The 55,769-nt window shown below is 69.3% G+C and carries 57 protein-coding genes (1 of these 57 running past the window's edge); 17 read left to right on the top strand and 40 right to left on the bottom strand.

Annotated features, from left to right (window positions below):
• A protein-coding gene (locus ACTWQN_RS12905) for an ABC transporter transmembrane domain-containing protein (protein WP_443203658.1) crosses the window boundary here: on the top strand, positions 1 to 1,138 show its 3' portion. 422 nt of this gene lie to the left of the window's left edge; 1,138 of the gene's 1,560 nt are visible here — the last part of the coding sequence; the start codon falls outside the window, past its left edge; the stop codon is at positions 1,136 to 1,138.
• 44 nt (positions 1,139 to 1,182) lie between these two features.
• Positions 1,183 to 2,880, top strand: coding sequence for an ABC transporter ATP-binding protein (locus ACTWQN_RS12900; protein WP_443203785.1), 1,698 nt, complete (start codon positions 1,183 to 1,185; stop codon positions 2,878 to 2,880).
• Here the strand turns inward: ACTWQN_RS12900 and ACTWQN_RS12895 are convergent.
• The 4 genes from ACTWQN_RS12895 to ACTWQN_RS12880 all read right to left on the bottom strand — a co-directional run bounded on the left by ACTWQN_RS12895 (position 2,868) and on the right by ACTWQN_RS12880 (position 5,256).
• Positions 2,868 to 3,452 (bottom strand): TetR/AcrR family transcriptional regulator, encoded by a 585-nt coding sequence (locus ACTWQN_RS12895; protein WP_443203657.1) that lies wholly within the window; start codon positions 3,450 to 3,452, stop codon positions 2,868 to 2,870. The two genes, ACTWQN_RS12900 and ACTWQN_RS12895, sit on opposite strands and share 13 nt — an antisense overlap.
• 117 nt (positions 3,453 to 3,569) lie before the next feature.
• A complete protein-coding gene (locus tag ACTWQN_RS12890) occupies positions 3,570 to 3,893 on the bottom strand; it encodes a DMT family transporter (protein WP_443203784.1) in 324 nt (107 codons plus the stop codon).
• A 182-nt stretch (positions 3,894 to 4,075) separates the two neighbouring features.
• Positions 4,076 to 4,726: a hypothetical protein gene (locus tag ACTWQN_RS12885; RefSeq protein ID WP_443203656.1), complete on the bottom strand. Its 651-nt coding sequence runs from the start codon at positions 4,724 to 4,726 to the stop codon at positions 4,076 to 4,078.
• Between the two features lie 14 nt (positions 4,727 to 4,740).
• Positions 4,741 to 5,256: a SigE family RNA polymerase sigma factor gene (locus ACTWQN_RS12880; protein ID WP_443203655.1), complete on the bottom strand. Its 516-nt coding sequence runs from the start codon at positions 5,254 to 5,256 to the stop codon at positions 4,741 to 4,743.
• A 177-nt stretch (positions 5,257 to 5,433) separates the two neighbouring features.
• Here ACTWQN_RS12880 and ACTWQN_RS12875 point away from each other — a divergent pair, with 177 nt between their 5' ends.
• The gene (locus ACTWQN_RS12875; RefSeq protein WP_443203783.1) at positions 5,434 to 6,447 is read left to right on the top strand and encodes a threonine aldolase family protein; all 1,014 of its coding nucleotides are present in this window, start codon (positions 5,434 to 5,436) and stop codon (positions 6,445 to 6,447) included.
• A 76-nt stretch (positions 6,448 to 6,523) separates the two neighbouring features.
• A complete protein-coding gene (locus tag ACTWQN_RS12870) occupies positions 6,524 to 7,123 on the top strand; it encodes an HAD family hydrolase (RefSeq protein WP_443203654.1) in 600 nt (199 codons plus the stop codon).
• Positions 7,124 to 7,144: 21 nt separating this feature from the next.
• Here the strand turns inward: ACTWQN_RS12870 and ACTWQN_RS12865 are convergent, their stop codons facing one another.
• The 3 genes from ACTWQN_RS12865 to purD all read right to left on the bottom strand — a co-directional run bounded on the left by ACTWQN_RS12865 (position 7,145) and on the right by purD (position 10,064).
• Positions 7,145 to 7,312 (bottom strand): hypothetical protein, encoded by a 168-nt coding sequence (locus ACTWQN_RS12865; RefSeq protein WP_443203653.1) that lies wholly within the window; start codon positions 7,310 to 7,312, stop codon positions 7,145 to 7,147.
• A gap of 250 nt (positions 7,313 to 7,562) precedes the next feature.
• Complete coding sequence (locus tag ACTWQN_RS12860; RefSeq protein ID WP_443203652.1) at positions 7,563 to 8,732, bottom strand: pyridoxal phosphate-dependent aminotransferase; 1,170 nt, start codon at positions 8,730 to 8,732, stop codon at positions 7,563 to 7,565.
• 69 nt (positions 8,733 to 8,801) lie between these two features.
• A complete protein-coding gene (gene purD, locus ACTWQN_RS12855) occupies positions 8,802 to 10,064 on the bottom strand; it encodes a phosphoribosylamine--glycine ligase (RefSeq protein ID WP_443203651.1) in 1,263 nt (420 codons plus the stop codon).
• Between the two features lie 230 nt (positions 10,065 to 10,294).
• Here purD and ACTWQN_RS12850 point away from each other — a divergent pair, with 230 nt between their 5' ends.
• Positions 10,295 to 11,416: a glycerophosphodiester phosphodiesterase gene (locus tag ACTWQN_RS12850; protein ID WP_443203650.1), complete on the top strand. Its 1,122-nt coding sequence runs from the start codon at positions 10,295 to 10,297 to the stop codon at positions 11,414 to 11,416.
• A 68-nt stretch (positions 11,417 to 11,484) separates the two neighbouring features.
• Positions 11,485 to 13,098, top strand: coding sequence for a Na+/H+ antiporter (locus ACTWQN_RS12845; protein WP_443203649.1), 1,614 nt, complete (start codon positions 11,485 to 11,487; stop codon positions 13,096 to 13,098).
• Between the two features lie 60 nt (positions 13,099 to 13,158).
• Here ACTWQN_RS12845 and ACTWQN_RS12840 read toward each other — a convergent pair whose 3' ends face one another.
• Positions 13,159 to 14,445 (bottom strand): adenylosuccinate synthase, encoded by a 1,287-nt coding sequence (locus tag ACTWQN_RS12840; protein WP_443203648.1) that lies wholly within the window; start codon positions 14,443 to 14,445, stop codon positions 13,159 to 13,161.
• A gap of 103 nt (positions 14,446 to 14,548) precedes the next feature.
• On the opposite strand from ACTWQN_RS12840, the gene ACTWQN_RS12835 reads away from it, so the two are divergent.
• Both ACTWQN_RS12835 and ACTWQN_RS12830 read left to right on the top strand, forming a co-directional pair.
• Positions 14,549 to 15,250 carry a hypothetical protein gene (locus ACTWQN_RS12835; RefSeq protein ID WP_443203647.1) on the top strand — a complete coding sequence of 234 codons (702 nt, stop codon included), beginning with the start codon at positions 14,549 to 14,551 and terminating at the stop codon, positions 15,248 to 15,250.
• Positions 15,251 to 15,561: 311 nt separating this feature from the next.
• Positions 15,562 to 16,209: an HNH endonuclease family protein gene (locus tag ACTWQN_RS12830; protein ID WP_443203646.1), complete on the top strand. Its 648-nt coding sequence runs from the start codon at positions 15,562 to 15,564 to the stop codon at positions 16,207 to 16,209.
• A gap of 88 nt (positions 16,210 to 16,297) precedes the next feature.
• Here ACTWQN_RS12830 and ACTWQN_RS12825 read toward each other — a convergent pair whose 3' ends face one another.
• Positions 16,298 to 16,948, bottom strand: coding sequence for a hypothetical protein (locus ACTWQN_RS12825; protein WP_443203645.1), 651 nt, complete (start codon positions 16,946 to 16,948; stop codon positions 16,298 to 16,300).
• 183 nt (positions 16,949 to 17,131) lie between these two features.
• Between ACTWQN_RS12825 and ACTWQN_RS12820 the strand changes: the two genes are divergently transcribed.
• Entirely contained in the window at positions 17,132 to 17,419 is a 288-nt protein-coding gene (locus tag ACTWQN_RS12820; RefSeq protein WP_443203644.1) for a hypothetical protein, read from the top strand.
• A gap of 60 nt (positions 17,420 to 17,479) precedes the next feature.
• Here the strand turns inward: ACTWQN_RS12820 and ACTWQN_RS12815 are convergent, their stop codons facing one another.
• The 4 genes from ACTWQN_RS12815 to ACTWQN_RS12800 form a co-directional block, all read right to left on the bottom strand.
• Complete coding sequence (locus ACTWQN_RS12815; RefSeq protein ID WP_443203643.1) at positions 17,480 to 18,580, bottom strand: FUSC family protein; 1,101 nt, start codon at positions 18,578 to 18,580, stop codon at positions 17,480 to 17,482.
• A gap of 113 nt (positions 18,581 to 18,693) precedes the next feature.
• Positions 18,694 to 19,104, bottom strand: coding sequence for a DUF3151 domain-containing protein (locus ACTWQN_RS12810; protein WP_443203642.1), 411 nt, complete (start codon positions 19,102 to 19,104; stop codon positions 18,694 to 18,696).
• A gap of 149 nt (positions 19,105 to 19,253) precedes the next feature.
• Positions 19,254 to 20,288: a class II fructose-bisphosphate aldolase gene (fbaA, locus tag ACTWQN_RS12805; protein ID WP_443203641.1), complete on the bottom strand. Its 1,035-nt coding sequence runs from the start codon at positions 20,286 to 20,288 to the stop codon at positions 19,254 to 19,256.
• Positions 20,289 to 20,498: 210 nt separating this feature from the next.
• Entirely contained in the window at positions 20,499 to 20,777 is a 279-nt protein-coding gene (locus ACTWQN_RS12800) for a YciI family protein (protein ID WP_443203640.1), read from the bottom strand.
• Positions 20,778 to 20,867: 90 nt separating this feature from the next.
• Between ACTWQN_RS12800 and ACTWQN_RS12795 the strand changes: the two genes are divergently transcribed.
• From ACTWQN_RS12795 to ACTWQN_RS12775, 5 genes are all read left to right on the top strand, one after another.
• Positions 20,868 to 21,440 carry a SigE family RNA polymerase sigma factor gene (locus tag ACTWQN_RS12795; RefSeq protein ID WP_443203639.1) on the top strand — a complete coding sequence of 191 codons (573 nt, stop codon included), beginning with the start codon at positions 20,868 to 20,870 and terminating at the stop codon, positions 21,438 to 21,440.
• 74 nt (positions 21,441 to 21,514) lie between these two features.
• Positions 21,515 to 22,441, top strand: a complete 927-nt coding sequence (locus tag ACTWQN_RS12790; RefSeq protein WP_443203638.1) for an ROK family protein — start codon at positions 21,515 to 21,517, stop codon at positions 22,439 to 22,441.
• Complete coding sequence (gene nagA / locus ACTWQN_RS12785) at positions 22,438 to 23,580, top strand: N-acetylglucosamine-6-phosphate deacetylase (protein WP_443203637.1); 1,143 nt, start codon at positions 22,438 to 22,440, stop codon at positions 23,578 to 23,580. The genes ACTWQN_RS12790 and nagA overlap by 4 nt, the downstream gene beginning before the upstream one ends.
• Positions 23,581 to 23,628: 48 nt before the next feature.
• Entirely contained in the window at positions 23,629 to 23,832 is a 204-nt protein-coding gene (locus ACTWQN_RS12780) for a hypothetical protein (RefSeq protein WP_443203636.1), read from the top strand.
• Between the two features lie 161 nt (positions 23,833 to 23,993).
• Entirely contained in the window at positions 23,994 to 24,677 is a 684-nt protein-coding gene (locus ACTWQN_RS12775; protein ID WP_443203635.1) for a DedA family protein, read from the top strand.
• Positions 24,678 to 24,776: 99 nt separating this feature from the next.
• On the opposite strand, the gene ACTWQN_RS12770 is transcribed toward ACTWQN_RS12775, so the two are convergent.
• The 10 genes from ACTWQN_RS12770 to ACTWQN_RS12725 all read right to left on the bottom strand — a co-directional run bounded on the left by ACTWQN_RS12770 (position 24,777) and on the right by ACTWQN_RS12725 (position 32,615).
• Entirely contained in the window at positions 24,777 to 25,421 is a 645-nt protein-coding gene (locus ACTWQN_RS12770; protein ID WP_443203634.1) for a TrmH family RNA methyltransferase, read from the bottom strand.
• A complete protein-coding gene (pyrE, locus tag ACTWQN_RS12765; RefSeq protein WP_443203633.1) occupies positions 25,418 to 25,966 on the bottom strand; it encodes an orotate phosphoribosyltransferase in 549 nt (182 codons plus the stop codon). The genes ACTWQN_RS12770 and pyrE overlap by 4 nt, the downstream gene beginning before the upstream one ends.
• A gap of 168 nt (positions 25,967 to 26,134) precedes the next feature.
• Positions 26,135 to 26,908: an SDR family NAD(P)-dependent oxidoreductase gene (locus ACTWQN_RS12760; RefSeq protein ID WP_443203632.1), complete on the bottom strand. Its 774-nt coding sequence runs from the start codon at positions 26,906 to 26,908 to the stop codon at positions 26,135 to 26,137.
• Positions 26,909 to 27,098: 190 nt separating this feature from the next.
• Positions 27,099 to 27,797: a TtfA family protein gene (locus tag ACTWQN_RS12755; RefSeq protein WP_443203631.1), complete on the bottom strand. Its 699-nt coding sequence runs from the start codon at positions 27,795 to 27,797 to the stop codon at positions 27,099 to 27,101.
• A gap of 163 nt (positions 27,798 to 27,960) precedes the next feature.
• The gene (locus ACTWQN_RS12750) at positions 27,961 to 28,752 is read right to left on the bottom strand and encodes a S1 family peptidase (RefSeq protein WP_443203630.1); all 792 of its coding nucleotides are present in this window, start codon (positions 28,750 to 28,752) and stop codon (positions 27,961 to 27,963) included.
• 32 nt (positions 28,753 to 28,784) lie between these two features.
• Positions 28,785 to 29,717: an ABC-2 membrane transporter-related protein gene (locus tag ACTWQN_RS12745; protein WP_443203629.1), complete on the bottom strand. Its 933-nt coding sequence runs from the start codon at positions 29,715 to 29,717 to the stop codon at positions 28,785 to 28,787.
• Between the two features lie 71 nt (positions 29,718 to 29,788).
• The gene (locus ACTWQN_RS12740) at positions 29,789 to 30,571 is read right to left on the bottom strand and encodes an ABC-2 membrane transporter-related protein (RefSeq protein ID WP_443203628.1); all 783 of its coding nucleotides are present in this window, start codon (positions 30,569 to 30,571) and stop codon (positions 29,789 to 29,791) included.
• Positions 30,568 to 31,437, bottom strand: coding sequence for an ABC transporter ATP-binding protein (locus tag ACTWQN_RS12735; RefSeq protein ID WP_443203627.1), 870 nt, complete (start codon positions 31,435 to 31,437; stop codon positions 30,568 to 30,570). Before ACTWQN_RS12735 ends, ACTWQN_RS12740 begins: the two co-directional genes overlap by 4 nt.
• Positions 31,434 to 31,826 (bottom strand): GntR family transcriptional regulator, encoded by a 393-nt coding sequence (locus ACTWQN_RS12730; RefSeq protein WP_443203626.1) that lies wholly within the window; start codon positions 31,824 to 31,826, stop codon positions 31,434 to 31,436. Before ACTWQN_RS12730 ends, ACTWQN_RS12735 begins: the two co-directional genes overlap by 4 nt.
• A gap of 162 nt (positions 31,827 to 31,988) precedes the next feature.
• On the bottom strand, positions 31,989 to 32,615 hold the full coding sequence (locus ACTWQN_RS12725) for a TetR/AcrR family transcriptional regulator (RefSeq protein WP_443203625.1): 627 nt from the start codon (positions 32,613 to 32,615) through the stop codon (positions 31,989 to 31,991).
• A gap of 121 nt (positions 32,616 to 32,736) precedes the next feature.
• Here ACTWQN_RS12725 and ACTWQN_RS12720 point away from each other — a divergent pair, with 121 nt between their 5' ends.
• A complete protein-coding gene (locus ACTWQN_RS12720) occupies positions 32,737 to 33,963 on the top strand; it encodes an MFS transporter (protein ID WP_443203624.1) in 1,227 nt (408 codons plus the stop codon).
• Positions 33,964 to 34,046: 83 nt separating this feature from the next.
• On the opposite strand, the gene clpB is transcribed toward ACTWQN_RS12720, so the two are convergent.
• From clpB to ACTWQN_RS12690, 6 genes are all read right to left on the bottom strand, one after another.
• On the bottom strand, positions 34,047 to 36,629 hold the full coding sequence (gene clpB / locus ACTWQN_RS12715) for an ATP-dependent chaperone ClpB (protein ID WP_443203623.1): 2,583 nt from the start codon (positions 36,627 to 36,629) through the stop codon (positions 34,047 to 34,049).
• A 210-nt stretch (positions 36,630 to 36,839) separates the two neighbouring features.
• The gene (locus ACTWQN_RS12710) at positions 36,840 to 37,694 is read right to left on the bottom strand and encodes a YceI family protein (protein WP_443203622.1); all 855 of its coding nucleotides are present in this window, start codon (positions 37,692 to 37,694) and stop codon (positions 36,840 to 36,842) included.
• Between the two features lie 102 nt (positions 37,695 to 37,796).
• Positions 37,797 to 40,328 (bottom strand): MFS transporter, encoded by a 2,532-nt coding sequence (locus tag ACTWQN_RS12705; protein ID WP_504230362.1) that lies wholly within the window; start codon positions 40,326 to 40,328, stop codon positions 37,797 to 37,799.
• 80 nt (positions 40,329 to 40,408) lie between these two features.
• Positions 40,409 to 40,903, bottom strand: coding sequence for a MarR family winged helix-turn-helix transcriptional regulator (locus tag ACTWQN_RS12700; RefSeq protein WP_443203620.1), 495 nt, complete (start codon positions 40,901 to 40,903; stop codon positions 40,409 to 40,411).
• A 287-nt stretch (positions 40,904 to 41,190) separates the two neighbouring features.
• Positions 41,191 to 41,673 (bottom strand): MarR family winged helix-turn-helix transcriptional regulator, encoded by a 483-nt coding sequence (locus ACTWQN_RS12695; RefSeq protein ID WP_443203619.1) that lies wholly within the window; start codon positions 41,671 to 41,673, stop codon positions 41,191 to 41,193.
• 142 nt (positions 41,674 to 41,815) lie between these two features.
• The gene (locus ACTWQN_RS12690) at positions 41,816 to 42,631 is read right to left on the bottom strand and encodes a pyridoxamine 5'-phosphate oxidase family protein (RefSeq protein ID WP_443203618.1); all 816 of its coding nucleotides are present in this window, start codon (positions 42,629 to 42,631) and stop codon (positions 41,816 to 41,818) included.
• A gap of 292 nt (positions 42,632 to 42,923) precedes the next feature.
• Between ACTWQN_RS12690 and ACTWQN_RS12685 the strand changes: the two genes are divergently transcribed.
• Positions 42,924 to 44,027, top strand: a complete 1,104-nt coding sequence (locus ACTWQN_RS12685) for an FAD-binding oxidoreductase (protein WP_443203782.1) — start codon at positions 42,924 to 42,926, stop codon at positions 44,025 to 44,027.
• A 128-nt stretch (positions 44,028 to 44,155) separates the two neighbouring features.
• Here the strand turns inward: ACTWQN_RS12685 and ACTWQN_RS12680 are convergent, their stop codons facing one another.
• From ACTWQN_RS12680 to ACTWQN_RS12650, 7 genes are all read right to left on the bottom strand, one after another.
• Positions 44,156 to 44,611, bottom strand: a complete 456-nt coding sequence (locus tag ACTWQN_RS12680; protein ID WP_443203617.1) for a heat shock protein transcriptional repressor HspR — start codon at positions 44,609 to 44,611, stop codon at positions 44,156 to 44,158.
• A gap of 2 nt (positions 44,612 to 44,613) precedes the next feature.
• Positions 44,614 to 45,783: a molecular chaperone DnaJ gene (gene dnaJ / locus ACTWQN_RS12675; RefSeq protein ID WP_443203616.1), complete on the bottom strand. Its 1,170-nt coding sequence runs from the start codon at positions 45,781 to 45,783 to the stop codon at positions 44,614 to 44,616.
• A 25-nt stretch (positions 45,784 to 45,808) separates the two neighbouring features.
• Positions 45,809 to 46,501, bottom strand: a complete 693-nt coding sequence (grpE, locus tag ACTWQN_RS12670; protein ID WP_443203781.1) for a nucleotide exchange factor GrpE — start codon at positions 46,499 to 46,501, stop codon at positions 45,809 to 45,811.
• Between the two features lie 17 nt (positions 46,502 to 46,518).
• Positions 46,519 to 48,387 carry a molecular chaperone DnaK gene (gene dnaK / locus ACTWQN_RS12665; protein WP_443203615.1) on the bottom strand — a complete coding sequence of 623 codons (1,869 nt, stop codon included), beginning with the start codon at positions 48,385 to 48,387 and terminating at the stop codon, positions 46,519 to 46,521.
• Between the two features lie 333 nt (positions 48,388 to 48,720).
• Complete coding sequence (locus ACTWQN_RS12660) at positions 48,721 to 49,320, bottom strand: TetR/AcrR family transcriptional regulator (protein ID WP_443203614.1); 600 nt, start codon at positions 49,318 to 49,320, stop codon at positions 48,721 to 48,723.
• Complete coding sequence (locus ACTWQN_RS12655; protein WP_443203613.1) at positions 49,317 to 49,640, bottom strand: DMT family transporter; 324 nt, start codon at positions 49,638 to 49,640, stop codon at positions 49,317 to 49,319. The genes ACTWQN_RS12660 and ACTWQN_RS12655 overlap by 4 nt, the downstream gene beginning before the upstream one ends.
• A gap of 76 nt (positions 49,641 to 49,716) precedes the next feature.
• The gene (locus ACTWQN_RS12650; protein WP_443203612.1) at positions 49,717 to 50,151 is read right to left on the bottom strand and encodes a DUF1707 SHOCT-like domain-containing protein; all 435 of its coding nucleotides are present in this window, start codon (positions 50,149 to 50,151) and stop codon (positions 49,717 to 49,719) included.
• A gap of 410 nt (positions 50,152 to 50,561) precedes the next feature.
• Here ACTWQN_RS12650 and ACTWQN_RS12645 point away from each other — a divergent pair, with 410 nt between their 5' ends.
• Positions 50,562 to 52,787 (top strand): (Fe-S)-binding protein, encoded by a 2,226-nt coding sequence (locus tag ACTWQN_RS12645; protein ID WP_443203611.1) that lies wholly within the window; start codon positions 50,562 to 50,564, stop codon positions 52,785 to 52,787.
• 127 nt (positions 52,788 to 52,914) lie between these two features.
• Here the strand turns inward: ACTWQN_RS12645 and ACTWQN_RS12640 are convergent, their stop codons facing one another.
• The 4 genes from ACTWQN_RS12640 to ACTWQN_RS12625 all read right to left on the bottom strand — a co-directional run bounded on the left by ACTWQN_RS12640 (position 52,915) and on the right by ACTWQN_RS12625 (position 55,655).
• Entirely contained in the window at positions 52,915 to 53,715 is an 801-nt protein-coding gene (locus ACTWQN_RS12640) for a tetratricopeptide repeat protein (RefSeq protein WP_443203610.1), read from the bottom strand.
• Positions 53,716 to 53,875: 160 nt separating this feature from the next.
• Positions 53,876 to 54,106, bottom strand: a complete 231-nt coding sequence (locus tag ACTWQN_RS12635; protein WP_443203609.1) for a hypothetical protein — start codon at positions 54,104 to 54,106, stop codon at positions 53,876 to 53,878.
• A 414-nt stretch (positions 54,107 to 54,520) separates the two neighbouring features.
• Positions 54,521 to 54,790, bottom strand: coding sequence for a DUF397 domain-containing protein (locus ACTWQN_RS12630; protein ID WP_443203608.1), 270 nt, complete (start codon positions 54,788 to 54,790; stop codon positions 54,521 to 54,523).
• A 31-nt stretch (positions 54,791 to 54,821) separates the two neighbouring features.
• Complete coding sequence (locus tag ACTWQN_RS12625; RefSeq protein ID WP_443203607.1) at positions 54,822 to 55,655, bottom strand: helix-turn-helix domain-containing protein; 834 nt, start codon at positions 55,653 to 55,655, stop codon at positions 54,822 to 54,824.
• Positions 55,656 to 55,769 lie beyond the last annotated feature (114 nt).

Raw genomic sequence — 55,769 nt, 5'->3', positions numbered from 1 at the left:
CTCGCTGGTGTCGTTCGCGGTGGCCGCGATCGTGGTGCTCTGGATCTCGCCGATCATGGGCGTCGTGGTGCTGATCGGCGTGCCGCTGGCGACGGTGGGCATCGGCCCGCTGCTGCGCCCGCTGCGCCGCCGCGAGGAGACCCATCGGGAACGGCTGGGCCAGGTCAGCGCCCAGGCCGCGGACATCGTGTCCGGGCTGCGCATCCTGCGCGGCATCGGTGGCGAATCCCGCTTCCACGCGCGGTTCGTGGCCGCCAGTCGGCAGGTCCGGGAAGCCGGGGTGGCCGCCGGGCGGATCGAGGCTTGGCTGGCCGGTGCGGAGATCCTGCTGCCTGGCATGGTCACGGTGCTGGTGACCTGGCTCGGCGCGCGGCTGGCGCTCGACGGGACGATCAGCGTCGGCCAACTCATCGCGTTCTACGGCGTGTCGGCGTACCTGGTGATCCCGGTGCGCACCGCGACCGAGACGTCCTACGCGTGGGCCTCGGCGCTGGTCGCGGCCGGTCGCGCCCGGGCCCTGCTGCGGTTGGCTCCCGAACCGGCGCCGCCGGAGCGGCCGAAGCGGCTGCCGCCCGGCCCGCTGGAGCTGTTCGACGAATCCACCGGACTGCGGATCCCGGCGGCCGAACTCACCGTGATCGACGCGGGCGAGCAGGCCGAGGCGCTCGCCGAACGCCTCGCCGGGCAGGTGCGCGCCGGTGGCGTGCCGCTGGCCGACGTCGAACCGGATGAGCTGCGTCGTCGAATCGTGTTGGCGCACAACCAAGATCTGCTGTTCTCCGGACCGGCTCGCGCCGAACTCGACCTGGGCCGCGGGGTGGACCTCGAACGCGCCCTGCACGCCGCCGACGCTCACGAAGCGCTCTCGGCGCTGCCGACCGACGAAGTGCTGGACGAACGGGCCCGCTCGCTCTCCGGTGGCCAGCGGCAACGCCTGCTGCTGGCCCGCGCGCTCTGCGCGGACGCGGACGTGCTGGTCCTGGACGAGCCGACCTCGGCGGTCGACGCGCACACCGAGGCGCGAATCGCCGAACGGGTCAAGGAGTTCCGGCGCGGCCGAACCACGGTGGTGTTCAGCCAGAGCCCGCTGTGGGCCGCGGTCGCCGACCGGGTGCTGGAAGCGGGAGCGACGACGTGACCACCAGATTGCCGCTGGCCGACGCGGCCGCGGTTCGCCGCTGGATGTGGCGCACGCTGCTGATGCACCGCCGCCGCTTCGCCGCGATGCTGCTGCTGTACGGCGTGGCGACGCTCGTCGGGCTGGTCGGCCCGCAGGTGCTCGGCGTCCTCGTCGACGGCGTGCTCACCGGCACCACGACCGAGCGGGTGGACCTGCTCGCCGGGGTGTTCCTGGTGATCCTCGTGGTGCAGGCGCTGCTGGTGCGCGCCGCGCGGGTGCGGGCGGCGTTGCTCGGCGAGCACCTGTTGGCGGAATCGCGCGAAGGCATGGTCGGTCACGCGCTGCGCTTGCCGCTGGGCACCGTCGAGGCCGCGGGTAGCGGTGACCTGCTCAGCCGCGCCACCACCGATGTCGACCGCCTCGACCACACGGTCCGCAGTGCCGTCCCCGAGATCACCACGGCGCTGACCGCGGTGGCCCTGACCGGCACCGCGATGGTCCTGACCGCGCCGCTGCTGGCCTGCGGAATGCTCGTCGCGGTGCCGCTGATGGTGTTCAGCACGCGGTGGTACTACCCGCGTTCGCTGCCCGTCATCCGGCGGATCATGGCGAACTGGGCGGACGTGCAGTCCAGCATGCACGAATCCGTCGAAGGCGCCCGAACCGTCGCGGCCCTGCGGCTGGGCAGGCGCCGCATCGCGCGCAACGAGCAGGTGCTCGGCCGCGCGGTGGCCGCCGAGAAGCGGGACCGGTTCCTGCTCACCATGTGGCTGCCGTGCCTGGAGCTGTCGTACGTGCTGCCGATCGCCGCGATCCTGCTGATCGGCGGTTGGGCCTACCAGGCGGGCATCGCCGACCTCGGCACGATCACCACCGTGGTGCTCTACGCCCAGGCGATGGCGAATCCGTTCGACGAGCTGTTCATGTGGCTGGAAGAGCTGCAGGTCGGCCACACGGCGCTGCAACGGATCCTCGGCGTCCGCGAGGCCCCGGCGGCCGACGATTCGCCGCGCCGCGCCGACACCGACGGGCAGCGCGATCTCGTCCTCCGCGACGTGCGCTTCTCCTACCGCCCGGACCGGGAGGTCCTGCACGGCATCGACCTGGCCGTGCCAGCCGGAGCGCGGTTGGTCATCGTCGGTCCCTCCGGCGCCGGGAAGTCCACGCTCGGCCGGTTGATCGCCGGGATCAGCCGACCGGACTCCGGGTCGGTCGCCTTCGGCAGCACCGAACTCACCGAGCTGTCCACCGAGCAGCTGCGCCGCCAAGTGGTGCTGCTGACCCAGGAACAGCACGTGTTCGCCTGCCCGCTGCGGCAAAACCTCACCCTGTCGGATCACGAACTGACCGACGACCAGCTGACCGATGCGCTCGGGACCGTCGGTCTGCTGGAGTGGGTGGCGGCGCTTCCCGACGGCCTGAACACCGTGCTCGGCCCCGGCGGCCAGCCGGTTCCGGCGGCGCGCGCCCAGCAGCTCGCGCTGGCGCGGGTGCTGCTCGCCGATCCGCACACCGTGGTCCTCGACGAGGCGACCTCGCTGCTGGACAACATCACCTCCCGCGAGCTGGAGCGGTCGGTTTCGACGCTGCTCAACGGCCGAACGGTGATCGCGATCGCGCACCGGCTGCACACCGCGCGCAGCGCCGACCAGGTGGCCGTGATGTCGGACGGCCGCATCGTCGAGCTCGGCAGCCACGCCGAACTGCTCGCCGCCGACGGTTCGTACGCCCGGCTGTACCGGGTGGCTCAGCCGAGCTGAGAGCGCAGCATCCGACGGGCCGCGCCGCGCGGGTCGGGATCGCTTTCGATCAGCGCGTTCACCACCGCGCCGTCCACCAGCGCGATCAGTTCGAGCAGCCGGTCGTGGCTGACGTCCATATCGCTGCGGGCGAAGATCTCGGCCAGCAGATCGTGCAGTTCGGCGCCGAGCTCGCGCATCAGCGGCGCCAGGTAGGGGCGGCGCGGCGAGCCGACCAGCCGCTCGTAGCGCAGCAGCACCGGCTCGGCGCCGCCATCGCGCGATCCGGTGCCCAGCAGCAGGTCGAGCATCAGCTCGATCACCGCGGCGGTGCTGCGGGGCTGTTCGGCGAGCTCGTCCAGCCGGGCCCGGCCTCTGGCGAGCTCCTGCCGCGCCTCGTGTTCGACCGCGGCGCTGATCAGGTCGTCCAGCGACGAGAAGTAGTAGGTGGTGGAGGCCAGCGGCAGACCGGCGCGTTCGGCGACCGCGCGGTGCCGCACCGCGTCGAAGCCGCCCTCGGCCAGCAGCTGCGCGGCGGCCAGTACCAATGCCTGCCGTCGCCGCTCGCCCTTCGGGGTACTGGCCGCTGTCATACCTGTCGATCCTATGCGTCGGCGGCCACGAGGTGGTTACCGCTGAGATTCGTCTCCACCACCGGAAGCCCACGTTGGATTTTCGCGATGCGCAACCGCGTTTCGACCGGCGTTGGTTCAGTGGCCGACGCCGGAGAGGTTCAGGCCGATCACACCGGCGACGATCAGCACGATCGAGACCAGCTTGAGCACCGAGAAGCCGTCGCCCAGCCACACCATGCCGACGACAGCGGTCAAGGCCGCGCCGATACCGGTCCACACCGCGTACGCCGGGCCGGCGGGCAGCACCCGCATCGCGTAGGCCAGGCCCGCGAAGCTCACCGCGGCCAGGACCAGGAACGAGACCGTCGGAATCAGTCGGCTGAAGCCGTGCGAGAGCTTGAGCGAGATCGCCCAGCCCGCTTCGAACACTCCCGAGACCATCAGGATGATCCAGGCCATCATCGCCGGACGTCCTTCCCTCTTATCCACCAGCAGAACTAGTACTAACGTACCAATAATTTGGTACATCTGTACCGTTCCAGTGCGGGACGACACCACGCTTCAGCGTTTCCACAGGTCAGGCGCCAAGACTTCGCTGACGGCCGTTGCCGCCCAACGACTCGCGAACGTTGCCGAACCGATCAGAACTGGGCGGCCAGACCACCCGCGATCGAGGCGAGCCGGGCGCCGAAGGGCGCCGCCGGGGACCCCGCCTCCGGGTCGCTGAGCACCACGATCAGCTTGCCGCTGCGCGCCTGTCGGACCGACTGCTCGGTGCCGTCCGGGCGCCGCAGGTCACCGGGCTTGGCCTGATCCGGCGCAACCGCGCCCACCGGGCTCACGATCACCGTGACGCTGCCCACCGAACTCCCGTCGCGCAGCTGGAAGGACGCCGACTTGGCACCCGAGGGGCACGGGCTGGCCGCGACCGGGGCCGTCCCGGCGGCCTCCGGCAACTGCCTGGTCACCGCGGCCGCGAGCTGCGCGTCCGGTCCGCACGACCCGCCGCGGTTCTCCAGCACGCCCGGCCCGTCGGTTCGCGGGGTGATCGGCGCGGTCTCCTGCCCCGAATGGCTCGCGACGGTGCTGCTCGACGGCGTGAACAGGCCGGTGCCCACCCCGATGCCGCCCACCAGCACCGCTGCGGCGACCACTGTTCCCCCCACCGCCGCCACCCGGCGACGCGCCGTGATCCGCCGCGACGCCCGTGCCACGTCCTGCTCGTCGAACGAGGCTGGAGGAACGGACCGCACCGAATCACGAAACAGCTCTTCGAGCTTGCGCTCGTCCACCTACCCGCACCTCCTCACGCCGACCGCAGGTCGCCGAGCTCGTCGCCCAGCGCCTCGCGCAACGCCGCCAACCCCCGGGCGCACTGGCTCTTGACGTTTCCCTCGCTGCACCGCATGACCGCCGCGACCCCCGCGACGTCCAGCCCCTCCAGGAATCGCAGCACCAGGACCGCGCGCTGCTTCGGCGGCACCTTCTGCAACCCCGCTAGCAGGGTCTGCCTGGTGGCCACCGAGGAATCCACGTCCGGCGAGTCCGCCGGACGGTCCGGCAGCACCTCCGCGGCGTGCTCCCGCCGCCACGGCCGCCGGGACTCGTCGATCACCGCACGGGTCAGTGTGCGGCGCACGTAGGCGTCCAGCGCGCCTTTGTCGCGAACTTTCCGCCAATGCCGGTGCAGCGCGATGAACGCGGTCTGGGCGAGATCGTCCGCGCGGTGCCAATCACCGCACATCATGTACGCCATTCGACGCACCGCCTCCCGCCGAGCCACGAAGTACTCCGCGAACTCCTGCTCTTCGCGTTGGTCCACGCGGAACTCTCCGCTCGTCCGTGCCTGCACCTGTGGGACGGGATCCCCGGCACCAACCGTTGCACGCATCGTGCCCGGCGATCCACCCTGTGATTGATACCGCAGTCGGCACATCGGTGTCCGCAGGGCCATTGCCTGAACCCGGTGTGGATGTGGTGTGATCTGTTCGTGACCAACATGGCACCGATCGACCTCCGCTCAGATACGGTCACGCGTCCCGACGAGCAGATGTCCGCGGCCATGGCTGCCGCTGAAGTCGGCGACGACGTGCTCGACCACGACCCGACGATGCGTGCGCTGGAGGAACGTGCCGCTGGGCTGCTCGGCACCGCTGCCGCGCTGTGGGTGCCCAGTGGCACGATGGGCAACCTGATCGCCCTGATGCTCCACCTTAAGCGCGGCGACCGATTCCTCGCGCCGCACGCCGCGCACGTGCTCAACCACGAACTCGGCACGGCCGCCTGGCTGGCCGGTGGCATGCCCGAGCCGCTGGAGTGGACCGCCGGGCCGGGCCGCCCGACGGCCGACGTGGTGCGCGCGCAGGCCGACGCCAACACCGGCTACGACATGCTGCGCACCACGCTGCTGTGCCTGGAGAACACGCACAACGGCGCGGGCGGTGCGGTGCTGCCGCCGCACGAGCACGCCCAACTGGTGGCGGCAGCCCGCGACAGCGGTCTGCGGGTGCACCTCGACGGCGCCCGGATCTGGAACGCCTCGGTCGCCCTCGGGGTGCCGCCAGCCGCGTTGACCGTCGGCGTCGACAGCGTGCAGGCCTGCCTGAGCAAGGGTCTCGGCGCGCCGGTCGGCTCCGTCGTCGCGGGCAGCGCGGAGTTCATCACCGAAGCTCGCCGGGTGCGCAAGATGCTCGGCGGTGGGGTCCGGCAGGGCGGGGTGCTGGCCGCGGCCGGGCTCGTCGCGCTGGACCGCATCGAAACGCTCGCCGAGGACCACGACAAGGCCCGCGCGCTCGCCGAAGGCCTGGTCGAGCTGGGTTGGGAGATCACCGCCCCGCAGACCAACATCCTGCTCGCGGCGGTCCCCGACGTGCAGCTCACGCTGCGACGCCTGGCCGCGGTAGGGGTGCTGGCGGTTCCGATGGAGGGCCGGATCCGCTTCGTGGCGCACCGCGACGTGTCCAAGGCCGACATCGAGGAGACGCTGCGCCGGATCGGCGAAGCCCGGATCTGACCGGCATCGCCCACGTGGCACGGCGGTGCGGCACTACCTGCGTGGATCGAGTTCGACAACGGGGCTGGGAGGGCACATGGTGCGTTGGGTCGTGTTCGACTACGGCGAGGTGATCAGTCGGCGAACCGGGGCGCTGCCCGCGATCGCGGCGCTGCTCGGCGTCGGGCCGACGGAGTTCGAGGAGGCCTACTTCGCCGAGCGCACCGCCTACGACTGGGGCCGCCCCGACCTGGAGTACTGGCAGGCGGTGGCGGCGCGGCTGGGCAAGACCGTCGACGCGGCGTTGTCGGCGCGGCTGACCCGCGCCGACATCACCGGTTGGCTGGAGACCGCGCCGGAAACGCTGCGCCTGCTCGAAGAACTGCACCAGCAGGGCGTCACGATGGCGGTGCTGTCCAACGCGCCGTCGTCGTTCGGGCGGGTGGCCGAGCAGGAGACCTGGGCGCGGTTGTTCAAGCACCTGATCTTCTCCGGAGATCTGCGCGTGGCGAAACCCGACGCGCAGATCTGGCGGCACCTGCTCGACACGATCGACGCCCCGGCGGCGGAGTGCCTGTTCTTCGACGACCGCCAGGAGAACGTCGACGGTGCCCTGGTGGCCGGTCTGCACGCCGAACGCTGGCAGGGCGCGGCAGCGGCGCGCGACACCCTCCGAACCCACGGCGTCCTCCCGTGAGCGACCCCGTGGCGCAGCTGATCAGGGTTTGATCTGCTTGTTGCGGTCGCGGGCCCAACCGATCGCTGCGGTGGCGACGAAGAGCACGCCGCCGATCACGGCGAGCCAGAACAGGCCCTTGATGACGAAGCCCGCCACCGAGATCACCAGCCACAGCAACAGCAGCCCGCCGATCACCTTCCACAACATCGCAAGCACCTCAGCTCGGCCGCAGAAATCCGTACCACCCTCAGCCTGCCAGATGCAGCGCCCGCGGCGACCCACCGAAGCCGCACAACCAGGGAAAACTCAGGGAAACCCGGAGACCCTCGACCAAGCGCACAACCGGACTCCACCCACGGCTCGGGGCCTATTCAGGTGAGGGGTGAGGGGCACCCGTGACCAAGTAACTGGGTCACAGGTGCCCTCACCTCGTCCCCTTCACCCGGTGGTGACGTGCTCACGGTAGCCAGCGGGCCAGGCGGTCCAGGGCTTCCGCGATGTCCTCGGTGCTGCCCGCGAACGACATCCGCGCGAAGCGGTGGCCTCGTACCGGGTCGAAGTCCACGCCGGGCACCAGGGCGACCCCGGTTCCGTCGAGCAGCCGTCGGCAGAACCCGGTGGCGTCGTCGGTGAGGTGGCCGACGTCGGCCCACGCGTAGAACGCGCCATCGGCCGGGGCCACCCGCGTGATGCCGAGCTCCGCGAGCCCGCGCAGCAGCAGCTCCCGATTGGTGCGGTAGCGCTCGACGTGCGCGCTGACCTCGGCGTACGCGCCTGGGGAGAACGCCGCGATGGCGCCGTACTGGGACAGCGCGGGCGGGCAGAGCGTGAAGTTGCCGGTCAGCGAATCCACCGCGCGGCGCAGCCGTGGCGGCACCAGCATCCAGCCCAGCCGCCAGCCGGTCATGGACCAGAACTTGGAGAACGAGTTCACCACGATCGATTCGCGGGAGAACTCCCAGGCCGAGTGCAGCGGCTCCGCGTAGCTGAGGCCGTGGTAGATCTCGTCGCTGATCAACTGCACGCCGTTCGCCGCGCACCACCGCGCCAGCCCAGCCAGCTCGTCGCGGGCGAGCACGGTCCCGGTCGGGTTGGCCGGGCTCGCCACGACCAGGCCCCGCACCGGCTCGTCCAGCGCCGCCAGCATCGCGACCGTCGGCTGGAACCGCGTCGCCTCGTCGCACGGCAGCTCCACGACCTCGCAGCCCAGCGCCGACAGGATGTTCCGGTAGGCCGGGTAGCCGGGGCGGGCCAGCGCGACCCGGTCCCCGGCGTCGAAGGCGCTGAGGAACGCGAGCAGGAAAGCGCCGGAGGCACCGGTGGTCACCACGACGTCATCGGAGTGCACCGGCAGTCCGTGGGAACGGTCGTAGTGCCCGGCGATCGCCTCCCGCAGCTCGGGCAGCCCGAGCTGTTCGGTGTAGCCGAGCGCGTGGTGGTGCAGTGCCTGCGCGGCGGCTTCGCGGACGGCCTTGGGTGCGGGTGTGGCGGGCTGACCAGCGGCCAACGAGACGACATCGCCTTTCGCGCGCTGCCGCGCGGCGGCCGCGGAGAGGACCTCCATCACTTGGAACGGGGCGACGTCCGCCCGCTGCGCGGCGGCGAACGCGGAGTGCTGACTGAGCATGGGCCCAGCGTGCCAGCAACTCGTCCTGGATGGGGCCGGGCCGATCTCGCGCGAAATCGGCACCACTCGCTAGGCGGTCGGGATGGCGACCTCGCCGTGCACCGCGCGCAGCGCGATGTCGGTGCGGAAGTGCGAGCCGGGCAGGTGCACGCCGGAAACCCGCCGGTACACCTCTTCGCGGGCCGAGGCCAGGTCCTCACCGGTGGCCACCACCGACAGCACGCGTCCGCCAGCCGACAGCACCGCGCCGTCCTCCCGGCGCCGGGTTCCGGAGTGCAGCACGCCCCGGGCATCGCTGCCCTGGATCACGTCGTCGACGCGCGGCCGCCCGGGATAGCCGTCCGCCGCCACGACCACGGTCACCGCCGCACCGGACTCCCACTCCAGCGGCGGGTGCCCGGCGAGTTCGCCACGCGCGACCGCGCTGAACAGCCCCGCCAGCGGCGTGTCCAGCAGCGCCAGCACGGCCTGGGTCTCCGGGTCGCCGAACCGGCAGTTGAACTCGATCACCTGCGGACCGGCGGAGGTCAGCGCGAGACCCGCGTAGAGCAGCCCGGAAAACGGTGTGCCGCGGCGGGCCAGTTCGTCGACCGTCGGCTGCACGATGGTGCGCACCACGGTGTCGACCAGGTCCTCCGGTGCCCACGGCAGCGGGGCGTAGGCACCCATGCCGCCGGTGTTCGGGCCCGCGTCGCCGTCGCCGACCCGCTTGAAGTCCTGCGCGGGCACCAGCGGCACCACCGTGGTGCCGTCCACCAGGCAGAACAGCGACGCCTCCGGGCCGTCGAGGAACGATTCCAGCAGCACCGGGTGGCCACCGTCGAGGAGCTTGAGCGCGTGCGCCCGCGCCGCGTCGAAGTCGCCGGTCACCAGCACGCCCTTGCCAGCGGCCAAACCGTCGTCCTTGACCACCCAGGTGGGGCCGAAGTGCGCCAGCGCGGCGTCCAGCTTCGCGGGGTTGTCCACCACTTCGCTGTGCGCGGTCGGCACCCCGGCCGCGAGCATGACGTCCTTGGCGAACGCCTTGGAGCCTTCGATGCGCGCCGCCTCCTTGGACGGGCCGAAGCAGGCGATGCCCGCTGCCCGGACCGCATCGGCGGCACCTGCCACCAGTGGCGTCTCCGGGCCGAAGACGACGAGGTCGGCACTCCACTTGGCGGCCAGTTCGGCCACGTCGTCGGGCTTGGCGACGTCGACGCCGTAGGTCTCGGCGAGCGCGGCGGTTCCCGCGTTTCCGGGCGCGCAGGCCAGCGCGGTCACGGACGGGTCGCGGGACAGCGCCAGCACGATCGCGTGTTCCCGGCCACCGCCACCGATCACGAGGATTCGCACAAATCGCAGCGTAGAGCGTGCGGCACGCCACGCTGGCGCTGCCCCCGGCAATCCTGCGGAGGCTTTATCAACTTCGCGGTAACGGCCCGTTCACGACGGTCGGCGCCGGTAGTTCACCTGGCGGTCGGCGAGGTGTTGCCCGGCCTTGCGCGAATGGTCGATTGCAGCGGCAAGGGTTTTGCCCGAATGTGCGGCGTTGATCGACGTGCGCGCGAGACACAGGAGGGCAAATGACGATCCGGGTACGCCTGACGGCACTGTCCGTCGCAGGCGCCGCGGCGTTGGGGCTGCTGGCAGCACCCGCCATCGCGGCCCCCAACCGACCGGACACCGCAGATCGGGTGGAGGTCTTCGGGCACCGCGGTGCCTCCGGGTACCGGCCCGAGCACACGCTGGCCTCCTACGAACTGGCCGCCCGGATGGGTGCCGACTACATCGAGCCGGACCTGGTGCCCACCAAGGACGGCGTGCTGGTCGCCCGGCACGAGAACGAGATCGGCGGCACCACCGACGTCGCCACGCACCCCGAGTTCGCCGACCGCAAGACCACCAAGGTCATCGACGGCGTCGAGATGACCGGCTGGTTCACCGAGGACTTCACCCTGGCCGAGCTCAAGACGCTGCGCGCCACCGAACGCATCCCGGACATCCGGCCGAACAACACCATCTACAACGGCCGCTTCGAGGTGCCGACGTTCCAGGAGGTCCTGGACCTGCGCGCCCGGCTGTCCAAGGAGCTGCGCCGCGAGATCGGCGTCGCCCCGGAGACCAAGCACCCGAGCTACTTCGCCAAGCTCGGCCTGCCGCTGGAGCCCGGTGTGGTCAAGACGCTGAACGACAACGGCCTGAACCGGCCGAACGCGAAGGTCGTCGTGCAGTCCTTCGAGGTGGGCAACCTGAAGGAGCTCAACCGGCAGTTGCGCGTGAACCTGGTGCAGCTGATCAGCAACACCGGCGCGCCGCAGGACTTCATCGAGGCCGGGGACCCGCGCACCTACGCCGACCTGGTCAAGCCGGAGGGACTGCGGGAGATCGCGGGCTACGCGGACGTGATCGGCCCGGACACCAAGGTGATCCTGCCGGTGAACCCCGACGGCTACCTCACCGAGCCGACCACCGTCGTCGCCGACGCGCACCAGGCCGGGCTGCAGGTGGTGCCGTACACGGTGCGGGCCGAGAACAGCTTCCTGCCCGCCGACTTCCGGTCCTCGACCGACCAGACCGCCTACGGCGACGTGTTCAGCTTCTTCCACGCGCTGTTCGACCAGGGCATCGACGGGATCTTCAGCGACAACCCGGACATCGCGGTGGCCGCCCGCGACGAGCACGAGGCCGCGACCGCCGGTAGGTGATCAACCGGTGGTGGGCGATCGGGCCACCGGGACACCTAATCTGTCCATGATGGACGGAGGTGACCCCGGTGGCCCAACTGCTGCTCGTCCTGATCGGTGCGCTGCTGGTCACCGCGCTCGCCCGCAGCCGCGAGATCGCCTCGCCACTGCTGCTGGTCCTGGTCGGCCTGGTGGTGTCGCTGATCCCCGGCACCGCGGAGCTGCGGATCGATCCGGAGCTGCTGCTGTCGGCGGTGCTCCCGCCGCTGCTGTACGCCACGGCGCTGGAGAGCTCCTACACCAACTTCCGGGCCCGGATCAGGCCGATCGTGCACCACGGCGTGCTGCAGGTCATCGCCACGGCCGTCGTGATCGGTTGGCTGGCCTACGTGCTCATTCCGGAACTGCCGCTGAACTCGGCGATCGTGCTCGGCGCGCTGATCGCGCCGCCGGATGCGGTGACCGCCGCCGCGATCGGCCGCCAGCTGAAGCTGCCGCGCGGCATGATGACGGTCCTCGGCGGCGAAAGCCTGATCAACGACGCGGCCGCGCTCACCGTCTACCGGATGGCGATCGGCGCCGTCGTCGGCGCCACCCCGACCTTGGCGCAGGGTGCGTGGGTGTTCCTGCTTGCCGTGGTGGTCGGCGTCGGCATGGGGCTGGTGTTCGGGGTGCTCGCGCAGATCGCCCGAACCCGCATCCCCGATGTGCAGGTGGCGACCATGCTGGGCGTGCTCGTGCCGTTCATCGCATACCTCACCGCCGAGCAGTTGCAGGGTTCCGGTGTGCTCGCGGTGGTCACCGCCGGGCTCTACGTCGGCCACAACCAGCCGAGGGCGCGGGCCGCCGGGCGGCTGCAGGAGCACACCGTCTGGGTGTCGATCAACCTGCTGCTGGAAAGCCTGGTGTTCGCCTACATCGGGCTGCAGCTGAAGACGGTGGCGACCGACGTCATCGCCTCCGGGCGGCACATCGGGCTCCTGCTGGTGGCGGCCTTGCTGCTGCTGGCGGCGACGATCGGCTTCCGGATCGTGTGGATGTTCTGCTCCAACTACATCCCGGGCCTGTCGCACCTGTTGACCGGCGGCCGCAGGCGCGGCAGCCGGTGGCGGCGCACCACCGTGCTGTCGTGGACGGCGATGCGCGGCGTGGTGACCCTCGCGGCCGCGGGCGCGATCCCGTACACCACCGGCAGCGGCGCGCCGTTCCCGTCGCGGGAGCTGATCCAGTTCGTGGCGTTCGTGATCACGGTGGGCACCATCCTGGTGCAGGGCACCACGCTGCCGTGGCTGATCCGGAAGCTGGGCATCGACGATCTGGACGAGGCCGCGCGCGACGACCAGGCGGAGGCCGGGGCGAGGGTGACGGCGACCAACGCCGCCCTGCGCTACCTGGACGGGCTCACCCCGGCGGACCTGGGCACCGAGCCGGAGCACTTCCAGCGGATCATCGGCCGGATGAAGGACCTGGTGGAGCACCAGGGGATGGCCGCGGCGGAGCAGGTCGGCCGCACTCCGGCGGAGCGGGCGGACACGGCGAGCAAGATGTTCTCCGACCTGCGCCGCGATGTGCTGGAGGTGCAGCGTTCGGCGATGGCCGACGAACGGGACGCGGGCAACGTCGACGACGAGGTGCTGCGCCGCGTGCTGCGCGAACTCGACCTCCACGAAGCCGCCCTCGACAGCTCCTGGCGCAACCGCTGACGTTGAGCACCACTCGTGAGCGGTTGTTCCGCCGCTTACCGGAACAACCGCTCACGACCCTCAAGCCATGGTGTGGCGGACGATGGTCTGGTCGCGGCCGGGGCCGACGCCGATCGCCGAGACGCGCGCCCCGGCGAGTTCCTCGATGCGCTCGATGTAAGCCCGCGCGTTGGCGGGGAGGTCCTCGAAGCTGCGCGCTCCGCTGATGTCCTCCCACCAGCCCGGCATCTCCTCGTACACCGGCACCGCGTGGTGCACCGCGGTCTGCGTCATCGGCATCTCGTCGATCCGCTCGCCGTCCACGTCGTAGGCGACGCAGATCGGGATCGTCTCCAGCCCGGAGAGCACGTCCAGCTTGGTCAGGAAGTAGTCGGTGATGCCGTTGACCCGGGTCGCGTAGCGCGCGATCACCGCGTCGAACCACCCGGTGCGCCGCGACCGGCCGGTGGTCACGCCGAACTCGCCGCCCTGCTTTCGCAGGTTCTCCCCGGCCTCGTCGATCAGCTCGGTCGGGAACGGACCGGCCCCGACGCGGGTGGTGTAGGCCTTCAGGATGCCGATCACCGCGTTGATCTTCGTCGGTCCGATGCCGGAGCCCGCGCACGCGCCGCCCGCGGTCGGGTTCGACGAGGTCACGAACGGGTAGGTGCCGTGGTCGACGTCCAGCAGGGTGCCCTGCGAGCCCTCCAGCAGAACGGTTTCGCCGCGATCCAGCGCCTGGTTGATCAGCAGCTTGGTGTCGGCGATGCGGCTGGCGAACTGCTCGGCCTGGCCGAGCACGGAGTCCACCACTTCTTCCGGATCCATCGCGCGGCGGTTGTAGACCTTGACCAGGATCTGGTTCTTGAAGTCCAGCGCGGCTTCGACCTTCTGCCGCAGGATCTTCTCGTCCAGCACGTCCTGCACCCGCACCCCGACCCGGGCGATCTTGTCCTGGTAGCAGGGCCCGATGCCGCGGCCGGTGGTGCCGATCTGCTTCTTGCCCAGGTATCGCTCGGTGACCCGGTCGATGGCCACGTGGTACGGCATGATCAGGTGCGCGTCGGCGGAGATCAGCAGCCGCGAGGTGTCCACGCCGCGGTCCTCCAGCCCGGCCAGTTCTTCCAGCAGCACCCCGGGATCGACCACGACGCCGTTGCCGATCACGTTGGTCACCCCAGGGGTGAGGATCCCCGATGGGATGAGGTGCAGGGCGAAGTCCTGCCCGTCCGGCAACACCACGGTGTGACCCGCGTTGTTGCCGCCCTGGTAGCGGACGACCCACTGCGCCTGCTCGCCGAGCAGGTCGGTCGCCTTACCCTTGCCCTCGTCGCCCCACTGGGCGCCGATCAGCACGATCGCCGGCATGTGAAACTCCAACCTGGATTGGGTGGTCGCCAGCGTGACCGCACGCTTCGCCCGCTCCCACCACGGGGTATGCCGGTCGATCAGGGTAAACCAGGAGCGAAACGTGAGTACCACCGCATTGTCCTGCGGAAACGTTGACCGCGCAGCGCGTCCGTCCGGTGACGGCGTGCAATGGTTCGACGTCCCGGCGACGCCAGGCCGCGAAGACCTGGATCCGCTGCTCGCCGCCGCCGGAGATCGCCTGGTGGTGCAAGGCACCGACGCCGATCTGGCGGCTGTCGTGCTGCGGCTGCTCCGGAAGAACCTGCTGGCGGACCTGGTCGTCGGCTACGTCCCGGTCGTCGATTCGCCGGTCGCGCGGCTGCGGGGACTGGCGGTCGGCGACTTCGACCGCGCGCTGACCGCCGCGCCGCGACCGGCGGCGTTGATCCGGGACGACTCGGGCGGGGTGCTGCTCGGCGCGGGGCTGATCGAGCCGATCACCGGCCAGGTGTACTGCGATGACGAGCAGGTGCTCGACGGCACCGCGCTGAGCGTCGAGGTTTCCCCCGATCCGGCCGCCACGCCGCTGCCGGAGTCCACTTCGGACCCGTTGAGCAGCGAGCTCGAACCGGCCACCGACGGTCTGCTGGTCACCACCGTCCGCCGGGGCCTGCTGCGCCGCCGCCGCGACATCGCCCGGGGCCGCGCGGTGCAGGCATCGTTCCGGCCCTCGCAGGTTCGCCACGACGGCATCGCGCACCCGCGCCCGGTGCAGAAGTGGGTCTGGTACCGCCACACCGAAGATCTGCGACTGGCCTGGTAACCACGGGATCAAGCCCCCGCTCGCCGTGCTGATCGGTCGATTCGGGCCACCGATCTTCGGCGAACCGGACATTCGGTCGGTCAATTTCCGGCAGTATCTCCGGATCTCCGGCCCCCACCCCAGGCGCTCTAACGGCGAAATCAGCCGATCGGCGCAGTGGCGTGCCCGGTGCGAAATTCACCAAGCAGTGGCACGATCAGTGGCGGTTTCACGCCAAGTCATCCATTGGCCACGCTCCGGCATTGCCTCGGCTACCTGCGTGGGCAATGGTCAACTTCGACATCGGCGAGACGCTCACGCGGAGGAAGCCAATGACAGGCCACCGATCGTTGCGCGCCACCTTGACCGCCCTGACCGCCTTGCCGCTGGCGGGCGTTCTCGGCCTCGCGCTGGCGATGCCAGCCAACTCCGAGCCCCCCGGCATCCCCGATCCGGCGACGGCGCAAGCCCAGCTCGGCGAGCTGACCGTCGCCCCGGAGGGCTCGATGGACGGCTACAGCAGGGACATGTTCCCGCACTGGATCGAGGGACCGGACAACTGCAACACCCGCGAATCGGTGCTCAAGCGCGACGGGGACGGCGTGGAGGTCGGCTCCGACTGCTACCCGACCTCGGGCAGCTGGTTCAGCCCCTACGACGGCGAAACCTGGACCCAGCCGTCCGATGTGGACATCGATCACGTGGTGCCGCTGGCCGCCGCGTGGCGTTCCGGTGCCGCGCAGTGGACCCAGTCCGAGCGCCAGTCGTTCGCCAACGACCTGGACAGCCCGCAGCTGATCGCGGTCACCGACAACGTCAACCAGGAGAAGGGCGACCAGACCCCGGACCAGTGGATGCCGCCGGTGACCGGCTACCACTGCACCTACGCGTCGATGTGGGTCGCCTCCAAGCACAAGTACCAGCTGACCATCACCCAGGCGGAGAAGAGCGCGCTGCAGTCGGCCCTCGACGGCTGCTGATCGGCATCGGCGCCCCGACCCACCTCCCCGGGCCGGGGCGCCGACCAGCTCGTCTGGTGCCCGGTCGATTCAGCGGGTCACCGAGCTGCTAGTTCAGCGCGAGTTCCGGGTCGGTGGCGAGCACGTCGAGCTGATCGAAGGGCACCGCGATCTCCGGGCGCGGATTCGGGTCCTGCTGGCCGTCGATGATCGGGTCGTAGCTGTAGCTGCTGATCATCGTGACGCTGCCGTCGAGCATGTAGTGCGACGCCGTCGCGACCTGGAAAGCCGGATCGCCGCTGTGCCCGATCTGGTGCAGCAGGACGGATCCATCTTCGAGCAGCAGTCCGTCGCAGGACGCGACGATCCAGCCGCCCTCGCTCTCGCACGCCTGCCCGGGCGATTCCTGCACCACTCCGGGCGCGTTGTACTGCGCGGTCACGCCGGTGCGGCCGATCGCGTCGTGGAAAACGGTGGTTCCGTGCAGGAATTGGCTGTCGCTGAGCTGTTGCGGCTTCGGCGTCACCGGGTCCACGGCCTGCGGAACCGCCGCCGGGAACACCTCCGTCAAGTGCTGCTGCAGTTCGGTGGCCCGCTTGTCCAGCTCCTCCGGCGGGTAGTTCGGCGGGGTCGTACCGACTGGCGGCCAGACGATGTCGGGGACGTCGGCCGGGGCAGCCGACGCTGCCAGCGGCAGCGCGACCAGCGTCGCGGCGGTCAACGTGATGGCCGCTGCGAAGCGGGCGATCTTGCGTTTCATCGGATCTCCTCCGGTGTGTTCGCGGCGCACGGCGTGATCACGCCTTCCCCGCGCCGTCATGAATACAGACGCGTGGGCGGAAAAGAGGTTGATCAGCGCTGCGCGGCCCGCGCCGCCAAGTGCCCCGCGGCACGTGGCGGGACATACTGGCGACGTCCGGATCACCCGCGAAGGGGCAGTGCGATGCAGGACCGAACCGGCCCGCCGACAGCCGCCGTGCTGCGTTCCTCGGTGCTGGCACCGCCGGGTGGCGTGATGACCGACGAGGTCGGGGTGATCACCGGCGAGTTGGAGCTGGCCACCGAATGCGTCGGCGGCGATGTCACGGTGTGGGTGCGCTACGCGGGCGCCGCCGAGTGGTACCGGCTCTCAGCCGCCGACTGCCACCTCCACGACCAGCGTGATCACAGTGCGCTGCACAGCGCGTTGGCCGCGGTCCTGAACCGCCCGACCGCCCACCTGCGCGGCTGATCCACCCGAGAAGACCACCTTCACCGTTCCTGCTGCCCGGGGGGCCTACCGCTCGGGGGCTTACTGCTCGGAGGCTCGCTGCTCGGGGTGCAGCGGCGGCAGGGCGGCGGTCGCCTCGCCCCGGCTGAGGCCGGTGGCCTGCAGGAGGTCCACCGCGATCGAGCGCACCTGCAGCACCACGACCTGCATCGAGAAATCCCCTTCGCCGAGCAGCTCCACTGTGGACTTCTTGGCCACCGAACGGGCGGCCTCCCGGCTCTGCAGCGGGTCGACCCCGCTGGCCAGCTCGTCGCGCAACAGCACGACAGCGCCCGCCAATTCCTCCAGAAGTCCCGGCAGCGGGCGCGGCACCGGCTCACCGTCGCGCAGCGCGGCCAGCGCCCGGCGCGCCAGCACGCGGGTGTTGCGCAGCGCGCGGTCGATCGGCGTCGCCGCGGTCTCGTAGCGTTCCAGCTCGCCGCGCCGCCGCCACCGGATGGGCGCGAACCGGGCGATCTCCAGTCCGGCCTCCAACGCGGTGCGGAATTCCTCCACGGAACGTTGGCTCTTGCGGGCTTTCGCCAACACGTCGGTGGCCAGCTCAAGATCCTGGCGCGCCACCGCGTTGGCGACGCCCCGCAGCGCGTCGGCGAGCGCACCGAGCACCAGACGCCCGTTGCGGTGCGCCACCGCGAGCGGGTTGGCGGGTAGCAGCGCGGCGACGATGAAACCGACCAGCCCACCGATCGCCGCGTCGATCATCCGCGTCAGCCCGCCCTCGCTGGCCGGCGGCAGCAGCGTCGCGACCAGCACCGATGACGACGCGGCCTGCAGCACGATCACGCCGCCGCTGTCCAGCAGCACGGCGGTGCTCATGGCCAGCGCGACGACCAGCGCGATCTGCCAGGCACCGGTGCCGATGATGGAGATCAGGATGTCGCCGACACCGATGCCGATGCTGACGCCCACCACCAGCTCCAGGGCGCGCCGCATCCGCTGGCCCAACGACACGCCGAGCGAGATGACCGCGGCGATCGGCGCGAAGAACGGCGCCGGGTGCCCGAACACGTGCCGGGCCAGGAACCACGCGAGACCAGCCGCCACCGCGCACTGCACGATCGGAACGCCGGCGCGCATTAGGCGGCGCAAGCGGCGGACGAGCTCCTCGCGCAGTCGCTGCATACCGCACATTGTCGTTCAGATCGGCGCGCGTTCCGAGAGCAGCCGAGGTGAAGGGCACCTTTCACCAACTAACTTGGGAGAAGGTGCCCTTCACGCTGCGCCCGATCGGTTGATCAGGCGAGGTCGGTGGCTTGCAGGGAGGCCGGGTCGCTGTCGGCGAGCAGTTGACGGCAGCGGTCGAACTCCTCGTCCTCGCCGATCGCCTTCGCCGCCTTGGCCAGCGCCGCGATCGAGCGCAGCACGCCCTGGTTCGGGACGTGCCGCCACGGCACCGGACCGAAGCCCTTCCAGCCCGCCTTGCGCAGCGCGTCCAGGCCGCGGTGGTAGCCGGTGCGGGCGTAGGCGTAGGCGGCGATGTGCTCGCCGGCGTCCAGCGCCGATTCCGCGAGGGTGGCCCACGCGGCGCTGAACGTCGGGTGGTGCGCGGCGACCTCGGCCGGATCGGTGCCCGCGGCCAACTCGCCCTGCGCCGCCTCGTTTTCCGGCAGCAGGGTTTCCGGCGGTTCCAACAGGTTCCTAGTCATGGCCCCAATCCTTCCAGCCGCACCAACGGCCCGTCCGCCACCAACCAAACGGGCCGTCCAAACGCACACATCACCCGATCCAGTCCGAGTGAAGGGCACCTTCTACCGACTTACTCGGTCAAAGGTGCCCTTCACCCCGAAAAATTCGCTCAGCCAGCGAGCATGCGACCGGCGGACTTCAGGTTCTCGCAGGCGTGGGCCACGCGGGCGGCCATCGCCTGCTCGGCCACCTTCAGGTAGCTGCGCGGGTCGTAGGTCTTCTTGTTGCCGACCTCGCCGTCGACCTTCAGCACACCGTCGTAGTTCTTCAGCATGTGGTCCGCGATGGGCCGGGTGAAGGCGTACTGGGTGTCGGTGTCGATGTTCATCTTCACCACGCCGTAGGAGACCGCCTCGTGGATCTCCTCCAGCAGCGAACCGGAGCCGCCGTGGAAGACCAGGTCGAACGGCTTCGAACCGGCGGGCAGGCCGAGCTTCTCGGACACCACGTCCTGGCCCTGCTTGAGGATCTCCGGCCGCAGCTTGACGTTGCCCGGCTTGTAGACGCCGTGCACGTTGCCGAACGTCGCGGCCAGCAGGTAGCGGCCCTTCTCGCCGGTGCCGAGCGCGTCGACGGTCCGCTCGTAGTCGCCGGGCGCGGTGTAGAGCTTCTCGTTGATGTCGTTGGCGACGCCGTCTTCCTCGCCGCCGACGACGCCGACCTCCAACTCCAGGATGATCTTGGCCTGGGCGGCGGCGGCCAGCAGTTCCTGGGCGATCTCCAGGTTCTCGGTCAGCTCGACCGCGGAGCCGTCCCACATGTGCGACTGGAACAGCGGGTTCTCGCCGCGGTTGACCCGCTCCTGGCTGATCTGGATCAGCGGCCGGACGTAGCCGTCCAGCTTGTCCTTCGGGCAGTGGTCGGTGTGCAGCGCGACGTTCACCGGGTACTTCGCGGCCACCACGTGCGCGAACTCGGCTAGCGCGCTCGCGCCGGTGACCATGTCCTTCACCTTGGTGCCGGAGGCGAACTCGGCGCCACCGGTCGAGACCTGGATGATGCCGTCACTCTCGGCCTCGGCGAACCCGCGCAGCGCCGCGTTTAGCGTCTCCGACGAGGTCACGTTGATGGCCGGGTAGGCGAATTCGCCCGCCTTCGCCCGGTCCAGCATCTCCGCGTAGACCTCGGGGGTCGCGATGGGCATCGGTCGTCCTCCTCGGGTGGAGTTAAGTAGGTGGTGACGGGGAGTTGCGCAGCATCCTACGAGCCGGTGTCAGCGACCAGCGGGCACTTCCAGCCCGGTGCCACACTTTCGCGTCACAGTGCCCCAGCCGGGGCGGTCTTGGAAAGCCGGTGTCAGGATTCAGAACCGGACAAATCCTGTGTACATCCTCACACGCTGCGGGTTCGGCGGCTACAGCCACGCCCCGGTGACCGTCTGCCACTCGCGGATGGTGGTCCCGGCGATCACCCCGGCCTCGGTGTAGGGGTCCGCGTCCAGGACCTCCTGGAGCTCGTCGGCATCGGCCACCTCGTAGACGAGCAGCGCGCCCCGCTGGTCTTCGAACGGGCCACCGACCAGGAGCACACCGCGATCGGCCAGGCCTCTGGAGTACTCCCGGTGCGCGGGCCGCACCTGCAGTCGGTGCTCCTCGTCCTCGCCGTACACCAACTCGACCACGAACCTGGCCATCCCGACACCTCCGTCATCGACCACCGATCGACGCCGACGCTACCCGGTCGAGGGACACCAGCCGCTGGGCAGCCGGTAGGTTGTCCGATCATGGCCGGTGATTCGCACAGTGCCGAACGCAGCGTCGAACAAACCCTCGGGCACCTGCGTGCGCTGGACAGCGCGTCGATGGAGATCCCGGCCCGACCGCTGACCCTGGAAGACCTGTACCGCCAGCAGCGGATGCGGATGGTGCGGCTGGCGATCCTGCTGGTGGACGACCCGGCGACGGCCGAAGACGTGGTGCAGGAGGCGTTCACCGGGCTCTACCGGAACTGGTCCAGCCTGCGGGACGCGCGGGCGGCCATCGGGTACCTGCGGACCGCGGTGGTCAACGGCAGCCGGTCGGTGCTGCGCCGCCGCAAGACCGCCCGCGAATACCAGCCGCCGCACCAGACCGACGCCCGGTCCGCCGAATCCTTGGCGATGTTGACCGCCGAACACCAGGCGGTGGTGGTCGCGCTGGGCAAGCTGCCGCGCAGGCAGCGCGAAGTGCTGGTGCTGCGCTACTACGGCGACCTCTCGGAAGCGGAGATCGCCGAGGCCACCGGGGTGTCGCGGGGCACCGTGAAGTCGACCGCGAGCCGCGGCCTGGAGGCCCTGCAGAAGCTGCTGGGCACCTGATCGCGACCAAGTCCAGCGAACGACACACCAATTTGGTGTAGACCACTGGGCCGCTGTAGCGGAGGATCGTCGGCGTGACCGCACACGCCATCGCCGTCGACGTCGGCGGTACCGAGATGAAAGCCGCGCTGGTGGCCGTCGACCACGACACCGCCCAGCCGTTGCGGCGCCTGCGCCGCCCGACGCCACGCGGCTCCGACGGCGCCGCGACCGCCGATCGCGTCGTCGACACCGTCACCGAACTGGTGTCCGACCTGCGCGGCGGCGCGGAGAACGCAGTCGACGCGGTAGGCGTGGTGGTGCCCGGCGTGGTCGACGAGGCGCGTGGTGTCGGGGTTTTCTCCGCGAACCTCGGTTGGCGGGACGCGCCGCTGCGCGAGCAGCTGGCCGCCCGCATCGACCTGCCGCTGGGCTTCGGCCACGACGTGCGCGCGGGTGGACTCGCCGAAGTGCGCTTCGGCGCTGCTCGCGGCATGCGCGACGTGGTCGTGCTGCCGATCGGGACCGGGATCGCGGCGGCGATGGTGCTCGACGGGCAGCTGTACTCCGGGGGCGGCTTCGCGGGCGAGATCGGGCACGTCGACATCGGGCACGGCGAACCGTGCGGGTGCGGCAGCAGCGGATGCGTCGAAGCGGTCGCGTCGTCGGCCGCCGTCGCCCGGCGCTACCAGGCGCGCACCGGTAGGGAAGCAACCGCCGCCGAGGTCGCCACCGCGGTGCGGGCGGGCGATCCGGACGCGCAAGCTGTCTGGCAGGACGCGATCGACGCGCTCGCCCGCGGCCTGCTGGTGCTGGTGACGGTCGCGGCGCCCGAATGCATCGTGCTCGGCGGTGGGTTCGCCCGAGCCGGAAAACTTCTCACCGAGCCGCTGCGCACCCGATTGGACGGCATGCTGGCGGCATATCACCGCCGCCCTCACCTCAAACTGGCCGAGCTCGGCGACACCGCGGGCTGCCTCGGCGCAGCACTGCTGGCGACGGAAGGGTTGAAAACACCGTGAACGATCCCGAACTGATCCTCGCCGGTGGGCGGGTCGTCACCCCGGGCGGAGTGCTGGACGACGGCTGGGTCGGCGTCTCGGGCGGGAAGATCTCCGCAGTCGGCACCGGCCCGGCGCCCAAGGCCGCCAGCACCTTCGAGCTCGCCGGACGCTGGCTGGTGCCCGGCTTCGTGGACATCCACTGCCACGGCGGTGGCGGCGGCTCCTTCACCGGCATCGAGGTCGACCAAGCGCACGCCGCGATCAACACGCACCGCTCGCACGGCACGACGACGATGCTGGCCAGCCTGGTGTCGGCGCCGCTGCCCGACCTGGCCAAGCAGATCGGCGCGCTCAGCGAACTGGTCACCGACGGCGCGCTGGCGGGCATCCACCTGGAAGGGCCGTTCCTGTCCGCGGCGCGCTGCGGCGCGCACGACCCGGCGATCCTCCGGCCACCGGAAACCTCCGCGGTCCAGCAGCTGCTGGACGCCGGGCGGGGTGCGGTCCGGATGGTGACCTTGGCCCCGGAGCTGCCGAACTCGATGAACGCCATCCGGCAGCTCGTCGACCACGGGGTGATCGCCGCGGTCGGGCACACCGACGCAGTGCTGGACCAGGTGGTGCCCGCGGTGGAAGCGGGCGCGACGGTGGCCACGCACCTGTTCAACGCCATGCGGCCGCTGCACCACCGGGAGCCGGGGCCGATCGGCGTCCTGCTGGAGGACGAGCGGGTGACCGTGGAGCTGATCTGCGACCTGGTGCACCTGCATCCGGCCGTGGTGAAGCTGGCGGCCTCGCACGCGGGCACCGGGCGGACCGTGCTGGTCACCGACGCGATCAGCGCGACCGAGGCGGGCGACGGCACCTACGAGCTGGGCAAACTGCCGGTCACCGTGACCGACGGCGAGCCTCGGCTGGCGGATGGTTCGCTGGCGGGCAGCACGTTGACCATGGACGTGGCGTTCCGCAACCTCGTAGCCACCTGCGGGCTGACGGTGCCGGAAGCGGTCGCGGCCTCCGCGACCAAGCCCGCGCACCTGCTCGGCCTCGCCGACCGGATCGGCGAGATCCGCCCCGGCCTGGCAGCCGACCTGGTCGTCCTGGACGAAACCCTGAACCTGAACGCGGTGCTGAACAACGGCACCCAACTGCGCTGACCCGCCAACCGACCATTCCGGGTGGGCGATCGTCGCTAGGCTCGGGCTGTGACCTCACCAGACCCCGCGCATCTGCTCTCCGCCGCGCTGCGGGCCCAGGCCGGTGGCAGTCCGGGCCCGGCTGCGCCACCGCAAGCCGCGCCGCCCCGCAAGCGGTTGCCGGTCCTCGGGGTCCTGCTGTTCGCGCTGCTGCTCGGCCTGTTGGCTGGCGGCATCGCCGGAGTGCTCACCTTGTTCTACCCGGCCGGGTGAGCGCGGCGGCAGAAGTCCCTTAGAACAGCCCACTTTCCGTCGCGACGACACCCCTGATCCCCAGCACCTCCACCGCCGGGTGATCGGGGAGTTGCCCAGCGCATTCGGCGGTTGTTCGCCCGAGGGCTGGCGCTGGGGCGGCCACGGTACCGTTGGCAGCCGTGACGACCGAATTGCCAGCGATTGTCGACGCCGCCACTCCCGCGCTCGCGCTGCTGCCGGACTGGCTGGACCCGGAACACATCATCGAGTCCATGGGCCCCTTCGCGCTGATCGGCGTGTGCCTGATCATCTTCGCCGAATGCGGCCTGCTCATCGGGTTCTTCCTGCCGGGTGACTCGTTGTTGTTCGTCACCGGCCTGTTCGTCGCCACCGGCGCGATCGACACCCCGATCTGGCTGGTCTGCCTGCTGTTGGCGGTGTGCGCGTTCGTGGGCAACGTGACGGGTTATTGGATCGGTCGCAAGGTCGGACCGACGATGTTCAGCAAACCGGACTCGAAGCTGTTCAAACGCGAGCACGTGGACAAGACCCACGAGTTCTTCGAGCGTTACGGGGCACGCGCGATCATCATGGCGCGGTTCGTCCCGATCGTGCGGACCTTCATCACGGCCGTCGCCGGTGTCGCGCGGATGGATCAGCGGAAGTTCTTCACCTACTCCGCGATCGGTGGTGTCGCGTGGACGGTGAGCATGACGGTGCTCGGCTTCTTCCTCGGCAACATCCCGTGGATCAAGAACAACCTCGAAGTGATGGCGATCGTGATCGTGCTGGTCTCGATCATCCCGATCATCATCGAATACGTGAAGGGCCGCCGCGAAAAGGCCCGCAACGCCGCCAGCTGACCAGCACCGGCGTCGCCTGAACGGCGTGCTCCGTTCGGGCGAAGGGTGAAGGGCACCTTTTACCAACTTACTTGGTAGAAGGTGCCCTTCACCTCGTTCTCACCAGGCTTCGGCGAGGTTGGCGTGTTGTTGGATCCAGGTGTGCATGACGACGCCCGCTGCGACTCCGGCGTTGATCGACCGGGTTGATCCGAACTGGGCGATGGAGACCACCAGGTCCGCGTCGCGCCGCGAGTCCTCCCGCAGACCGGGGCCTTCCTGCCCGAACAGCAACACGCACCGGCGCGGCAACGCGGTCCGCTCGACCGGCTGGGCGCCGACGGTGTTGTCCACCGCCACCAGCGCGAGGTCGTGCTCCTTCGCATACCCGCGCAGCTCCGCCAGGTCGGCGTGGTGCTGGATGTGCTGGTACCGGTCGGTGACCATCGCGCCGCGCCGGTTCCAGCGCCGCCGCCCCACGATGTGCACGGCCTTAGCGGCGAACGCGTTGGCGGTGCGCACCACCGTGCCGATGTTGTGGTCGTGCTGGAAGTTCTCGATGGCCACGTGGAAGTCGTGCCGCCGCAGGTCGAGGTCGGCGACGATCGCTTCGCGCCGCCAGTACCGGTAGTGGTCGACGACGTTGCGGCGATCGCCGTGCTCCAACAGCTCCGGGTCGTAGCGCTCGTCGCTGGGCCACGGCCCGGACCACGGGCCGACTCCGACGGTGCTGCCCCACTCGGTGGGACCGAGGTCCTCGCTCACGCCAACCCGAGATCCGGCAAGCTCAGCAGCGAGCGGTACGGCAACCCGGCTGCCTCGATCGCCTCGCGCGCCCCGGTGTCGCGGTCGACCACGGTGGCCACTCCGACGACCTCGGCGTCGACCGAGCGCAGCGCTTCGACCGCGGTGAGGACGCTGCCTCCGGTGGTCGAGGTGTCCTCGACGGCGAGCACTCGGCGACCGGTGACGTCCGGGCCTTCGACGAGCCGCTGCATGCCGTGCGCCTTGGCGTTCTTGCGCACCACGAAGGAGTCCAGCGCGGGGCCTTCGGCGTGCATCATCGCGACCGCGACGGGGTCGGCGCCGAGGGTGAGACCGCCGACGGCGACGTAGTCCCAGTCGGCGGTGAGCTGGCGCAGCAGGTTGCCGATCAGCGGTGCCGCCTGGTGTTGCAGCGTCGCGCGGCGGAGATCGACGTAGTAGTCGGCTTCCTTGCCGGAGGACAACGTGACCCGACCGTGCACCACGGCGAGCTCCCGGACGAGGCGGGCGAGCTCGGTGCGCTGCTGTTCATCCACTTTGACCACGAGTTTTCAGCATACCGGCCGCCTCTCCGCCCCCTACGACTCCGGGGTCGCAACCGCACTCGGCGGCACCACCGGGTGCCGAGACGGAGTGAGGGGCACCCGTGCCCCAGTAACTGGGTCACAGGTGCCCCTCACCCCTCACCACAACGGTGCCGGAGCACGGACGGCTCAGGTGCGTCCCGGGGTTGTTCGGGTCACGATCATGCGCTGCAACTTCTGCGGCACCAACCGGCCGAGGGTGACGAGCGCCTTGTACTGCACACCCGGCACCGACACGGCCTTGCCGCGGCGCAGATCGGCCAGCGCCTCGTGCACCACCTGGTCGGCCTGCAACCAGAACGACTTGGGCAGCCGCCCCATCTCCAGCCCGGCCCGCTGGTGGAACTCGGTCTGGGTGAATCCGGGGCACAGCGCCATGATCCGCACCCCTGATCCGGCCAGTGCCACCGACAGCCCTTCGGACAACGCGGTCACGTACGCCTTGGACGCCGCGTAGGTCGACCCCGACACCGAGAAGAACCCGGCGACGCTGGACACGTTGATCACGTCGCCCCGGCCGCGTTCCCGCATGCCCCGCACCGCCGCGTGGGTCAACGCCAGCACGGCGGCCACGTTGACGTCGAGCTGCCGTTGCAGCGTCGCGGCTTCGGCGTCCCAGAACGAGCCGGAGGTACCGAATCCGGCGTTGTTGACCAGCAGGTCGACCGGTCGCTGGTCGTCGGCGAGGCGCTGCTCGACCTCGGCCCGCTGGTCGGCATCGGCCAGATCGGCCGGGAGGACTTCGACCCGGACGTTGTGCCGGGCCTGCAGGCGGTCGGCGAGTTCGGCGAGCCGCCCGGTGTCGCGGGCCACCAGGACCATGTCGTGGCCTTCCGCGGCGAGTCGGCGGGCGAAGGCGCGCCCGATGCCTGCGGTGGCGCCGGTGACGAGTGCGGTAGCCATGTGCCGAACCTACCGAAGAGTTCACCCCTGGGCCGAGAAGGGCTCGGCCTCGTCTTCGCAGCGGCCGTGCCGCCTTCGACTCCTGCGGCGGGGACGGGCGATTTCGCGCGAAATCGTCACCCACTCCCCACGAGAAGCGGCGCGGTAGCGCGCAATACGCGCGAAAGCGCCGCTCTGTCTCGCGGCCGGGTCAGTGCTGGTGTTCCGAGGAGGTTTCGGCCTGGGCGGGGATCTCCGCCTCGTTCGGGTCGGTGTCGAACGGGTCGACCAGGTCGGCGAGTTCGCCGAGGTCGCGCAGCAGTCGCTCCAGCCGCGCCGGGTCGGCGTCGTCGGGGTGCAGCGCCGCGAGCACCCAGTCGTTCTCCAGCCACACCACGGTGACGTCGTGGCCGATTTCTTCGGTGGCGTCCACCAGATCCGGTGTCACCAGCGGCCGGGCGGCGGCCACCTCGGTGACGAAGGCGTACCGGGACCCGACCGGGCCGAGCAGGTCCAGCCCGGAGTCCTGCGGCACCGGCACGTCCGGCAGCCACAGCTCGATGGTGGCCGGGGCGGTCCGCCGACAGCGGATCGCGACCAGCACCGCGGCGCTCTTGCCGCTGACGTCCAGGTCGAGGACGTACACCTGGCGCCGCCCGTCGGCGGTGAACGTCGACCCGGCCACCACGTCGACGGCGGTCACGCTGCTGTACTGGGCGAGCACGCCGCGATCCCACCGGGTCGGCAGGACTTGGTCGGCCTCGGCGAACTGCCAGCCGCGCAGCGCCGCCCAGCGGCGCCGTTCCCGGTTGTTCGAGGTGCGCTGCGATCGATCGGCGATCAGCAGCGCGACACCCGCACCGATCGCGACGACGGCGATGACGAACCAGAGCCACGCAGGTATGCCCACAGTGCGCAGGGTAGTCCGATCACTGCGGAACACGAAGATCACCTGGACATCCGGTGTGGAACCGCACCATTGGTTGTCACTGACCTGGGAAAACCCGGTGGGAATGCCGGAGGACGGGCGGCGTGCCGCCCGTCCTCCACTCAGCCCCCAGGGGTACCGCGTCTCAGCCGAGAGTCGAGGCCCCGGTGGTCTGCGCGATCCAGTCCCGGAAGACCGTGGCATCGGTGTAGATGCTCGGCGTGCTGGTGCAGACGTTGGCCTCGTCGCCGCCCTGCGCGAAGCGGCTGGCGATGCCGGAGACCATCCACTCGCCGTCGGGGTCGCGAACCAGCGAGGGCCCGCCGGAGTCGCCCTGGCACATGGACTGCCCGCCCGGGCTGAGCGTGCAGATGTCCACGGTCCCGTCGGAGTCCTCCGCGCAGTCCGAGTCAGCAGTCGCCTCGGTGTCCAACTGCTTGAGCCGCTGCGGGAAGACCGAGTCCTCGCCGCACTCGGCCATGGTGCACTCCCGCCCCCAGCCGATCAGCCTGGTGTCCTTGCCCGGCTCGGGGCTCGCGTCCGCGATCCGCACCGTGGGCAGGTCGACCGGCTTGTCCAGCTTCAGCAGCGCGATGTCGTACTGCGCCAGGAAGTTCTGCTTGTACTGCGGGTGCAGGACGATCTGGGTGACGTTGCGGACCTCGCCGCCGCCCAGCCGGTCCGGACTGCCGGTGCGGGTGGTGAACTGCTCCGGCTGGTAGATGTCCACGCAGTGCCCGGCGGTGAGCACCCACTGCTCGTCGATCAGGGAGCCGCCGCAGTGAAAGCGCGGTTCGTCGGGCATCTGCACCGAGGTCATGAAGGGGTAGGGCTCGTCGGCGGGCCCACCACCGATGATCGCGTTCGCCGTGCCGGTGCCGACCACCGTCGCGGCCACCGCAAGCGCCGCGGCGGTCAGCAATTTTCGAGTGCGCATGGTTTTCCTCTCGCAGCGATCTGGTTCGGGTTTCACACGGCCTTGCGCTGCAACAGCCGGTAGGTCGCCACGACGCAGGCGGCGGCCAGCACCAGGAAGATCCCGGTCTCGATGAGCTGGAAGGTCCAGAAGTGGTCGACCGGCTGGATTTCCACCATCCGCGCGAAGCCGGCCTGGTTGAGCTGCTCCAGTTGCTGCGTGTTGAAGCCGGTCGCGGAGCACGGGATCCCGGCCTGCTGGCATGCCTGCGTCATGTCCAGCACTTCGCCCGAAGCGCTGCCGAAGTACGTATCGACCAGCGTCCCCTGGTTGCCCAGCGAGTCGTAGTCCGCCGCGCGCATCTGCACCGTCGGCAGGTAGTGGTAGCGCAGCCAGCCCGCGATGGGCGCCAGCACAACGAGGAATCCGACCAGCGCGGCGCCCATGCTCAGCAGCAGGTGTCGGAGCACGGTACCGGCGAGGACGCCGAGCGCGAAACCGAACAGGCACATCGCCGGGAACACCGGGAACGCCGCCGAGTAGACGTCGAACCAGCCGCGCATCGGCGCCGCGGGGGCGTAGTACCACATGAAGGCGGCCGAAACCAGCGAGCTGAACAGCAGTACGACAGCGCCGAGCATCAGGACCTTGCGGCTCAACCAGTAGGTCCGGGAGATGCCCTGGGTCCAGGTGTAGCGCAGGGTGCGCTGCTCAAGTTCCTTGGCCAGCAACGGCGCTCCGAGGAAGACGCCCACCAGCGCGGGTGCCAGCGGGATCAGCGTCCCGCGGAACTGTTCGATGAGCGCGATCTGCGGGAGGTGGCTACCGCAGTCGTAGTTGATGCCGATGCACAAGCCCAGCCCGTCCGCATCAAGTCCAGCGCGCAGCTGGCTGCTGATCACCAGCAGAACGGCGGCGATGCCGACGAACACGACACCTATACCGGAGACCGCGAAGCGGTGTTGCCGCCAGGTCAGCCAGATCATCCCAGAGCCTCCTGTAGTTTTTGGGCAGCATTCGGCAACAGCCCTAATGACATGGGGTTTCTCCTTGCGAATCAGGTAAGTTTGCGGCGCAGCCACCAGAACGCGGTGGCCAGGCACAAAGCGCCGAGCGCCAGGTAAATCCCGGTTTCGACGAACTGGAAGGTCCAGTACCGGTCGGCGGGGTGGAAGAGGCGGACGTAGCGGTCGCCTTCGAAGCGCTCACCGATCACCAGGGCGCCGGGTGGCGCCGGTGCTCCCAGCTCAGGCGCGGGGGCCGTGCTGCGGATCGGCGTCTGGTAAGACGAGCGCAGCTGCGAAACCGCGATGAACACCGCCGCCGAGGTAGCCAGGGTCGCCGCCATCGCGGGAATCATCCCCCGCAACGCGGTGCCGTACAGGACTCCCAGTGCGAAGGCGAACAGGCAGCTGGCCGGGAAGACCGGTGCGGCCTGGTTGAAGATCCGGAACCATCCGGTCGTCGGCGCTTCCGGCCGGAACAGCCACATGTGCGCCACGGCGCACGCGGTGCTCAGCAGCAGTACCGCGCCACCGGCGATCAGGATCTTGGTCCGCAGCCAGCGCGCGCGGGAGATGCCTTGCGTCCACGAGAAGCGGAACGTGCGGCTGTCCAGTTCGCGGGCCACCACCGGGGCACCGACGAAAATGCCGACCAGCAGCGGAAGCAGCAGCAGCCGACCGTAGCTCTCGACAGCCGCGAGGATGCGAACCAGTGCGGACCCCTCGGGTACCGCCGCCAGCGGTTCGCAGCAAAGGTAGAAAGCGGCGAGACCGAGGAAGACGGCGGCGAAGGCGGCGATCCCGGTGCGGTGCTGCCGCCAGGCCAACCAGGTCACGCCGCGAGCTCCGCAGCCTGCTCCTTCGCAACGGCGAGGCTGAGGTACCGCATCACCAGTTCTTCCAAGTTGACCCGCTGTTCGCGCCAACTGGCGTCGGCCCGGACCGCACCGCGCACCAGGACCGTCGCCCGGTCCTCGTTGACGTGGCGGTGCACCGCGCCAGCGGGAGACGGCGCAGTGGTGGGTCCGACCAGCACGCGGTGTTCGTCCAGCAGGGTGTCGATATCGCCGACGAGCTTGACAGTTCCGCGGTCGAGCACCACGAGGTAATCGCAGAGCCGTTCCAGTTCGGATACCACGTGCGAGGACAGCACCACGGTGCAGTCCCGATCGGCCTTGGCGGCCATCAGGCTGGACATCATCTCGCGGCGCGCCAGCGGGTCGAGGCTGGCCACCGGCTCGTCGAGGACCAGCAGATCGGGTTCCTTGGCCAGGGCCAGCGCCAGCGCGACCTGCGCCCGCTGGCCGCCGGAGATCTCACCGACCTTGCTGTTCAACGCGATGTCCAGTTCGGCGAGTCGATCGGTGGCGATCTGCTGGTTCCACCGAGCGTTGAGCAACCGACCGGCTTTGAGCATCTCGTCGATCCGGAAGTTCCGGTACATCGAGTGCTCCTGGTCGATGTAGGCGACGCGGTGCAGCACGGTGCCGGGCACGACCCGCTCGCCGAACACTTCCTCCCGTCCCTCGGTCGGTGCCAGCAGGCCGACCATCAGGTTCATCAGCGTGGACTTGCCCGCACCGTTCGGGCCGACGAGCCCGACCACCCGGCCCGCCGGGATCTCGATGGTGCAGTTGCGCAGCGCCCACTTCCGCCGGTAGCGCTTGCCCAGCCCGGTGGTTTTGATCGCTATCTCGGTCAAGACTTCCCCTCAGATCGATTCTCGTGGAGCACCGTCGCGACCATCGCGGCGATGCCCTCGGCATCCATGCCCGCCTCGTAGGCGGCGGTCAACCACTTCTCCAGATCGACGCGCAGTTCGGCCTGCTTCTCGGCGGGTAGCCCGGTCAGGCCGCGTTCGATGAACGTGCCCTGGCCGGGTCGCCCCTTCGCCAATCCCTTGTGCTCCAGCTCGCGATAGGCCTTCAACACCGTGTTGGGGTTGATGACCAGGTTCTTCGCGACTTGCTTGACGGTGGGTAGCCGATCCCCGACGTGCAGCTGTCCGAGCCGGAGAGCGTGCTCGACCTGGTGCACGAGCTGCCGGTACGGCGGCACACCCGATCCCGTGTCAACCCGGAACTCGATCAAGCACTCACTCCAATCTCTATTTACCTATGACCATAGGATAATGGTGTATCAACCTTGGTCAAGAGGAACCCCCGAAAATGCCCCTGAACAGCAAAAATCCGCCCGAGCCGAAGCTCGGACGGCAGGTGGGACAGGGACCTCGGGCAGGACGAACCGGGCGCGTCAGGAGCCGAAGTTGTCGCAGAGCGCTTGCCACTCGTCGCGATCCGGCGCTGGCCCCCTCAGCTCGGGACCACCGGTGCGCAGGCCTTCGAGCACCAGGCCCAGGTAGCGGGCGCGGAGCTCGGCACGACGGGACTCGCCGGTCGGCAGCGCGGGGTTGAGGTGCTTGAACAGCAGCAGGATGTCGGTCCAGTCGACGTCCGCGCGCAGTTCGCCGGACTGCTTCGCGGCCTCGACCAACTCCTCGATCACCTTCGCGACGCGCCGCTGCAAGTTCCGGAACTCGTCGGAGTAGGCGTACTGCTTGCCCACCGGCGGCAACACCGTGCCGATGCCCGCCCCTTCGCGCAGGCAGCGGTGCATGAACCGGGTGAGGGCCTGCCACGGATCGGACTCCTCGGCCCGAGCCGCCTCCGCTTCGTCGAGGATCAGCCGGAACGCGGCGATGCGAACCTGCTCGACCAGTTCCTGCTTGCTCGGGTACCGGCGGTACACGCTCGCCACGCCGACTCCCGCGCGCTTGGCGACCTCGGCCATCGGGGCCGCGAAGCCCTGCTCGGCGAACACCGAGCGAGCCGCGGCGATGACCTGGTCGTCATATCGCGCCGATCTGTTCAGTGTGGCCACGACCACAGGATACGCCGGATCGGAATGATTCATTCCGCATCCTGGTTTCAACGGACCGGAATGATCCGTTCCGCTCGGTCGGGCTGCGCACCGAGCCGTTCGCTGGAAGCAGAGGACAGGCATGGCCACCACCGAGCTCGTCGAGCCCCGCAACACCGCACGAGCCGCGTTCCGCAGCGGCTCGCTGTCCCGGCCCGCCTCGTTCTGGTTCGTCGGCACGCTGTACGCGGTGTTCCTGATGGCTTCCACCGCGCCGTCCCCGATGTACGCGATCTACCAGCAGCGATGGCACTTCACGACCACGGTGCTCACCGAGGTCTTCGCCGTCTACGCGGTGGCGATCCTGCTGGCCCTGCTGCTGTTCGGCTCGCTGTCCGACCACATCGGCCGTCGCCCGGTGCTGTTGGCCGCGCTGGCCGTGGAGATCGTCGCGGTGCTGGTGCTCGCCGCCGCGCCCGACGTCGGGTGGCTGTACGTCGGGAGGGCGTTGCAGGGCCTGGCGACCGGGGTTGCGACCAGCGCGATCAGCGCCGCGCTGCTGGACTTCCAGCGGCCCGGCTCCAACCACGGGCCGCTGATCAACAGCGTCGCGGCCGGGTTCGGTATGGCGGTCGGCTCGCTGCTGGCCGGTGCCCTGGTGGAGTTCGCGCCCGGCCCCACGCTGACCAGCTACCTGCTGCTCATCCTCGGCTTCGTGATCGCGATCCCCATCGTGCTCGCGATGCCCGAAACGGTCGCGCGCCGCAGCGCGCTGCGCGAGGTGCTCCGCCCGCAGCGGCCCACCGTGCCGACCGGCAAGGGCGCGGCGTTCGCCCTGATGGCGACGACCCTGCTCGCGGCGTGGATCGTCGGCGGGATGTTCATGTCCCTCGGTCCGTCGGTGGCCAAGGGGCTGGTCAGCGGAAACCCGTACCTCGTCGGCGGGTTGACCGTCGCGGTGCTGGCCGGGTTCGGCGGGTTGGCGCAGCTCGTGCTGTCCGGGTGGGCGGCGCGCCGGGTGGTTCGCATCGGTGCGCCGCTGATGATCGTCGGGCTCGCCGGGGTGGCCACCTCCGCGATCGAGGACGGCGCCGCGGTGTTCTTCGTCAGCTCGGCGGTGCTGGGCATCGGCTGGGGTCTGATGTTCATGGGCGGTTTCCGGATGCTGATCGGGCTGGCGGCTGCCGAGCACCGGGCTGGCACCTCCGCGCTGATCTACGTGGTGGCGTACCTGTCGGCCGGGGTCCCCAGCGTGGCCCTCGGCTTCCTGAGCACGACCTTCGGCCTGGTGACGGCGACGGTCGTCTTCGCCGTGACGGCCGCGTTCTTCGCAGCCATCGCCGCCCTGTCCACCCTCATCCGCCACTGACCCGACACGCCCACCACACCATCAGGTAGGAGTGAAGGGCACCTTTGACCGACTGTGCCGGTCAAAGGTGCCCTTCAGGCGAATCAGACCGGGGTGACTGTGAGGGATTGGTTGTCGTCGGTGGTGTCGACGCGGATCTTGTCGCCCTCGCGGATCTCTCCGGCCAGCAGCTTGCGGGCGAGTTGGTCGCCGATCGCCGACTGGACCAGTCGGCGCAGCGGGCGCGCGCCGTACACCGGGTCGAAACCGCCCAGCGCCAACCAGTCCCGCGCCGCCGGTTGCACGTCGAGGCTCAGCCGCCGCTGGGCCAGCCGCTGCGCGAGGCGGTCCACCTGGATGTCCACGATTGTGGTCAGCTCCTCCGTGGACAGCGAGTGGAACACCACGACGTCGTCCAGCCGGTTCAAGAACTCCGGCTTGAAGTGCCTGCGCACCACCGAGAGCACCGCGTCGTCGCGGTCCCGCTCGGTCAGGTTCGGGTCGGCGATCGCCTGCGAGCCCAGGTTCGAGGTCAGCACCAGGATGGTGTTGCGGAAGTCCACCGTGCGGCCCTGCCCGTCGGTGAGCCGTCCGTCGTCGAGCACCTGCAGCAGCACGTCGAAGACGTCCGTGTGCGCCTTCTCCACCTCGTCGAAGAGCACCACCGAGTACGGCCGCCGCCGCACCGACTCGGTCAGCTGCCCGCCCTGGTCGTAGCCGACGTATCCGGGCGGGGCACCGACCAGCCGCGCGACCGAGTGCTTCTCGGCGTACTCGCTCATGTCGATGCGGATCATCGCCCGCTCGTCGTCGAACAGGAATCCGGCCAGCGCCTTGGCCAGCTCGGTCTTGCCGACGCCGGTGGGGCCGAGGAACAGGAACGAGCCGGTCGGCCGGTCCGGGTCGGCGACCCCGGCGCGGGTCCGGCGCACCGCGTCGGACACCGCGCGCACCGCCTCGGCCTGCCCGACCACCCGCGCTTCCAGCGCGTCTTCCATGCGCAGCAGCTTGGCGGTCTCGCCTTCCAGCAGGCGACCGGCCGGGATGCCGGTCCAGGCGCTGACCACGTCGGCGACGTCGTCCGGGGTGACCTCCTCCTGCAACATCGCCTTGCGCTCGGTCTGCGCGTGGGTGGCCGCGTCGAGTTCCTTCTCCAGCTGCGGAATCCGGCCGTAGCGCAGCTCGGCGGCCTTGCCCAGGTCGCCGTCGCGCTCAGCGCGCTCCGACTCGCCGCGCAGCTGCTCCAGCTGCGTCTTCAGGTCGCGGACCTTGTCGATGGACTCCTTCTCCTGCTGCCACCGGGCGGTCAGCTCGGACAGCTTCTCGCGGCGGTCGGCGAGCTCGGCGCGCAGCGCGGCCAGCCGTTCCAGCGAGGCCGGGTCGTCCTCTTTGGACAACGCCATCTCCTCGATCTCCAGCCGCCGCACGGCTCGTTCGACCTCGTCGATCTCCACCGGCCGGGAGTCGATCTCCATGCGCAGCCGGGACGCGGCCTCGTCGACCAGGTCGATGGCCTTGTCCGGCAGGAACCGGGCGGTGATGTAGCGGTCGGACAGGGTGGCCGCGGCGACCAGCGCGCCGTCGGTGATCCGCACGCCGTGGTGCACCTCGTAGCGCTCCTTTAGGCCGCGCAGGATCGCCACGGTGTCCTGCGGGCTCGGCTCGCCGACCAGCACCTGCTGGAAGCGGCGCTCCAGCGCGGCATCGGTCTCGATGTGCTCGCGGTACTCGTCGAGGGTGGTCGCGCCGACCATGCGCAGTTCGCCGCGCGCCAGCATCGGCTTGATCATGTTCCCGGCGTCCATCGCGCCCTCGCCGGAGGCCCCGGCACCGACGATGGTGTGCAGCTCGTCGATGAAGGTGATGATCTGCCCGGCCGATTCGGTGATCTCCTTGAGCACCGCCTTGAGCCGTTCCTCGAACTCGCCGCGGTACTTCGCACCGGCCACCATCGAGCCGAGGTCCAGCGCCACGACCCGCTTGCCGCGCAACGATTCCGGCACGTCGCCGGCGACGATGCGCTGCGCCAGGCCCTCCACGATCGCGGTCTTGCCGACGCCGGGTTCGCCGATTAGCACCGGGTTGTTCTTGGTGCGGCGGGACAGCACCTGCACTACGCGCCGGATCTCGGCGTCCCGGCCGATCACCGGGTCGAGCTCGCCCTTGCGGGCCCGCTCGGTGAGGTCCTGGCCGTACTTCTGCAGCGCCTGGTAGGTGCCCTCGGGATCCGGGCTGGTCACCCGCGCCGAGCCGCGCACCTTGCCGAACGCCTCGGTCAGCGCTTCCGGCGTCGCGCCGTGCTTGCGCAGCAGGTCGGCGATCCGGCCGCCCTCGGCGGCGAGGCCGACCAGCAGGTGTTCGGTGGAGACGTACTCATCGCCCATCTCGGTCGCCAGCCGCTGGCTGTGGGTGAGCGCCTTGACCGCGTCGCGGGACAGCTGCGGTGCGGACACCGTGCTGCCGGTGGCCGCTGGCAGCGCGTTGACGAGCTGCTCCAGCTCGCGGCGCACCTCGGCCGGGTCGGCGCCGACCGCGGTAAGCAGCGGCGCGGTCAGCCCGTCGCCCTGGGCGAGCAGCGCGCCGAGCAGGTGCGCGGGCCGGACATCCGGGTTGCCTGCCACCGTTGCGGCCTGCACCGCGGACGAAATCGCCTGTTGGGTCTTGGTCGTCGGGTTGAACGCGTCCATTCCTCACCTCGTCGCCGAGCACCTGGTGCGAGCACATCATCACCCGCACAACGGTCTACTACATAGTCAACGTGAGGAAAGTTGAGCTAGTTCCACTCAAGGTTCAACTCGGCACCCACCCCACCTCGGGTTCACACGATGAGGTACGAGTGAAGGGCACCTTCTACCAAGTTAGTTGGTGAAAGGTGCCCTTCACTCCGCTTCCCGACATCAGTCCTCCCGGACCGCCTGGATGTCGATCTCCACCTTCAGCGTGGTGCCGATCGCCGCGATACCGGTTTGCAGCGCCTGGTTGAACGTGATCGCGAAGTCCTCGCGGCGCAGCTGGGTGCTCGCCGTCGCCGAGGCGCGGGTGCCGCCCCACGGGTCCGGGCCGACCCCGGCGAACCGGGTGTCCAGCCGCACCGGTCGGGTCATCCCGCACAGGGTGAGCTCACCGTCGAGGTCCCAGCGGTCGCCGCCGCGCGGTCGCAGCGCGGTGGACCGGAAGGTGATCTCCGGGAACTGCTCCACGTTCAGGAAGTCCTTGGTGCGCAGGTGGTCATCGCGCATCCCGTTGGCCGTGTCGATGCTGGCCGCGGTGATCTTCACCGCCACCGTGGACGCCTCGACCGGGTTGCCGATCTGCACCGCACCGCTGAACTCGTTGAACCGGCCGTGGATGCTGCTGATCCCCAGGTGCTTGGCGGTGACCAGGATCGACGAGTGCACCGGGTCGATCCGCCAGAAGCCGGGCGCGGGCAGGTCCGACCCGCCGACCCGGCGCAGCTCGACCTCGCCGAGGGTGGCGGCGGTCCCGTCGTGCACCAGCGTGCTGCGGGCGACCGGTTCGTGCGCGACCGCTGTGATGATCGCGGTGTAGGCACCGGCTTTGAGGCCGGAGGCCACCACCGACCCCTGCGCGTCGCCCTGCACCCTGGCCACCTGGGTGCCGGTGGCGTCGATGACGGTCAGCACCGCTTCGGGTACCGGCCAGCCGTCGCTGCCGCGCACCGTCGCGGTGACCGCGCCCGCCCCGGCGGGTGCGTTCCCGGGCGTGACGGCCTGCCGTTGGCCGAGATCCATCTAGAACATCTCCTCTGTGGCTGTCGGTCAGGGGCCGCACTTCCGCACCGGATGAATCGGTCATCCCGTTCTGCTGCGGAAGATACCGCGCCCGCCCGCGTTTCAGTCGGCCTGCGGGTAACCGAGTTCGACGTCGTGCGTGCTCTGCTCACCGGCGAGCCGCAACGACGTGGCGACCGGCGGGTAGCCGGTGGCGATCACGGTGTAATCGCCGTCCGGCAGGTCGGTGAAGGTGTAGTTGCCGTCGATGTCGGTGGTGGCCGCGCCGACGACCGCCCCGCCGGAATCCAGCAGGGTCACCCGCGCATCGGGCACCGCGACCCCGAGGTTCGCCGAGCGCACCACGCCGCTCAGCCGCGTGCCGGTCTGCAGCGCGACGTCCACGACGTTCTCCTCGCCGTCGGTCACGGTGACCGAGTTCGCCACCGGCCGGTAGCCGGGTGCGGTGACGGTCAGCGCGTAGTTGCCGCCGACCAGGTCCGCGAACAGGTAGTTGCCGTCAGGTCCGGTCCCAGCGGTGGAGACGACCTCCCCGCGGACGTCGGTGAGCACCACCATCGCTCCGGCGATGCCCTGGCCGCCGACGTGCACCAGGCCGGTCAGCTGACCGGCGCCGAGCAGCTGCACGTCGTGGCGGACCGGGCGGTCGGCGACCATGACCATCGACGCGGTCGGCTGGTAGCTGCCGCCGGAGGCGATCAGCACGTAGGTGCCGCCGTGGGCGACGCCGAGCTGGAAGCGCCCGTCGTGGTCGGTGCGGGCGCGCTCGACCTGTCGGCCGTTGGCGTCGGTCAGGGTCAGCACCACCCCGGAGACCGGTGTGCCGATCGAGTCCTGGACGGTGCCGTGCACGAACAGCCCACCGCCGTCGACCGGTGCCGCCAGGTTGCCCGCCAAGTGCCTGCCGTTGGTCGCGTAGCGCCGCGGCCCAACCGGCTCTGACCAGGCCTCGAAGGTGTCATCCACAGAGTTGTCCACAGGTTCGTCGGCCAGCCGTGCGGGCCGTGACCCGACACCCCCAACCTGGGCAGAACCGTTCATCGCGGGACGTCCTGCGGCCGAGTTGTCCACAGGCCGACCGAGGTTGTCCACAGCGTCTTCGTGCGCGGCCACCGCAGCAGCCTCCCTTTCCTCATGACTGTCGATCGTGGTCCGCAGCGGCGTCTCGCGGAGGAACAGCACCGCGAAGAAGGTGACCACCGCGATGCACGCGGAGATGAAGAAGATATCGCCAATCGCGTCGCCGTAGGCAGCCCGCACGATGGTCTGCACCGGGCCCGGCAGGTGACCGACGTCCAGCGAACCACTGCCCGACCCGGCCGCCTGCGCGGCGCCTGGGATGTTCGCCAAGCCCTGCACGATGTAGTCCGACACGCGGGTCGCCAGCACCGCGCCCAGCACCGAGACGCCCGCCGAACCACCGAGGGTGCGGAAGAACGTCACGACCGCGGTCACCGAGCCCATGTCCTTGCCGCTGGTGGAGTTCTGCACCGCCAGCACCAGGTTCTGCATCAGCATGCCGACGCCGGTGCCCATCAGGAACAGGTAGACGCCGACCAGCACCAGGTTCGACTCGTGGTCGACGGTGCTCAGCAGCCACATCGCGGCGATCATCACGACCGAACCGACGAGCAGGAACGGCTTGATCTTGCCGGTGACCCGGGAAATGATCTGCCCGGACACCGTCGAGGACAAGAACAGCCCGACGACCATCGGCAGCGTCATCAGGCCCGCGGTGGTCGGGGTGAAGCTGCGCGCGATCTGGAAGTACTGCCCCAGGAACACCGCGCCGCCGAACATCGCGGTGCCGACCGCGACGGTGCCGATGGTGGCCAGCGTGACGGTCGGGTTGCGGAACATGCCCAGCGGCACGATCGGCTCGCTGACCTTGGTTTCGATGATCAACGCGATGAGCAGCGCGAGCAGGCCACCGCCCACGTAGGTCGCGGTCTCCACCGACCACCAGTCGAAGTTCTTACCCGCCAGCGAGACCCACACCAGCAGCAGGCTCACCCCGCCGACCAGGAACAACGCCCCGAACCAGTCGATCTTGACGGCGCGCTTGACGACCGGCAGCCGCAGCGTCCTGCCCAGCACGATGAAGGCGATCACCGCGATCGGCACGGTCACCCAGAAGCACCAGCGCCAGCCCAGCCAGGGGGTGTCCACGATGACGCCGCCGACCAGCGGTCCGCTGACCGTGGCGACCGCGAAGGTGGCGCCGATGTAGCCGCTGTAGCGACCGCGTTCGCGCGGGGACACCATCGCGGCGATCACGACCTGGATCAGCGCCTGCAGTCCGCCCATGCCGATGCCCTGCAGGGCGCGGAAACCGATGAGCGTCTCCATCGACTGCGCGAACCCGCCGAGCACCGAGCCGATCGTGAAGATGGTGATGGCCAGCTGGTAGAGCAGTTTCTTGCTGAACAGGTCGGAGAGCTTGCCCCAGATCGGGGTGGATGCGGTGGAGGTGAGCAGCATCGCCGTGACCACCCAGGTGTACTGGCCCTGGGTGCCCTTGAGATCGGCGATGATCCGGGGCAGCGCGTTCGACACGATCGTCGAGCTGAGGATGGCGACCAACAGCGCCAACATCAGGCCCGACATCGCCTCCAGGATCTGCCGATGCGTCATCGACGATCCCGTGGCGGGTTCTGCGCGCCCGTCCCGGCGGACCGGCACTGTTGCGTCGGGCGCCGTCTCCGTCGAGGTGGTCATCGAGTTCCTTCCTTGGTCACGGAGTCGGTGGCGCAGACCCCGTAGTTGGTCGCGTAGCGGCGGATGTCGGTCATCGCGTCTCCCAGCAGCAGGGCGAGTTCGCGCACCTTCGCGTCGTCCCAGGTCGCCAGGGCTTCGCCGATCCATTCCGCTTTCTTGCGTTCCAGTTGGGCTACCGCGCGCTCGCCATCGGCGGTGGCGCGCAGCAGCACTACTCGTTTGTCCGCGGGGTCGGGTCGTCGGCTGATCAGGCCTGCCTGTTCGAGCTGCCCGACCTGGCGGCTCACCACGGACGCGTCGACGATCCGGTGGTGGGCGAGGTCGGATGCCCGGCATTCGCCGCGGTAGACGAGTTCGGTGAGCAACCCGGCGGCGGCGTAGGGCACCTGATCGGTGGTGAAATGCCCGCGCTGCATGGCTACCTGCTTGAGGCCGAGCATCGCGCGGAGCGGTCCGAGCAGTTCGCTGCAAGTCTCTGGTTTCGGTCCCATGGCCCATTCCTTTAGTTGCTGCACGCAACTATAACGCTGATTAGTTGCAACGCACAACTTGTAGACCTGTGACACCTCGCACCGCAACGACTCAGGGCGCCCACCGAAGTCGATGAACACCCCGATGATTAGCGCAGCGCTCAACACCAGCCTCGTCAGGCAAGCGGCGCAGCCGCTTGTGGTGGTAGACGGACATGCATAAGTCGGGGATCCCGGAGTCGAGAAAGCCGCTGAGGTTCCGCCACCCGCACCACAACGCAAACCAGCTCGAAGAAGGGTTCTCGGGCTCAGATCATGGTGTTGAGCTTGCCCAGAAGTCGGGCCAGATCCTTGAGGTCCTGGGTGGACCAGCTGGCGAACTCGCCGTGCAGGTGCTTGCGGCGCTCGGCGCGGACCTTGGACAGCCGCTCGCGCCCCAACTCGGAGAGCTGGATGCGGCGGGCCCGGCCGTCATCGGGGTCCGGCGCCCGCTCCAGCAGGTTCAGGTCCACCAGGGTCGCGATCTGCCGACTCACCGTGGACTTGTCCAGTCCGGTGCGGTCCGCCACGTCCATGCCGCGCAGCGGTCCGGCGTCGTCGATCATCAGCAGCAGGCTGTAGGAGGCCGGGTCCAGGTCGGGGTGCACGTGCGCGGCGACCGTGGTCGACAGGTTGCGGGCGCGGCGGAACATCATCACCAGTTCGCGCTCGACGGTCTCCGCCGCCGCGCGCCGGTCGACGCCTTCCTCGCGCGGTGCGCCGATCGAACCCCGCTCCTCGTCCTCGATCACAGTTCTCCCACCCGCGCCCCCGCAGGTCGTGGAGGCGCCACCGTCGGTCCGCACCCGAGAGTGCTTGAAACCAACGCTAGTCCGTTTCGCCCACTCTATGAACGCGCTGGTTCGGTCCGGGTGGCGGATCGCGGTCGGGTGATCAGCGCTCGGGGCTGCCCACCGGCTCGGGCTGGTGCCACGGCCGGGGCGTGCCCTTGGCGCCGAAGTAGTCGCCGCCCTTGCGCTTGACGTCGTCGGTGCCCCAGCTGCGCTGGCGCAGCACCGGCACCATCCGCGGGATGTGCTTGCGGCAGTGGATGTAGGCCTCTTCGACCCGCACCACCACCCAGCGCTCGGGGGTGCGGCCGCGGTCGAACCCGGTGGGCAGCGCCGGGTGGATGGCGCGCAGGTCGGCGTCCTCGACGATGCGGGCCTTGCCGTTGACGTGCAGGCCTATCAGGTCGGTGACGAAGTCCACCAGCAAGATCCCGACGTGCGGGTTCTCACTGATGTTGCCCAAGCTGGCCAGCACGCCGTTGCCGCGGTACTCCGGGTAGCACAGGTGCCGGTCGTCGAGGACCTCGACGAAGCCGGGTGGCCCCGCGCGCAGGCTGGCGTCGCAGTCGCCACGGGCGTCAGAGGTGGCCACGAACGCCATCTCCATCCGCCCGATGAACTCCTTCATCTGCCGGTTCAGGTGGTCCAGCACCTGATCCTGGTAGAACTTCCGGGCCCGTTTCTCGGTGCCGAACGCGCATTGCAGCAGGTGTTCCCCGGCCGAGCCGGGCAGCGGGTCCGGTCGGTCTTCGGCGAACGGATCACGCGGCGGCGTGTCGGGCAGCAGCGGGTGGTGTTGCAGCGCAGCGGTGACCAGCCAGGCGTCGTTCCGGGTCGGCGGATCGGAGAGCTCCAGGTCCAGCAGGGCGCTCTCGGCCGTGCCGGTCGGGGTCGGGTGATCGGGAATCACGCGGGTCACCGTGTCACGTCTCCCTCTGCGCTAACAGCAGTGGATACTAGGTTCCCCCGACAGGTCCATGCATTATCTACGAGAAGTAGTTAAAAAACACTCAAAAGTGGCATCAAGGCACACGCGCCATCGAGCAGGAGTTAGGGTCCAACCTGTGTCGGGGGACGCTTGCAAGTAGCGGTGTGCCTGCCTGGGTACGACCGCCAACGTGGAGAAACTGCCCCGAGCCATGACAGCGAACGCCGTACTGAGCCCTGGACCGCCCCCGAACCGCGAGCCATCGAACTCCGGTGTGAGCAAGATGGTCCGCCTGATCCGCGAGAGCTTCGCCGTGGTGGAGCCGCACGCCGACGAAGTGGCGAGGTTCTTCTACGGCATGCTCTTCAGCCTCTCCCCGGCCACCCGCGAACTGTTCGCGGTGAACATGGAAGTGCAGCGCAGCCGCCTGTTGCGGGCGCTCGTGCACGTCATCCAGATGGTCGACAAACCAGACGAGCTGCTGCCGTTCCTGCACCAGCTCGGCCGCGACCACCGCAAGTTCGGCGTGGTCGCCGCGCACTACGAGGCGGTTGGCACCGCGCTGCTCGCCTCGATCAAGAAGTACGCCGGTGACGCCTGGACCGACAGCGTGGAGCGGGCCTGGGCCGAGGCCTACACCGTGATGGCCTCCGCGATGACCGAGGCGGCCGCCGCCGACGACGGCCCCGCCTGGTACACCGGCCAGCTCATCCACCACGAGCGGTTGAGCTGGGACGTCGCGGTGGTCCGAATCCGCCCCGACCACCCGGTGCCCTACCAGGCCGGGCAGTACGTGAGCGTCGAGGTGCCGCAGCGGCCCCGGCTGTGGCGCTACCTCACCCCGGCCAACGCGCCGAACGACGAAGGGATCATGGAGTTCCACATCCGGGCCGTGGAGGGCGGCTGGGTCAGCCGTGCGCTGGTCGGGCACGCCCGGCCCGGCGACCAGTGGCGGATCGGCTCGCCGATGGGTCGGCTGACCGTGGACCGGGAGACCTCCCCGGACGTCCTGATGATCGCCGGTGGCACCGGGCTGACCCCGATGCGCGCGATCATCGACGACCTCGCGCAGTACGGCGACAACCCGCGCGTGCAGCTGTTCTACGGCGGCCGGACCCGCGAGGACCTCTACGACCTGGAGAACCTGCAGCGCGTCGCGATGCACAACCCGTGGCTGACGATCACGCCGGTGTTGGAGAACGACCCGGCCGTCGTCGGCGCCGAACACGGCACGCTCGCCGAAGTGGTGACCCGCTACGGCGCGTGGGCGGACTGGGATGTGCTGGTCAGCGGCTCGCCGTCGATGATCCGCGCGACGGTCTCCCGGATGCTGGTGGCTGGCACCCCGCTGGACCACATCCGCTACGACCCCTTCACCCTCGACTAACCCGCACCCCAGGTTCACACCATCAGTGCGAGGTGAAGGGCACCTTTGACCGACTAAGCCGGTCAAAGGTGCCCTTCACTCTTAAACAGAACGGGTGTCGCCGCGTGGAGCGGGTTCGGGGGTAGGTGCTAGCGGCGGCGTTTGCGGTCTGGTTTCCAGACGACCAGGGCTGTTTCCTGGCGGATCGGGACCAGGTCGCGGCGGTAGGAGGCGTGCACCTGGGCCGCGGCCTGCTCGGCGGCGACGTGCGCGGCGGCCACTTCTTCGGCCAGCTCTTGGACTTTCGCGCGCAGCGCGTCGACCTCGTTCTCCAGGTCGATGATCCGCTTGATGCCCGCCAGGTTGACGCCCTCCTCCTGGGAGAGCCGCTGCACCTCGCGCAGCAGCGCGATGTCGCGGAGGGAGTAGCGGCGGCCGCCCGCCGGGGTGCGTCCGGGGGAGACCAGGCCCAGCCGGTCGTAGCTGCGCAGCGTCTGCGCGTGCAGCCCGGAGAGCTGGGCCGCCACCGAGATCACGAACATCGGCGTGTCCTCGTTGGCCCCCGGCGGGAATCCGAAGCCCGGATCGGTTGGGCGACCGGCCATGACTACCTCCCGAGCAACTCGTTCAGGTCGTGCCGCGGATCGTGGTCGGCGGTCGCCTTCGCGTAGTCCGCCAATGCCTCAGCCGCCTTACCGTCCAATTTGGACGGAACGGCGACCTGCAACGTCACCAGGAGATCGCCGCTGCTGCCGTCTTTCTTGCCCGCACCCTTGCCGCGCACCCGGAAGGTGCGACCGCTGCCGGTCCCGGCCGGAACCTTCAGCGACACCTTCCCGTCCAGGGTCGGCACGGTCAACGTAGTGCCCAACGCCAGCTCGGGGAAAGTGACCGGCACCGTGATCGTCAGGTCATCACCGGAACGTCCGAACACCCGGTGCGGATTGACGTGCACCACCACGTACAGATCACCGGTGGCGGCACCGTGGCGACCGGGTTCGCCCTGACCCGCCAACCTGATCCGCTGCCCGTCGGACACCCCGGCCGGGATCCGCACCGTCAGCGTCCGGCTGCGGGTGCTGACCCCTTCGCCGTTGCAGTCCGGGCACGGCGTGTCGATCAGGGTGCCGCGACCGCGGCAGTCCGGGCACGGCTCGCTGAACGCGAAGGCGCCCTGGTTGCGGGTCACCAGCCCGGAACCGGTGCAGTTGGGGCAGGTTCGGGGCCGGGTGCCCGGCTTGGCGCCCGAACCGTGGCAGGTCGGACAGTTCACCGGGCTGGACAGCCGCAGCGGCACGGTCGCACCCTTGACCGCCTCGGCGAAGTCGATGCGCACCTCGGTTTCCACGTCGGCGCCGCGGCGCGGCCGGTTCGCCGTGGTCGCGCCGGGACGGCGATTGCCGAACAGGCCGCCGAAGAGATCGCCGATCCCTCCTCCGCCGCCGCTCTGCGCGCCGCCGAAGAGATCGCCGATGTCAAACCCGCCGCCTGACCCGCCGAAACCCCCGAAGCCGCCCTGGCCACCGCTGAAAGTGCCAGACCCGAAAAGCTTCCGGGCCTCGTCGTACTGCTTGCGCTTCTCCGGGTCGGAGAGCACCCCGTAGGCCTCGGAGACGGCCTTGAACTTGGCTTCGGCCTGGGCGTTGCCGGGATTGGCGTCCGGGTGGTTCTCCCGTGCGAGCTTCCGGTACGCCTTCTTGATCTCGTCGGCCGAAGCCCCGGAGGAGACGCCCAGTTCGGCGTAGAAATCCTTTTCAAGCCATTCCCTGGCGCTCACCGGACGCCCCTCCCTTCGGTCCTGATCAACCCTGTTCGGCTTGGTTCTCGCCGGCTGCGGGCTCCGCCTCGGCCGCGGGCTCGGCGGGCGATTCCGCAGCGGGCTCGTGGTCGGTCACCGCGACCATCGCCGGACGCAGCAGCCGGTCGGCGAACCGGTAGCCGCGGCGCAACACGGCCGTCACGGTCGGGCCCGACACGTCGGGGGAGGTGGTGTGCTGCACCGCCTCGTGCACCGACGGGTCGAACTCGTCGCCTTCCTCGCCGAACGGCTCCAACCCGGCCGAGTTCAGCGCCGTGATCAGCTTGTCCGCCACGGCCTTGAACGCACCGTTGAGGTCGCCGTGGGCCTCGGCGCGCTCCAGGTCGTCGAGCACGGTCAGCAGGTCGGCGGCCACCGACGCCTTCGCCGCGGCGATCACCGCTTCGCGGTCGCGTTCCACCCGCTTGCGGTAGTTCGCGTACTCCGCGGTGACGCGCTTGAGGTCGGCGGTGAGCTCGTCGACCTGCTGCTGCAACTCGGCCGATTCGGCTTGGGGCTGCTCGGCCTGCTGCTCGGCAGCCTTGACGACCGCTTCGTCGAGGGTGCCGGACATGCTTTCGGCCACCTGCGTCTCTTCTCCGTTCGGAGCAGGGACCCGGCGCTGGCCGGTCACGGGGTCGATGCGTCGCCGATCCCGGACCACCACCGGCTCCTGCTCACCTTCGTTGCGCGACATTTCCGGCCTGTCCGCGGTCACTTCTTCTTCTCGTCCTCGTCGTCGACGATCTCGGCGTCCACCACGTCGTCGCCGCTCGACGAACTCGCCCCGGCGGCGTCACCGGCGGCACCCGCACCGGCGGCCCCGGCGGCCGCGTTGGCTCCGGCATCGGCGTACAGGGCCTGGCCGAGGGCCTGCGACTCGGTGGCGAGCTTCTCCACCGCTGCGGAGATCGCGGCCACGTCGTCGCCCTTGAGCGTCTCGTTGACCTCGTTGATCGAGGCCTGGACCTTCTCCTTGACGTCCGAGGGCAGCTTCTCGTCGTTCTCCTTGAGGACCTTCTCGGTCTGGTAGACCAGCGTCTCGGCCTGGTTGCGGGCCTCGGCCTCCTCGCGACGCTTCTTGTCCTCCTCCGCGTGCGCCTCGGCGTCCTTGACCATCCGGTCGATGTCGTCCTTCGGCAGCGCCGAGCCGCCGGTGATGGTCATCGACTGCTCCTTGCCGGTGCCCAGGTCCTTGGCGGAGACGTGCACGATGCCGTTGGCGTCGATGTCGAAGGTGACCTCGATCTGCGGCATGCCGCGCGGCGCGGGCGGCAGCCCGGTGAGCTCGAACATGCCGAGCTTCTTGTTGTGCGCAGCGATCTCGCGTTCGCCCTGGAAGACCTGGATCTGCACGGACGGCTGGTTGTCGTCGGCGGTGGTGAAGGTCTCCGAGCGCTTGGTCGGGATCGTGGTGTTGCGCTCGATGAGCTTGGTCATGATGCCGCCCTTGGTCTCGATGCCCAGGGACAGCGGCGTGACGTCCAGCAGCAGGACGTCCTTGACCTCACCGCGCAGCACACCGGCCTGCAGGGCGGCGCCGACGGCGACGACCTCGTCCGGGTTGACGCCCTTGTTCGGCTCCCTGCCGTTGGTCAGGTCCTTGACCAGGTCGCTGACCGCGGGCATCCGGGTGGAGCCGCCGACCATCACCACGTGGTCGATGTCGTCGAGCTTGATGCTGGCGTCGCGGATGACCGCCTCGAACGGCTTGCGGCAGCGCTCCAGCAGGTCGGCGGTGATCCGCTGGAACTCGGCGCGGGAGAGCGTCTCGTCCAGGAACAGCGGGTTCTTGTCCGAGTCGACCGTGATGTAGGGCAGGTTGATGTTCGCGGTGGAGGAGCTGGAGAGCTCGATCTTGGCCTTCTCCGCGGCTTCCTTGATCCGCTGCATGGCCATCCGGTCCTTGGTCAGGTCGATGCCCGACGAGGACTTGAACTTGTCGACCAGCCACTCGACGATGCGCTCGTCCCAGTCGTCGCCACCGAGGTGGTTGTCGCCGCTGGTGGCCCGCACCTCGACCACGCCTTCGCCGATCTCCAGCAGCGACACGTCGAAGGTGCCGCCACCGAGGTCGAAGACCAGGATGGTCTGCTCCTTCTCGCCCTTGTCCAGGCCGTAGGCCAGCGCGGCCGCGGTTGGCTCGTTGACGATGCGCAGCACGTTGAGCCCGGCGATCTGCCCGGCCTCCTTGGTGGCCTGCCGCTGGGCGTCCTCGAAGTAGGCGGGCACGGTGATCACCGCGTCGGTGACGTCCTCACCGAGGTAGGCCTCGGCGTCCCGCTTGAGCTTCATCAGCACGCGGGCGCTGATCTCCTGCGGCGTGTAGGACTTGTCGTCGATCTGCACATTCCAGTCGGTGCCCATGTGCCGCTTGACCGACCGGATGGTGCGGTCCACGTTGGTGACCGCCTGGTTCTTCGCTGGCTGACCGGTGAGGATCTCGCCGTTCTTCGCGAAGGCCACGATGGACGGCGTGGTCCGCGAGCCCTCGGAGTTGGCGATCACCGTCGGTTCACCGCCCTCTAGGACGGAAACGACGGAGTTGGTCGTCCCCAGGTCGATGCCGACCGCTCGCGCCATGCTGGATTCCTCCCGACTTGTTGCCTGTCCGCCCAAGCGCCATCCCGGACCCTTGAGCCTTGCTCACTCAAGTTTTACCCACCGCGCGTCACCACCGTCAAACCGGATTGAGCACGGCGCACTCAAGCTTTCTGCCAGCACAACGGCTGACCTGGGGCGGGAGTTCCCGAGCCGGAGCGCGAAGTGATCTGGCCGACATGGCGACTGATCGACATGCCGACCGCGGCGGTCAGGACGAGTGGGATCCTCAGTGCGACCCCGACAGCGGGTTGATCCACTTGACGTCGGAGAACTTCGCTGGGCGCGGTTCGCCGACCACGGCCGCCGAGCGGATCACTTCCGCAGGTAGTCCACCGGTTGCATGAGGAAGCGCAGCGCCGGTTCGAGTTCCTCGGCGGTGGGCGGCTCGTCGGCGATGAGGGCCTGCATGAGCAGGCCGTCGATCGCCGCGAACAGCGCGCGGATCACCGCCGGATCGCCGCCCGCACCGTGGTTCACCAAGCCGGTGGCGATCTCGATCCAGCGGCGGGCGGCCGGGCGCAGCGCGGGGCGCCGGGCCGCCAGCAGGTACAGCTCGTATTCGCCGATGGTGCGTTCGCGGTGCTCGCGCACCATCCCAGCGAGGAGTTCGGCGATCGCCCTGGGCCACTCTGAATTCTCGTGGATCCGTTCCCGCAGCAGGTCCATCTCGACGAGCATCGTTTCGCAGCTCTCCAGCAACGTGGCCACCAGCAGCCCGTCGATACCCGCGAAGTAGTAGGCGATCGAGGCGGGCGGCACCCCGGCCTCGCGCGCGATGTTGCGGTGGCTGACCGCGGCTACGCCGTCGCGGGCGACGACCCGCAGCGTCGCGTCGATGATCGCGCGGCGGCGGCGTTCTCCCTTGACCCGACGGCCGTCGGTGCTGTCGTTTTCGCGGTGCGCGGCGGTCAATGCGCGCCCCCCAGCTCCAGTGCGACCACGCCACCGATGATGAGCGCGATGCCACCGATCTGCACCGCGGTGATCGACTCGCCGAGGAACACCACCCCGATGATCGCCACCAGCGCGACCCCGGCACCAGCCCAGATCGCGTAGACCACGCCGATCGGCAAGCCGAGCTTGAGCACCGCGCTGAGTGCGGTGAAGGCCGCGAGGTAGCCGACCACGACGAGGATCGACGGGATCGTTTTGCTGAAGCCGTCGGAGAGCTTCAGCGAGACCGTGGCGAGCACTTCGCTCAGGATCGCCACCGCCAGCATCAGGTACGCCACGCAAGCCTCCCAGAAAGTTGAACGATCGCCCTACTTGTTGAGCATACGGACGCCCGACCTGCGCAGCACGTGAATTTCAGCGATCCGAGTCCGGCTCCCCGGACTTCTTCTCCGTTCCGGGGCTCTTGTCGCCGCTGCCGGAGATCATCGTGGCGACGTTGACCGCCGCCCAGATCCCCATCGGGAAGATCGGCCAGAAGAAGATCGGCTCACCGGAGGCGATCGAGGTCACCGCCCAGATCGCGACCAGGATGAACGTGACGCTCGCCCAGTCCCGCCACTCCTTGACGATCTTGCGCTTCCGCCGCTCGCGCCTGGCGACTTCCGACGACGGCTTCGCGGGCACCGGCGCGGGCAGGTCGGCGGTCAGCGGCTCCAGCTGCTCGAACGTCGTCGCCGCGTACGCCCGCTGGAGGCGCTCGTCGTACTCGACGATGGTGAGTCGGCCTTCGTCGAGCGCCACGCGCAACCGCTGCGCGACCGCCTCGCGGTCGGCATCGGAAGCACGCATCGATCCGCTGCCCGTCTCCGTCATCCCAGACCCCCAGTTCGCCCCAACCGGTGAAATATCCGAACGAACCACTCACCCGATCAAGTTAGTGGCGAAAATCGCACCGCCGATCGCAAGTCTGCCGCGATCGACGCCCGGCCCGTTGCGACCGCGACGAAATCGCACCGCCGCGCCGCAGGTGCCAGGCGGCGACAGCTCGCGAGACGCCAGCGACTGCCGCCACATCCGCCCGCCCTCAGGCGTTCCGAGCTTGAAGATACCGAAAAACCTGTACGAGTGGACAACTAGTTTTTCGCCCAGCGGTCTCGCAGAATCATCGACTGTTCCCGACACTCGCCCCCCGTAGTTACCCATCGGTAATAGGGCGTACGCTCCACAAACGGACAACCCTCGAACAGGAGGCCGCGAGCATGGGTGCCCTGCAGCTCGTCCTGGGCTTGATCTGTCTCGCCGTGACCGTTGTCGCGGTGGTGCTGGTCGTCAGGACCGTCCGGCGGATGGTTTCGGCCATCCGACTCGGCCAACCGGACCCGACCAGGAAGGGCCCGTTCGGCGCCCGCTTCGGGAACATGGTCAAGGAGATCCTCGGCCACACCCGGATGCTGAAGTGGGGCCACGTCGGCGTCGCCCACTGGTTCGTGATGCTCGGCTTCCTCGGCCTCAGCCTCACCGTGGCGGAGGCCTACGGCGAGGTCTTCAACCCGGCGTTCGAGTTCCCGCTGCTGGGCGAGTTCGGGCTGTGGAACCTGGTGGTGGAGATCCTCGGAGTCGGCACGCTGATCGGCGGGCTGTGGCTGATCGGCGTCCGCCAGGCCAACCACCCGCGCCGCGCCGGGCGGGTTTCCCGGTTCCAGGGCTCCAACTTCTGGCAGGCCTACTTCGTCGAGGCCGTCGTGGTGCTGGAAGGCCTGGGCATCATGGGTCTGCGCGCGTTCAAGGAGGCCTCCGGGCTGTTCCACGCGCCGGTGTGGTCCGCGCCGATCAGCTACGCGGTCGGCGGCATCCTGCCCGCCAGCTCCGCGGCGGTGTCGATCTTCGCCGCTTTCAAGATCCTGTCCGCGATGATCTGGGTGATCGTGATCGCCTCGAACATCACGATGGGCGTGGCCTGGCACCGGTTCACCGCGTTCTTCAACATCTACTTCAAGCGCGATGCCGACGGCGACGTGGCGCTGGGCGCGGTGAAACCCATGACCAGCGGCGGAAAACCGCTGGACTTCGAAGAAGCCGACCCGGACACCGACGTCTTCGGGGCGGGCCAGGTCGAGGACTTCTCCTGGAAGGGCTGGCTGGACTTCACCACCTGCACCGAATGCGGTCGCTGCCAGTCGCAGTGCCCGGCCTGGAACACCGGCAAGCCGCTGTCCCCGAAGCTGCTGATCACCTCGCTGCGCGAGCACGCCTACGCCAAGGCCCCGTACCTGCTGGCCGGTGGCCGCAAGGACATGGCCGGGGACGAGGTCGGCATCACCGGCGACGACGCCGAAGCGCGACTGGCCAAGATCGACGCGCTGGCGCTGGCCGAGGCGCAGCGCCCGCTGATCGGCGGCCCGGCGGAGATGGGCGTCATCGACCCCGACGTGCTCTGGTCGTGCACCAGCTGCGGGGCCTGCGTGGAGCAGTGCCCGGTGGACATCGAACACGTCGACCACATCGTCGACATGCGCCGCTACCAGGTGATGATCGAGTCGAACTTCCCGACTGAACTGGGCGGGATGTTCAAGAACCTGGAGAACAAGGGCAACCCCTGGGGCCAGAACGCCAAGGACCGGCTGGCCTGGACCGAGGGCCTGGACTTCGAGGTGCCGGTGTTCGACGGCGAACTGGCCGACGACGTCGAGTACCTGTTCTGGGTCGGCTGCGCCGGTGCCTTCGAGGACCGCGCCAAGAAGACCACGCGCGCGGTGGCGGAACTGCTGCACATGGCCGGGGTGAAGTACGCGGTGCTCGGCCCGGAGGAGTCCTGCACCGGCGACCCGGCGCGGCGCGCGGGCAACGAGTTCGTCTTCCAGATGCTCGCCCAGCAGAACGTCGAGGTGCTGAACAGCGTTTTCGAGAACCGCGAGCGTGGCAAGCGCAAGATCGTCGCGACCTGCGCGCACTGCTTCAACAGCCTCGCCAACGAGTACTCGCAGCTCGGCGGCGACTACGAGGTGGTGCACCACACCCAGCTGCTGAACAAGCTGGTGCGGGAGAAGCGGTTGGTGCCGGTCGCACCGGTCGCCGAGGACGTCACCTACCACGACCCGTGCTACCTGGGTCGGCACAACAAGGTCTACACGCCGCCGCGCGACCTGGTCGGCGCCTCCGGTGCGACGTTCCGCGAGATGCCGCGGCACGCGGACCGCTCGATGTGCTGCGGTGCCGGTGGCGCGCGGATGTGGATGGAAGAGCGCATCGGCAAGCGGATCAACATCGAGCGCGTTGACGAGGCGCTGGGCACCGCGCCGTCGAAGATCGCCACCGGCTGCCCGTTCTGCAAGGTGATGCTCTCCGACGGTCTGACCGCCCGGCAGAGCGAAAAGGTCGCCGCGGAATCCATCGAGGTCGTCGACGTCGCCCAACTGCTGCTGTCGGCCGTCAAGCGCGGCCAGTCCACGGAGGACACTGCCGACCCGGCCCCCACCGGCAGCTGACACCGGACGCGTGGGTGCCCGGTTCCAATCGCAACCGGGCACCCGCGCTTCCGATCGAGTTCGGTTTCACCTTGCAGCTCACGCGGATTGGACGCGTCAGGCAAGCGGCGTGAGCTGTTTGCCTCCGCTAAGGCCGCTGAGGTTCCGCTGCCCGCACCGCCACGCAAACCATCCGTGCACTCTCTTGCAGGCAGAGGTGCAGGGTGTAGCCGTAGTGGTAGCGGAACGCGTCGGAGCACGCCGGAGAACCGATGGGTAGGAGCTCTCCCGAAAGCGGCGGGATGACGACCGCGTCCCAGTTCGTGGCGCCGGTGTCGTCGACGCGGACCGGATCGAGGCTGATCGACCTCCCGCGTTCCCCGGAGATCACCGCCGCGAGCGTGAAACCGATCCGAGGGCCTTCCCGTCGGAACCAGTTGTCGCAGGCCCAGCGCAACTCGTCGACGTCGGTGACCACCAGCTCTTCGTAGTGACCAGCCGAACCGCTGACCGAATCGAGCTGGACCAGGTAGTAGCTGTACCCGCCTGCCGCTGGGGTTGCACCGTCCCCGTCGACCACGCCCCGCAGCATGGCAAGCCCTTCACGTGCCGCCCGATCGTCGGGATCGGCACGCAAGATCCGGTCGTACAACTCGGCCGCCTCGCCGTGTCGATCAGCGATCGCCTCGTCGACGTCGTCGTCCTCGTCGAAAGCGGATTCCGCCACCTGCATGAAATCGATCTGCTGGATGAGACGAGCGGCCAGCAGCTTGGCCGCGGTGCTGTCGCCGGGATCCGCGGTCAGCGCCACGCGCAACCAGCGCTCGCCAGGCCACAACTGCGCAACGGTCTCTTCTTCGGCGGCTGGCGGCGAGAGGCACAGGAGCCGACCGAATTCGCGCGCCGCGACGGGATCACCCGCCTCCGCTTCGCTTTTGGAGCCGCACAATCGTCTGCTCGATGTTCACCACGACGGGATCGTATGGCCTGGCAACGCACAGCCGGTCGTGAGCGCGAAAGCGGGCTGGGGGTGCGCTTTCGCACTCACGACCGGTCTGCGCATGCGACGGGGGCGGGTCCCGCGCACCCGCCCCCGGCCGCCGCCGGAACTAGCCTTCGATGTCCTGGAGGCTGTCCTCCACGACGTTCACGATCTCAAGTTCGAGCTCGTTCTGGGCGATCTGGGTAGCTGTGTTGCCGACTCCGTCGGAGTTCTGGACCGCGACGTCTCCCTCCTCGGAGTAGTAGACATCCGCGAGCGCGGCTGGCGCGGCGAAGGCGCTCAGGCCCACGGCGATCCCGGCTGCGGCTGCCGCCTTGACGAGGTTCGAAGGCTTCATCTGAATCCCTCTCTGCTGTGTCGGGTTTCCGGCGTCGATTCCGACCGCCACAACCAGGCCTACCGGGGATAGATCGACGCCGCAGACCACACCGCCCAGGACCACCCGTCCCAGCGCCACCCGACCCTCGAAGTGGTCAAACCCGACCAAGAAGCCACGCTGCGTAACAGTTCGATCACGAAGATCACGAAGATCGGCGATTCATCCGCAACCAGCGGAGGTGCCCACGGCCAGCGGAGATATCCGCAGCCTCAGCGCCCTGTCTTCGAACTCGTTCCGCGCGCCGCTGCGGGTAGAGGAGTTGGCGATTCGCGCGAAATGGCCGCGTCCCGTGGGGAGGAGGTGCCGATGTCGCGCTAAATCGGCACCGACCCACAGCGACCGTGGCCCGCCGGGCGCTTCCAGGACAGGGGCTCAGACCTCGGCAACCCGGGCTAAGAACGCAGCCCAAGACGCGGCCGGGAAGGCCAGCACAGGACCCCCGGGATCCTTCGAGTCCCGCACCGCCACCGCCGGACCCGAAAACGCCACCTCGACGCAAGCAGCGCCGTTTCCGCCCGCGCTACGACTGCTCTTGCGCCACCGCGCGTCGGCGAATGCAACCTCGATGCAGGCATTACCTGAGCCGCTGCCGCTCCTACTGCTTTTGCGCCATCGCACATCGGTCAGATCGATTGCAGACATCGGGCCTCGCCTCGTCTTGCTTGCGCCGACTTCACAGGTCACGAGCCGCCTGCTCGATCAAATCTCTCGAAGCCTCTTCGGGCAGCGCTTCACCCAGCAGGTGCTCGAACACCAATCTAGCTTCCCGAACCTCTCCTTCCTTCTCAACGTGCACGGCACCTGCAGGGTGCGCGATGAACAGCACATCCCGGTCTTCCGGCTCCGGAAAGTCCAACAGGATAAAGGCGCCATCCATGCCTCGGTGCCACCCCGCAACATTCGGCATGACTCGCAGCGTGACCGCTGGTAGACGGGCGGCTTCTAGAACATGGTGCAGTTGGGCACGCATCACCTCAGCACCCCCAACTGGTCGCCGCAGAGCGACTTCGTCGACTACTGCGATCAGCCCGAGCGAATGCTCACCATCAGTCAGTCGGTGCTGCCGGATCAACCGTACTGCCACGTCATTTCCGAGATTCCGTTTCGTGCGGCCGATACGGTCATCTTTGAAGATCGCGCGCATGTACTCCTCGGTCTGGAGCAGCCCTGGGATGTACATCAACGAAAGCTCGCGCACGGTGGAGGCTTCGGTTTCCAGGTCGACGTAACCCCTGTCCTCCACGCCATAAGCGCGCCACCAGCCGCGTTCTCTCGCCGCGCGTGCCAGGTCGAGCAGGTCCGGGTCGTAGCTGTCGTAGAGGTCCATCATGGAGCGGACTTCGTGCACCGATGTCGCGACCTCGCCGGTTTCCTTGCGGCTCAAGGCACTCGTCGACATGTCCAGGCCTGCGGCGGCCTTCTCCTGCGTCATACCGGCTTCTTCGCGCAGCTGGCGAATCCTGCGCGCGAGTCGACGACGGCGGAACGTTGGGCTGGTGCGTGTCACCGGGACCTCCCCCGACCAGATCCTGATCGATCCATGATCGCAGCGGGAACCCGATATCGGGATTCCCGCATCCGGTGATCCCGATCAAGGGTTCCCGCCTGGACGCTGGTCACC

The sequence above is a fragment of the Saccharopolyspora antiqui genome, assembly GCF_052246905.1.
Taxonomy (GTDB): Bacteria; Actinomycetota; Actinomycetes; order Mycobacteriales; family Pseudonocardiaceae; genus Saccharopolyspora.
Note: the sequence above shows the minus strand (reverse complement) of the source record. Positions and strands in the feature narration are given on the sequence as shown.

Excerpts from the sequence above, each read along its gene's own strand:
- clpB (WP_443203623.1), bottom strand. The coding sequence starts at position 36,629 with ATGGACGCGTTCAACCCGACGACCAAGACCCAACAGGCGATTTCGTCC.
- ACTWQN_RS12810 (WP_443203642.1), bottom strand. The coding sequence starts at position 19,104 with ATGACTAGGAACCTGTTGGAACCGCCGGAAACCCTGCTGCCGGAAAAC.
- fbaA (WP_443203641.1), bottom strand. The coding sequence starts at position 20,288 with ATGCCCATCGCGACCCCCGAGGTCTACGCGGAGATGCTGGACCGGGCG.
- ACTWQN_RS12815 (WP_443203643.1), bottom strand. The coding sequence starts at position 18,580 with ATGCAGCGACTGCGCGAGGAGCTCGTCCGCCGCTTGCGCCGCCTAATG.
- ACTWQN_RS12650 (WP_443203612.1), bottom strand. The coding sequence starts at position 50,151 with ATGCGTGCTTCCGATGCCGACCGCGAGGCGGTCGCGCAGCGGTTGCGC.
- ACTWQN_RS12865 (WP_443203653.1), bottom strand. The coding sequence starts at position 7,312 with ATGTTGTGGAAGGTGATCGGCGGGCTGCTGTTGCTGTGGCTGGTGATC.
- ACTWQN_RS12630 (WP_443203608.1), bottom strand. The coding sequence starts at position 54,790 with ATGTCTGCAATCGATCTGACCGATGTGCGATGGCGCAAAAGCAGTAGG.
- ACTWQN_RS12700 (WP_443203620.1), bottom strand. The coding sequence starts at position 40,903 with ATGGGACCGAAACCAGAGACTTGCAGCGAACTGCTCGGACCGCTCCGC.
- ACTWQN_RS12890 (WP_443203784.1), bottom strand. The coding sequence starts at position 3,893 with ATGGCCTGGATCATCCTGATGGTCTCGGGAGTGTTCGAAGCGGGCTGG.
- ACTWQN_RS12720 (WP_443203624.1), top strand. The coding sequence starts at position 32,737 with ATGGCCACCACCGAGCTCGTCGAGCCCCGCAACACCGCACGAGCCGCG.
- ACTWQN_RS12820 (WP_443203644.1), top strand. The coding sequence starts at position 17,132 with ATGCAGGACCGAACCGGCCCGCCGACAGCCGCCGTGCTGCGTTCCTCG.
- ACTWQN_RS12645 (WP_443203611.1), top strand. The coding sequence starts at position 50,562 with ATGGGTGCCCTGCAGCTCGTCCTGGGCTTGATCTGTCTCGCCGTGACC.
- dnaK (WP_443203615.1), bottom strand. The coding sequence starts at position 48,387 with ATGGCGCGAGCGGTCGGCATCGACCTGGGGACGACCAACTCCGTCGTT.
- ACTWQN_RS12830 (WP_443203646.1), top strand. The coding sequence starts at position 15,562 with ATGACAGGCCACCGATCGTTGCGCGCCACCTTGACCGCCCTGACCGCC.
- ACTWQN_RS12840 (WP_443203648.1), bottom strand. The coding sequence starts at position 14,445 with ATGCCGGCGATCGTGCTGATCGGCGCCCAGTGGGGCGACGAGGGCAAG.
- ACTWQN_RS12825 (WP_443203645.1), bottom strand. The coding sequence starts at position 16,948 with ATGAAACGCAAGATCGCCCGCTTCGCAGCGGCCATCACGTTGACCGCC.
- ACTWQN_RS12745 (WP_443203629.1), bottom strand. The coding sequence starts at position 29,717 with ATGATCTGGCTGACCTGGCGGCAACACCGCTTCGCGGTCTCCGGTATA.
- ACTWQN_RS12875 (WP_443203783.1), top strand. The coding sequence starts at position 5,434 with ATGGCACCGATCGACCTCCGCTCAGATACGGTCACGCGTCCCGACGAG.
- ACTWQN_RS12705 (WP_504230362.1), bottom strand. The coding sequence starts at position 40,328 with ATGACGCATCGGCAGATCCTGGAGGCGATGTCGGGCCTGATGTTGGCG.
- ACTWQN_RS12710 (WP_443203622.1), bottom strand. The coding sequence starts at position 37,694 with ATGGATCTCGGCCAACGGCAGGCCGTCACGCCCGGGAACGCACCCGCC.
- ACTWQN_RS12680 (WP_443203617.1), bottom strand. The coding sequence starts at position 44,611 with ATGGCCGGTCGCCCAACCGATCCGGGCTTCGGATTCCCGCCGGGGGCC.
- ACTWQN_RS12870 (WP_443203654.1), top strand. The coding sequence starts at position 6,524 with ATGGTGCGTTGGGTCGTGTTCGACTACGGCGAGGTGATCAGTCGGCGA.
- ACTWQN_RS12850 (WP_443203650.1), top strand. The coding sequence starts at position 10,295 with ATGACGATCCGGGTACGCCTGACGGCACTGTCCGTCGCAGGCGCCGCG.
- ACTWQN_RS12900 (WP_443203785.1), top strand. The coding sequence starts at position 1,183 with ATGTGGCGCACGCTGCTGATGCACCGCCGCCGCTTCGCCGCGATGCTG.
- ACTWQN_RS12860 (WP_443203652.1), bottom strand. The coding sequence starts at position 8,732 with ATGCTCAGTCAGCACTCCGCGTTCGCCGCCGCGCAGCGGGCGGACGTC.
- grpE (WP_443203781.1), bottom strand. The coding sequence starts at position 46,501 with ATGTCGCGCAACGAAGGTGAGCAGGAGCCGGTGGTGGTCCGGGATCGG.
- ACTWQN_RS12750 (WP_443203630.1), bottom strand. The coding sequence starts at position 28,752 with ATGCGCACTCGAAAATTGCTGACCGCCGCGGCGCTTGCGGTGGCCGCG.
- ACTWQN_RS12685 (WP_443203782.1), top strand. The coding sequence starts at position 42,924 with ATGGTCCGCCTGATCCGCGAGAGCTTCGCCGTGGTGGAGCCGCACGCC.
- ACTWQN_RS12795 (WP_443203639.1), top strand. The coding sequence starts at position 20,868 with ATGGCCGGTGATTCGCACAGTGCCGAACGCAGCGTCGAACAAACCCTC.
- ACTWQN_RS12895 (WP_443203657.1), bottom strand. The coding sequence starts at position 3,452 with ATGACAGCGGCCAGTACCCCGAAGGGCGAGCGGCGACGGCAGGCATTG.
- ACTWQN_RS12760 (WP_443203632.1), bottom strand. The coding sequence starts at position 26,908 with ATGGCTACCGCACTCGTCACCGGCGCCACCGCAGGCATCGGGCGCGCC.
- ACTWQN_RS12635 (WP_443203609.1), bottom strand. The coding sequence starts at position 54,106 with ATGAAGCCTTCGAACCTCGTCAAGGCGGCAGCCGCAGCCGGGATCGCC.
- ACTWQN_RS12800 (WP_443203640.1), bottom strand. The coding sequence starts at position 20,777 with ATGGCCAGGTTCGTGGTCGAGTTGGTGTACGGCGAGGACGAGGAGCAC.